Origin of the sequence: Pseudomonas sp. SCB32 (genome assembly GCF_009189165.1) — a bacterium.
In the GTDB taxonomy this organism is placed as follows: Bacteria; Pseudomonadota; Gammaproteobacteria; order Pseudomonadales; family Pseudomonadaceae; genus Pseudomonas.
In genome coordinates, this window is sequence record NZ_CP045118.1 from 2,810,962 (window position 1) to 2,868,632 (window position 57,671).

Consider the following 57,671-nt stretch of genomic DNA (forward strand, 5'->3'; position numbering starts at 1 on the left):
CAGAGGACAGAAGACCATGAAGCACCGAATTCTTGGCGCGCTGCCGCTGGCGGCGGCGCTGCTGCTCAGCAGCGAGATCGCCTTCGCCGCGGCCACTCCCGCCGAGGTGGAGAAGCTCGGCCGTGAACTCACCTGCCTGGGCGCGGAAAAGGCCGGCAACGCCGACGGCAGCATCCCGGCGTACAGCGGCAAGTGGCTGGGCACGCCGCCCGGTGTGCATTTCGCCGGGGTGGGCACACGCCACCCGGACCCCTACGCCGGGGAAAAGCCGCTGGTCACCATTACCGCGCAGAACATGGCGCAGTACGAGGCACGCCTCTCCGACGGGCAGAAAGCCCTGCTGCGCAAGTACCCGTCGAGCTTCGCGATTCCGGTCTACCCCAGCCACCGCGACTTCCGCTACGACGACTATCGCTGCGAAATCGCCCGCAAGAACGCCGCCAGCGCCGAGCTTGAGGACGGCAACATGGGCGAGCGCGCGCTGCGTGGCGGCACGCCTTTCCCGATCCCCAAGAGCGGCGATGAAGTACTGCGCAACATCCTCCTGCCGGCCTATGCCGCCGAGGAGGATGGGGTATACGACCAGGCCGTGGTCTACCAGGACGGCAAGATCGCCTGGGGGCAGATGCGCTTCGAGATCCTCGACCTGACCGGCGACCACTACGCCGGCCAACCCACCGACGGGGTCTTCGCCCTGTCACGGGTCACCACCCTCAAGCCGGACCGGGACAAGGGCCAGGTGTCGCTGACCTACACCTACTTCAACGAGGCGAAGAACCCGCAGACCAGCTGGCAATACAACCCCGGCACCCGCCGCGTGCGCCAGTCGCCGGGCTACGGCTTCGACATTCCGCTGGGGGTCGGCGGATTCCGCACCATCGACGACGACCGCCTCTTCAACGGCTCGCCGGAACGCTACAACTGGAAGCTGCTCGGCAAGCGCGAGATGTACATCCCCTACAACGGTTATCGACTCGAAGCCGAGGGGGTCAAGTACAAGGACCTGCTCAAGCCCGGCAGTGTCGATCCCAGCGTGATGCGCTACGAGCTGCACCGGGTCTGGGTGCTGGAAGCCACCCTCAAGGAAGGCTATCGCCACCAGTACGCCAAGCGTGTCCTGTACATCGACGAGGACACCTGGAACGCCATCATGGCGGACAACTACGACGCCCATGGCGAGCTATGGCGCACCAACTTCCTCAACGCCTACTACGCCTACGGCGCCAAGGTCTTCCAGGCCGGCGTCACGGTCTACCACGACCTGATCGCCGGCTCCTACCTGGCCGACCGGCTGACCAACGAGGGCGCCCCGCCCAGGGTCAACGGTGACCGCCTCAAGCCGTTCATGTTCACCACCGACATGCTTCGCCAGGCCGGCAAGTGAGCGCGCCGGGCCCGGCGCCCGGCACGGCTTTCTTCACAAAAGACAAATCCCAATGACCACACCCCGGCGACGGCCTGTCCCTCGCCAGGGGTGATGCTGCGCGGTCGTCGGACACCGGAGGACGGTGCCATGGCTGCGCGTGCGAACAGGAGGTTGTAGATGAAGCGTTTTGCAAGCGAGGTGGCCGCGGGGGCGGCTGGGCTGCGTGGCGGCCGCAAGTTGCACTGGCTGCTCGGGCTGTCGGCGATTCCCTTCGCCGTTCCGGCGCATGCCGGGAGCTTCGCCATCGGCGAGGAGGTGAATGTCGACTACATCATCAACGTCAGTTATGCCGCGGCCTATCGCTTGCGCGATGCGTCGGCGGCGTTGGTCGACGGGCCCACCGATCCGGCCTCCGGCCTGCCGACCACGGTGAACTCGGACGACGGCGACCGCAACTTCAAGCGCGGCGCGCTGATCAACAATCGCCTATCGGTGCTCGGCGACTTCGACATCAAGTACCGCAACTACGGCGCCTTCCTGCGCGCCAGCAGCTTCTACGACGACGTCTACCGGCACGAAAACGACAACGACTCGCCCGACACGGTGAACAAGGACGGCGACCACGACCAGTTCACGTCGCGGGCGCGCCGGCTCGAGGAAAACCGCACGCGCCTGCTCGATGCCTACCTCTACACCAGCCAGCAGACCGGCGAGGAGTCGATGCTCAACCTGCGTCTGGGCCAGCAGGTGGTGCAATGGGGCGAAAGCCTGTTCTTCCCGAACATCGCAGGCGCCCAGTCGCCCGCCGATGCGACCAAGGCCAACGTGCCCGGCACCGAGGTCAAGGACATCCTGCTGCCGGTCGGCCAGCTCTCGGCGCAGTGGCAGTTGACCCCGCAGTTTGGCGTCGCGGCCTACTACCAGTACCAGTACAAGCCCACCGAGCTGGACCCGGTCGGTACCTACTTCTCCTATACCGACGTGGTCGGGCCGGGCGCCGAGTTCATTCGCGCGGCACCGGGCTTCAACATCCCGCGCGGCCCCGACCATCATCCGCGCGACAGCGGCCAGTGGGGCCTGAGCACGCACTTCGCGGTGACCAGCGAAACCGACGTGAACCTCTATTACCTGCGCTACCACGACAAGAACCCCAACGTGGAAGTGCACTACCAGGACTTTGTCCCGGTGGATTACAGCGTGGTGTACTTCGACGACATCTCGCTCTACGGCGCCAGCTTCTCGACCCGCCTGGGCGACCTCAACGTGGCGGGGGAGGTCAGCTACAAAGAGGGCGTGCCGGTACTGGTCGACTCGCCGCTGGGCTCCGTGGCGACCCGCGCCGATGCCACCCAGTCGAACCTGTCGGCCATCTACCTGCTGGGCCCGCGCTGGTTCTCCGAGCAGACGACCTTCCTCGCCGAGGTCAGCTCCCTGCACGTCAACTCGGTGGACGCATACGGCTTCTCCGGCGAGCGCTACGACGAGCTCACCAATGACCGCAACTCCTGGGCCTACCAGCTGATGGTGATCCCGTCCTGGAACAACGTCATCGAGAACTGGGACATGACCCTGCCGGTTTCCTTCGCTCAGCAGGTCAAGGGCGCCGCCGCCGTGGCGGGGGCCTTCGGTGGCCTGGTCGGCCAGGGCGACAAGCGCATGAGCGTCGGTGTCACCGGCAAGTACCTGAACAACCTGGAACTGGACCTCACCTACAACGGCTTCCTCGGCTCGGCCGATCTGGAGAAGCGCCCGCTGGCCGACCGCGACTACCTGGCGTTCAGCGCCAAGTACAGCTTCTGAGGGGGTTAGGGCTGTCATGAGGATGTTTCTCGGACTGAGCGCATGCCTGCTGGTGGCGCTGGCCGGTGCGCTGGCGTTCTCGCCGCGCAGCGCGCCCTCCCTGCGGCCCACGGATGTACCCGTGGAGCGCATGCGGATCGATGGCATCAAGGCCTCCGCCGCCGGGCTGGTACTGGCCGGCGAACTGGGCCAGATCCGTTTCTCCATCGACCAGGGAGTCAGCTGGCACCCCGCCAGCGTGTCGCCGCAACGGCAGGCGCTGATCACGCGCCTGGTGTTCGCCGATGCCCATCAGGGCCTGGCCCTCGGGCATGAGGGCTGGATCCTGCGTAGCACGGACGGCGGGCGCAGCTGGCATGAGGCGGCGTTCACCGACAGCGACGGCCAGCCGCTGATGGATGCCGCGCGGCTGCCCTCGGGCGACTGGCTGGCGGTCGGCGCCTTCGGCCGGGTGCTGCGCTCCACCGACGCAGGACAGCATTGGGCCGAACAGTCCATCGGCGCGCCGGGCGACTGGCACCTCAACGCCATCGCCGCATCGCCCGACCGTCACCAGTGGCTGATCGTCGGTGAGGCCGGCAGCCTGCTGCGCTCCACCGACGGCGGCGTGCACTGGCAGGTCATCGAGCCATTCTACAACGGCTCGCTGTACGGCGCGGTCGGCCTGGGCGGCGATGTCTGGGTGGCCTACGGCATGCGGGGCAAGGTGTTCCGCAGCAGCGACGCTGGCCTGCACTGGAGCCCGGTACGGCTGTCGCGGTCCGAGTCGCTGTATGCCGGCACGCTCGGCCCGGATGGCACGCTGCTGCTCGCGGGGCAGGGCGGCCTGGTGCTGAGCAGCCGCGACGCGGGCCAATCGTTCCAGGTGCTGCGCGACGGCGGCCAGGAAAACCTCACCGACCTGCAGGTGGACTCCTCCGGCGCGCTGCTGCTGGCCAGCGACGCCGGCCTGCGCCGCCTGCCATTGCCGCCGCGCCCGCAAGCCGCCAGCGGCGCGCCCACGTCGTCACAGGAGATTCGCTGATGTCCGCTGTTCCCACCCGTACCGAGCGCCTGGTGGCCGCACTGGCCCGTGGCCTGATCGCCCGGCGCAAGGTCCTGGGCCTGCTGTTCGTACTGATCACCCTGGGCCTGGGCGCCTCGGCGCTGCATACCCGCCTGGACCCCGGCTTCAACAAGCTGATCCCGCTCAGCCATCCGTTCATGGCCGCCTTCCGCGAGCACGGCAGCAGCTTCTCCGGCGCCAACCGGATTCTCGTCGATGTGCACTGGAAGGGGCCGGGCGATATCTACAACCGGGAGTTCCTCGAGGTGTTGCGCAAGGTCACCGACGAGGTGTTCTTCACGCCAGGAGTGAACCGCAGCCGCGTGCGTTCGCTATTCACTCCCAGCGTGCGCTACATCGAGGTCACCGAGGCCGGCTTCACCGGCGACGTGGTCGTACCCTCGCACTTCGTCGCCGACGCCACCGGGCTTGCGCAGATCCGCACCAACGTCGCCAAGTCCGGGGAGATCGGCCAACTGGTGGCCAACGACCTGCGTTCGGCGATGATCCAGGCGGACCTTTTGGAGGTCGACCCGCAGACCGGGCAGAAGCTCGACTACGCGGCGGTCGCCAAGCGCCTGGAAAGCATCCGCGCGCGCTACGGCAACGAGCAGATCGATATCCGCATCGTCGGCTTCGCCAAGATCATGGGCGAGGTGATGGCCGGCCTCAACGGCGTGCTGGCGTTCTTCGCCATCGCCTTCGTGATCACCACGCTGCTGCTGTGGGTCTACTGCCGTTCGCTGAAGCTGACCCTGCTGGCCATCTGCGTGGCGCTGCTGCCGGTGATCTGGCTGCTCGGCCTGCTGCCGCTGCTGGGCTACGGCATCGACCCGATGTCGGTGCTGGTGCCGTTCCTGATCTTCTCCATCGGCGTATCCCATGCCGTGCAGATGACCAATGCCTGGAAGCAGGACGTGCTGGCCGGCGCCACCCCGCGCGAGGCCGCCGAGGCGGCGTTCCGCAAACTGGCGATTCCGGGGACGGTGGCGCTGCTGGCCAACGCCCTGGGCTTCATGGTGATCATGCTCATCGACATTCCCATCGTCCGCGAGCTGGGCCTCACCGCCTGCCTGGGCGTGGGCCTGATGGTGGTGACCAACAAGATGTTCCTGCCGATCATCCTCTCCCACCTGCAACTGGAACGCGCCGCGCGCCAGCGGACGCCGGCCGGACAGCGGCAGCGGGTCTGGTGGGCGTTGTCGGCCCTGGCCGAACCGGGCCCGGCGCTGCTGTGCCTGGCCGGGATGCTGGTGCTGCTCGCTGTCGGTACCTACGAGTCACGTTTCCTGCGCATCGGCGACATCGGCGCCGGCGCTCCGGAGCTGCGCGCCGAGTCGCGCTACAACCGCGACAACGCGGCCATCGTCGGCAGTTACTCGATCAGCATGGATGTGCTCTCGGTCTATGCCGAGACCACGGGCCTTGAGGAAGCCTGCCTGAACTGGGAGGTGATGAACGCGGTCGAGCGCCTGGACCTGTTCCTGCGCGGTGTCGCCGGCGTGCAGTCGGTGCGCAGCGTGGCCGGTGGGGTGAAGCTCTACGTCGCCGGCAACAACGAGGCCAATCCGCGCTGGGCGGCGCTGCAGCGTTCGGAAGCGGCCCTGCGTATCGGCGGTGGCGCGGCCAACCCGGAGCTGGGGCTGAACAACGAGGGTTGCCACACCATCAACGTGCAGGTCTACCTCGACGACCACCAGGGTTCGACCCTGAAGCACGTCACCGAGGAGGTGCAGCGCTTCATCGCCGCCGAACACAGCCCGCGGATCCGCTTCCGCCTGGCCGGCGGCAACGCCGGGGTGGCCGCCGCCACCAACGAGGCGGTGGAGCAGGCCGAGGTACAGATGCTGGCGTCGATCTTCGTCGCCATCACGCTGCTCTGCTGGGTCACCTTCCGTTCCTGGCGCGGTGTGCTCTGCGTGATCGTGCCGCTGATGCTGGTGACCATCCTCTGCAACGCGCTGATGGCCTTGCTCGGCATCGGCCTGAAGGTCGCCACGCTGCCGGTGATCGCCCTGGGCGTCGGGGTTGGGGTGGACTACGGCGTGTATCTGTTCGAGCGGGTGCAGCATGAGCTGGGGGACGGCAGGAGCCTGCGCGAAGCCTTCTACGAGGCCTTGCGTCAGCGTGGCACCGCCGCCGCGTTCACCGCCGTGACCATGTCCATCGGCGTCGGCACCTGGGCTTTCTCCGCGCTCAAGTTCCAGGCCGACATGGGCGTGCTGTTGGCCTTCATGTTCCTGGTCAACGTATTGGGGGCGATCTTCCTCCTGCCGGCGCTGGCGGTCTGGCTCGGCGTCGGCCAGCGCGAGGCGCCGGCGATGCCGGTCGGCGGCGGAGTGCTCGACGGCTGACGGTTTTCCCGGGGCGCGCGCAATGAGGGCACGCAGGATGTCGGGCTTGGGAGTGTGGCAGCCGACAGCACGCATCCTGCGGGTGGGCGCGTCCCGGGGTTTTATTCAGGATCGGCTGGTGTGTGCCGGCCCTCTGTTCATTCAGGCAATACACCCGGGCCCGGCATCGTTCGCCGGGCCCAGCTCGTTCTGATTCACAGAAAGTGATGTGGCTTCGTTACGAGATTCCGCGACGGGTGTCAGTTGGCCGGCTGGTTGCCGCAGAGGAAAGCGACGCTGGCGTGCAGCGTGCAGGCCAGTTCGCTCTGCCGGTTGACCCCTGCCTTGGCGAAGATCGCCCGCAGGTGTGACTTGGCCGTGTTGCGGCTGATGCTCATGCGTACGCAGGCATCCTCCAGCGACAGCCCGTTGGCCAGCTGCGCGGCCAGCTCTGCCTCGGTCGGAGTGAAACCGAACAGCTGGCGCAGCGGTTGCTGCGGCACGCTGGCGGTCTGCTCGGGATCACGCAGGAACACCGCCACCCGTGCTTCGCCGCCCTCCGTCTGTTCCCGGTTTGGCCGCAGGCTCTGTACGACCACGCCCAGCGCCGGACGGCCGGACGGGCGCGTCAGCATGATCGCTTCGGCCACCTGGGGACCGTTGGGCTGGCGCTGCTGCCGGGCCTCGCTGATCAGCCGCTGGAGGGCCTGGTTGTCCCTGACGACGCTGGCCTGAAGACAGCCGTCGAGCAACTGCAGGCCATCGCCGGCCGCGAGCAGTTCCTGGGCGGCCTGGTTGCTTTCCAGCACCTGCTGGCGGCTGTCGAGGATCAGGGTGCCGATGCGCATCCGCTCCACGGCCGTGGCATACAGGCGCCGCTCCACCTCGCTGCGCTCCAGCTGTCCATAGAGACTCAGGGCGCGTTGCAGGTGGGAGAGCAGGCGAGCACAGAAGGCTTTGTCGGCCGCGTCGAAGGCCGGGGCCCCGTGGGAGCGGCTGATGCGCAGGCGGCATTGGCCGCCGTCGGGGCCGGGGATGTCCGCGCCGAGGATGTGAAAGATGTCCAGCGGCGCGTTGAACTGCTGGTAGAAGGCCGATGCGCGCCACCCATCCTCACCGAGAATCTCGGTCACCGTATGGAGCTCGCCCTGGGGCAGGTCGATGAGCGGGTCCAAGGCGTAGAAGGTGCCTTCGTAGGCGTCCACGGCCCAGGTCGAGACGGCGCCGGCGTTCACCATGAAGCCCGGCGCGTCGGGTCTGGTCGGGCGCAGGATCAGGGTCGCGTAGCTGGCGCCAAGCGCCTCGCGCAGGCGCTCCAGGCTCTGTTGCCAGGGCAGGGGCTCGGTGGCGCCTTCGTAGATCAGGTCGATCAAGTCGCTCAGGTCGTCCAGCGAGATCGCGGTGCCGTGCATGTTCTTCCCTCCAGCGGGCGAGCCTTCTCGTGGGCTATTTAGGGGTACAAGGCTGGTATGCGTGGCAGACAGGGGCATCGTCCGTATGGGGGATGTGCGGGGTCGCTCGGGAACGCTGCCATCTCACCCGTGTGGGCTAGTCCCCGGCGGGGATGTTGATGGGCGGGGGCTGTTCGATAGTGCGCCTCGACATCCATCACCCTGGAGAACAGCATGCAATCGCCGACCAACGCGCCTGCCATCTACCCGCAACGCTTCGCCCGTGGCTGGCACTGCCTGGGCCTGGCCGCCGACTATGCCGACGGCAAACCGCACCGTCTGGATATCTTCGGCACCCGCCTGGTCGCCTACCGCGGTGAGGACGGTGCCCTCCGCATCCTCGACGGCTACTGCCCGCACATGGGCGCCGATCTCAGCGGTGGCGAGGTGCGCGGCAACGACGTGGTGTGCCCGTTCCACCACTGGCAATGGGGCGCCGACGGCAAGTGCACCTCCATCCCGTACTGCCAGCGCATTCCGCCGCGCGCACGGATCAAAGCCTGGCCGACCCTGGAGGAAAACCGCCTGCTGTTCGTCTGGCACGACGCCGAGGGTGGCGCGCCCGATCCTGCGGTGCGCATTCCGCGTATCGAAGCCTGCCATTCGCCGGAGTGGACCGAGTGGCGCATGCGCAAGATGGTGATCCAGACCAACTGCCGCGAACTGGTGGACAACCTGGCCGACTTCGCCCACTTCGGCCCGGTGCACGGCTCGCCGGCCAGCTACTTCTGCAACACCTTCGACGGCCACATCGGCTACCAGATGTTCCAGGGCGAGGAGAGCGAGTTGCTGGGCAACGGCCTGCGCGCCGACAGCGCCTACTTCGGCCCGGCCTACCATGTCACCCGAATGAGCGCGCAAACCGGGGGGCAGACCATCGATACGCTGCTGCTCAACTGCCACGTGCCCATCGACCAGAACAGCTTCGAGCTGCGCTATGCGGTCAAGGTGCGCAAGCAGCCGGATCTCTCCGAAGAGCAGAACCTGGCCATTGCCGAGGCTTATGCCGAGCAGGCGCACAAGTCGTTCTTCCAGGACGTGGAGATCTGGCACGGCAAGCGCCGCATCGACAAGCCGCTGCTGTGCGATGGCGACGGCCCGGTGTACCAGCTGCGCGAGTGGTACGAGCAGTTCTACACCGACGTCGGCGCACTGCCGGCGCCGACCCTCAAGGTCTTCGAGCGGCACGCCACTGGCTGGCGCCAGCTCGATGAAGTGCCCGAACAGGCGCGCAGCCAGCTGCACCTGATCTGAGCGGAGAAACCCGGATGAAACTCAAGGACAAGGTCGCGCTGGTTACCGGCGCGGGTTCGGGCATGGGGCGCGCCACCGCCGCCCTGTTCGCCGAGCAGGGCGCCAGCGTGGTGCTGGCGGATATCGACGGCACGGCGGCGGAAAGCGCACGCCAGGCGCTGACCGGCAGCGAGCGCTGCATGGCGGCGGCTTGCGACATCGCCGACGCGGCGGCCGTGGAACAGCTCTTCGCCGCCGTGCGCGAGCGCTACGGCCGGCTCGACGTGCTGGTCAACAACGCCGGTCTCGGCCAGGTGCCGGGAGATGGCTTCGAGCACTACCAGCGGCGCCTGGGCGAACGCAATGCGCAGCTCGCCGCAGGTGTGCAGCCGGATGTGTTCACCGACATGATCGTCGACCTCACCGACGAGGGCTGGCAGCGCATCCAGAAGATCAACCTCGACGGCGCCTTCTACTGCAGCCGCGCGGCGGTGCGCCTGATGATCGCCTGCGGCAGCCGTGGCTCGATCGTCAATATCGCCAGCCTGTCGGCGCTGACCGGCGAGGGGCCGCTGGCCTACTGCGCGTCGAAGGCCGCGCTGCTCGGGCTCTCCAAGTGTCTGGCGCGGGACCTGGGGCCGCGTGGCATCCGCGTCAACAGCGTGTGCCCGGGCCCGACTCGCACACCGTTGATGCAATCGATTTCCCGCGAATGGGCCCAGGCCCTGGAGCGCGCGATACCGCTGGGACGGATGCTGGAACCGGAGGAGATTGCGCAGACCTGCCTGTTCCTCGCCAGCGACGATTCCAGCGCTTTCACCGGACAAACCCTCGCCGCCAGTGGCGGCATGTTGATGCATTGACGAGGCACAGGCAGATGACTGGACGACTGCAAGACAAGGTGGCGCTGATCAGTGGCGCCGGTACCGGCATTGGCGCGGCGGCGGCGCAGCTGTTCGCCGCCCAGGGCGCGCGGGTGATGGTTTGCGGCCGCCGCCGCGAGCCACTGGAAGCGGTGGTGGCGCAGATCCGCGCCCAGGGCGGCGAGGCCGACTGGGTGCAGGCCGACGTCACCGACGAGGCCTCGGTGGACAACGCCGTGGCGGCGACCGTGGCGCGCTTCGGCCAGCTCGACGTGATGATCAACAACGCCGTGAACTACACCTGGGGCATGCTTTCCGGGCTGGAAACCTCGGAGTGGCACAAGTGCCTGCGCGGCAGCCTCGACGTGGCCTTCTTCGGCACCCGCGCGGCATTCCGCGCCATGCAGGGGCGCGGCGGCTCCATCGTCAACCTCGGCTCCGTGGCCGGCTTGCTCGGCAGCCCGGGCCTGAGCGCCTACGGCGCGGCCAAGGCCGGGGTGCTCAACTTCAGCCGCGCGGTGGCCCTGGAAGGCGCCGCGCAGAAGATCCGCGTCAACGTGGTGATCCCCGGCATCGTCTGGAGCGAGGGCACCCGCGAGGCCATGCGCAGCCCGCAGATCGCCGAAGGCACCGCACGCTCCGTGCCGCTGGGGCGCATCGGCGAACCGGAGGAAGTGGCCAACGCCATCCTCTTCCTGGCGTCCGACGAGGCCTCCTACATCACCGGCCAGAGCCTGGTGGTGGACGGCGGCAAGACCTGTGAACTGAACGTGGGCGCCACCGACTACACCTCGGCGACCTCGACCGAAATCCGCGCAGCCGCCCAGGAGGCATGATCCGATGAACATTCAGCTGAATGCTCCCGCAAGCCCGGTCGTGGTCACCGGCGGCGCCTCCGGCATCGGCCTGGCCTGCGCCGAGGCGCTCGCCGCCGTCGGCCGCCCGGTGGCCATCTGGGACCTGCAGGCCGGCAAGGCCGAGGAAGTCGCCGTGCGCCTGGGCGAGACCTTTGGCGTGGCCTGCGTCGGTGTTGGCATCGACCTGTGCGACGCCTCGGCCATCGCGCCCGCCGTTGTAGCCACCCGCGAGGCGCTGGGTGCGCCGGGCGGCCTGGTGCACGCGGCCGGCATGGTCGACCAGAGCGGCATCGAGCAGCTCACCCTGGAACGCTGGAACCGCGTGCTCGACGTGAACCTGCGCGCCATGGCCTTCCTGGTGCAGGAAATGCTGCCCGACCTGCGCGCCAATCCCGGTTCGTCGGTGGTCGGCATCGCCTCGATCAACGCCACCCTGGGCAACGGCCTGATCCCGTCCTACAGCGCTTCCAAGGGCGGCCTGCTGTCGCTGGTGCGCTCGCTGGCCGATGCGCTGGGCGCCGACGGCATCCGCGTCAACTCGGTGTCGCCGGGGCAGATCCTCACGCCGATGGTGGAGCCGATCGCCAAGGCCAATCCCGGCGCCTTCGAACGCCGCATCCTGCTCGGCCGCCTCGGCCGTCCGGATGAGGTGGCCCGCGTGGTGCGCTTCCTGCTGTCCGACGAGGCCAGCTACATCAATGCCGCGGAGATCCTCGTTGACGGCGGCAACGTGTCCTCGCAGCGCTGAGCCCTGTCCATGGAAAAACCAATGAAAGAATTGAGCCTGGAACAGCGGCTGGATCGCCTGGAGTCGCTGGCGGAAATCCGCATGCTGCCGGCCAAGTACGCCCTGGCCCTGGACATGCGCGATCTCGATGCCTGGGTCGGGCTGTTCCCCGAAGACGTCAAGGTGGGCAAGGACAAGTCCGGCCGCGCCCACCTCAAGACCTGGATGGACGACACCCTGCGCCTGCAGTTCAGCACCACCTCGCACCATATCGGCGGGCACATCATCGAATTCCGCGATGCCGACAACGCCAGCGGCGTGGTCTATTCGAAGAACGAGCATGAGGCCGGCCCCGAGTGGGTGATCATGCAGATGCTCTACTGGGACGACTACCAGCGCATCGATGGGCGCTGGTACTTCCGCCGCCGCCTGCCGTGCTACCTCTATGCCACCGACCTGAACCGCCCGCCGATCGGCGAGAAGAAAATGCGCTGGCCGGGCCGCGAACCCTATGACGGCTCCTGGCACGACCTCTGGCCGACCTGGAAGGCATTCTGGAACGACAAGCCCGATGACGCCCTGCCGCAGGTGGCCGAGCCGGCGCCGCTGGAGCAGTTCCTCGACACCATGCGCCGGGGTTCCAGCGCGCCGCGAATCAAGGTGCGCTGATGGCCGATTCTTCCTCCCGCGCCCTGGAGGCGCTCTTCGAACCGCTGCGGATGGGCGAGCTGCGCCTGGCCAATCGCATCGCCATGGCGCCGATGACCCGCAGCCGCGCCGATGCCGACGACGCTCCCGATGCGTTGCATGTGCGCTACTACAGCCAGCGCGCCGACGCCGGCCTGATCATTGCCGAAGGGACCTACCCGAGCGTGCACGGCAAGGGTTACTGCCGCACGCCGGGGATCGCCACACCCGTGCAGATTGCGGCCTGGGACCGTGTCAACGCCTCCATCGCCGGACAGGGCGGTGCCAGCCGGGTACTGCAGCTGATGCACGTCGGTCGTGCGGCCAGCCGCTACAACAAGCCCGAAGGTGCCGAAACGCTGGCGCCCTCGGCCATCGCCGCCCACGGCAGCCTGTACAGCGACAGCCAGGGCATGGTGCCGATGGAAGTGCCGCGCGCGCTGGAGACGAGTGAAGTCGCCGGGGTGATCGACGAGTACCGGCAAGCGGCACTGAATGCCCGCGCGGCTGGCTTCGACGGGGTGGAGCTGCATTGCAGCAGCGGCTACCTGCCGATGCAGTTCCTCCTGGCCTGCAGTAACCAGCGCGGCGATGCCTACGGCGGCTCGCTTACGCGGCGCATCCGCTTCGTCGTGGAAACCCTCGAAGCCATGGCCGGGGCCATAGGGGCAGGGCGCGTCGGCCTGCGCATCTGTCCGGGCAATCCGTACAACGACATGCAGGATGACGATCCGCTGGCCACCTATGGGGCGCTGCTCGATGCCGTCGATCCGCTGGGCCTGGCCTACCTGCAGGTCAGCCGCTCGCCGCAGCCGGGACTGGATGCCTTTGCCCTGGCGCGGCGGCACTTCCGTGGCGCGCTGATCCTCAATGACGGTTTCGACGGCGCCAGCGCGGCACAGGCCATCGCCGCAGGGCAGGGGGATGCGGTGTCGTTTGCCCGGCATTTCATCGGCAATCCCGATCTGGTCTCCCGCTTGCGCGCCGGCCAGCCCCTCGCCGGGTTCGACCGTGCCACCCTGTACACGCCGGGTGCGCGTGGGTTCACCGATTACCCTGTGTACGCCGCAGCGGTGGAGGTGCAGTCATGACGCCGACAGCCGAGCGGGTGCGCAGCATCCCTGCGGTGCTGGCACGCAGCGCGCGTCGCCATCCCGAGCACATTGCCGTCGACGAGGGCGAGCTGCGCCTGACCTACGCCGAGCTGGAAAGCCGCTCGCGGCAGCTCGGCAAGGCCTTGCTCGCGCTGGGGCTTGCGCCTGGGGAGCGAATCGCCGTCTGGGCGCCGAACGGCCACCGCTGGCTGCTGGCGGCTCTGGGCGCTCTGATGGCGGGCGCGGTACTGGTGCCGCTGAGCACACGGCTGAAGGCCGCCGAGGCGGCGGATATCCTGCGCCGCAGTGGGGCGCGGGTGCTGTTCAGCGTCGGTGAGTTCCTCGGCAGCTACTACCCGGAGCTGCTGGCCGGCCAGGTGCTGGTCGATCTGGAGCGTACCGTGGTCATCGAGCAGGCGCGCGACGGGGACAGCAGCTGGGAAGACTTCCTTGCCAGCGCCGAAGCGATCCCCGATGCCGTGCTCGATGCGCGCATCGAGACGCTGGACGAGAACAGCCTCAGCGACCTGATGTTCACCTCCGGCACCACCGGCTATCCCAAGGGCGTGCTCTGTGCCCACGGGCAGAACCTGCGGCTGTTCGACAACTGGGGCGAGACCGTCGGCCTGGGCGCCGATGATCGCTACTTGATCGTCAATCCGTTCTTCCATGCCTTCGGCTTCAAGGCCGGTTGGCTGGCGGCGCTGATCCGTGGCGCGACCATCCTGCCGCAGCGCACCTTCGACGCTGAGGACGTGCTGCGCCGCGTTGAACAGGACCGCGTGACCTTCCTGCCGGGGCCGCCGGCTCTGTATTCGGCCATGCTGGAACACCCCCGGCGCGGGGACTTCGACCTGACTTCGCTGCGCGTGGCGGTCACCGGCGCGGCTTCGGTGCCACCGGTGCTGGTACAGCGGATGGGCAGCGAACTGGGCTTCGACAGCGTGCTCACCGCCTACGGCCTCACCGAGAGCTGCGGGCTGGCGACCTTGTGCCGTCCGGGCGACGACGTGCAGACCGTGGCCGGTACCTGTGGACGGCCGCTGGAGGGTATCGAGATCCGCTGCGTGGACGGCGAGGGACGGGCGCTGCCCAGCGGCGAGGTGGGGGAGGTACTGATCCGCGGCTTCAACCTGATGCGCGGCTACTTCAACGATGCCCAGGCCACCGCCGAAGCCATCGATGCCGACGGCTGGCTGCGCACCGGCGACGTCGGCGTGGTCGATGAGCGGGGTTACCTGCGCATCACCGACCGGCTCAAGGACATGTTCATCGTTGGCGGATTCAACTGCTATCCGGCCGAGGTGGAGCGCCTGATGATGGAGCATGCGGCGATTGCGCAGGTGGCGGTGGTCGGGGTGCCCGACGTGCGCCAGGGGGAGGTGGGCAAGGCGTTCGTGATCCTGCGACCCGGCCACGATCTGACGGCGGATGCGCTGATCGCCTGGTGCCGGCAACACATGGCCAACTACAAGGTTCCGCGCCATGTCGAGTTCGTCCGGAGCCTGCCGCTGAACGCTTCCGGCAAACTGCTCAAGCGCGATTTGCGCAGTGCCTGACCGGGCACGGTCGAGCGCGGAAATGCGCCCTGGACCCGGACTACGGGGTGCCCAGGGCGTAGTCCGAGGGATCGAACCTGTCAGTCGTGTCCATCCGGATGTTTCGCAGGCCCGCAGTCTCCAGGTGCGAAGGGTAGAGTGGCTCGGAAAAATAGCTGATCAGCAGGGTGCGGCGGCGCGCGCCGAGCGCGTTCAGGCTGGCCGCATGCACCAGGTCGGCGTCGAACACCAGGATGTCGCCAGCGGAGCCTGAAAGCTGCACGGACCGGGACTCGTCATTGAAGTCCCATGGCGGCGCTCCCGGTTCGGCACGATGGCTGCCGGGGACGATGCGCGTCGCGCCGTTCCCAGGGCCGTAATCGTCGAAATAGGCCAGGGCGTTCACCGTGTCGCCGGGCCGCTGGGCCGACAGATCGCGATGCAGCTGCTGGTGACCACCGCCGGCGAGCGGCTCACGGCCCTCCACCTGGGAGAGAAAGAACCGCTCCCCGATCAGCTCGCCCACAACGGCCAGCACCTGCGGCAGGCGGCAGACGGCCTGCACCCTCGCGTCGACGTCCAGCAGTGAATGGCGCCAGTCCGCGCCGCGCGGTACGGGCCATTCGCCGGACGCCCTGACGCCGGCGTCGAACACGTCCCGAAGGTCGCCCAGCCACTCGGCCGGGATCGCGCCGTGCAGCAGTACATAGCCGTCTCGATGAAGTTGCTCGCGGTTGGTCATCCCTACCTCAATCCTTTGCCACCCATGCGTCTTGCAGAACAGCCCGTAGCCAGGCAGAGCATCGGGCACTTGCTGGGCAACTTTCAAGGAGCAAAGGCATCGCCCTTGCGCGCCCGGCTATGGGCGCTGCATCGGTCGAACGACTGGAGAAGCGGTGGCGATCAGCGCCCGGCCAGGCCTCGCTCTTCCCACCAGTCCCAGGCCTTGAGTGCTCGGCGGGCCGCCCAGCCACCCAGGAAGGAGAGCGTCTCGCTGGTCATCGAGATGGATTTCCGGTTCACGATCCAGAAGTCCGTCAGCTCGGTCTTCTCGCCGTTGAGCAGGTCCGCGATGGTCCGGCCGTTCAGGTGCGTCAGCGCAATGCCATGGCCGAAGCAGCCGCCCGAATAGATGATGCGTTCGTCATCGACGAAGCTGATTTCGGGAACCATGTCCACGTTCACCGAGACCGGGCCACCCCAGCGGTAATCGATGCGTACATCCTTGAGCTGCGGGTAGATCCACTTCAGATGCGCTTCGCAGTGCTGCCAGTTGGTGGGCGCGGGCACCTCGTCGGTGGCCGCCGTCCGGTACACGATGGCATCACCGCCGCCCATGACGATCCGGCCGTCCACCGTGGGGCGGTAGTAATGCAGCAGCTGCCAGTTGTCGCCGTCTGCAGCGCCAGGTGCCGGCGTTTCCCGGCCTGCTCGGCAAGTTCCTCAGTGTGCCGGGCGGGCGCGAGTACCTGGTGCAGGTACCCGGCTCGGTGCTTTCGGGGCTTTCCGACGAGGCGGTCGACTGGCATCAGATGTCAATGCCGCTGTCACCGGGTGGCAAGCGGGGCGGCGCCTTATCGAATAATTTTTGACCTGAGGTGAGTTTGAAAGACTTGGGGCTGGGGTGGACTACCAGCCCGTTTTTCACGTCCGAGCAGACCGCCAAATCCGATAACAAGACCATGATTCGGAAACCATTCGCCCAGTCGGCAAGGCGGGCCTTGGGGTGCCATCGTAATTGGCACCGTAGCCGTTCTGGTCCTTCCGCTGATGCCGGTTTATGTCGACGGCCTGGCTTCCCTGGGGGGCAATGCCAGTCAGCTTGGCATGCTGGCGTCATCAGGCGTTGCTGGCGTTTACGCTGTTTGCGAAAGCCTAATCCCGATCCATGCGCTGCAGTCTCCATACGTGCAATCGGTGGGAGAGTCCTTTGAACACACTGCCCTCGTGAGGATCGCCAAAATGCAGCAATACCGTGCTGCGCACGCTGGTGGGCAGACAGGCCTGATTGGCATGCAGCGAGCGCATACCCCAGAAGAAGTAGAGATTGCCGGGAGTCAGAGGGACGATTTGGGCCGATAGCCATTGCTGCACGCGCGGCGTACGCCACGCCCGTTTCAGCAGCTTCTCGACCAGCAGCTTTTCAAGAATATTGACGACCGCGAAGCGCCTCGCATCGCGCAAATTCGGAAACATGACCAGATGCCCCGGCGGCTCATCCGGGCGGTTGGGGATCAGAACCGGCAGCAGAATGGTGACGACGTAGGAGTCGTAGTGAAAGTTGAGCGCATGTCGCAGTCCGTGCGTGCCGGTCAGCACGCGCAGGACCGGAAAAATCCGGTCGCTGGGCGGCGCCGTGCGCATCTTCCGTTCATAAAGGCATCGAAACAGCGCGCGCAGGCCCGCGTCCTCGAAAAGCGGGCGCAGGCAGGTGTCGACGGTCCATTCCATGCCCTCAAAACTGAAATATTGGCCGTCGTGCTGCTCAATCTGATGGGCAATGAAGCTGCGCATTTGCACGAGAATCGCGTCCGGCACGATTTGGTGCAGGATACCTACCCCGGATTCGTCCATTGAGCTGGCCAGGGCTTGCGCGCTTGCCGCGCTGAGCGTTGCGAATCCATCGGGCGACGTAGAGTTGTTCAACTCGGTCATAGAAGCACCTCGGCGTGGATTCGAAATGAAATAAGAATCCAAGCTCCGCGAAAGGAGGATCGTGACGGAAACTGTGTTGTCTTCCGCACGAAATCGCCTAGATCGAGGTGTCATCGTGGACCGTGCAGCCAACGTCTTCGATCGCGCCAACCATGTGTTCGATATCGAGCACGGAGAACTTGCCAGCGCCGCCTGCCCGGCAGCCCACACTACAACGTCCTTTGAACAAATTCCGTGGAATCAGGACGAATCGCAGTACGTAGAGCAACAAGTCCGTGGTACGCGAGATAACAGACAGCACCGTCAAAGGCGACTGCCACCATGCGCGGACTACCAATAAGCACGGCACCAGGGCCGCACACTCCGAGCACGATCGGCAGCGCATCACTTGCAGCGCAGGTAACAGGCATCAACAGCAGATGGCGGCCTGTAATCGTTCGCCTGATGACGAACGTGTCCTTCGGGCCGGCCAGTTTGAAAAGACCTGTGCAGAGAAGCAAGACTTCGAAGAAGGCAGCAGAGCTGTCAAGCACTGCAGGCCGACAATCTCATTAGCTGAATCTGTGGAATTTGCAATCCTAAAAAATAGTTACCGCAATTCCAGATGTCAACATCGCTCCTGGGTAGGCGAGCCTCCTGTTTCAGAAAGCACCTGGCCAAAGATCACGCCTGCTTCCGTCAAATGGCGAGCGGCTGTTCAGGAAGACTCCAGAAAAGTCTCGGCTGATCTATTGAAACGGCGCCCCCGCTGAACCTGGGCCCTGCACATGCCCCAGATGAGTTTTTCCGGCAAACGCAAACAAACCCGGCGCGAGGGCTCCATGGCCAGGGTGAACGTGCGCCTGGCCAGCGGCAATGCCGGCGTGCAGGCGGCCACCAACGAGGTCGTGGCGTCGTCCGAGCTGCCGATGATGCTCTACGTGTACCTGACCATCGTGCGGCTGGTGTTCCTCGTCTACCGCGACTGGCGGGCGATGATCGCCTGCTGCGTGCCGCTGACGCTGGCCACCTTCCTCGGCTACTGGTTCATGAAGGCGCTGGACATCGGCCTGACCGTGGCGACCCTGCCGGTGATGGTGCTCGCCGTGGGCATTGGCGTGGATTACGCCTTCTACATCTACAACCGCCTGCAGATGCACCTGGCCCGGGGACGCGACATCGTCAGCGCCTTCCAGCAGGCGCTGCGCGAGGTCGGGGTGGCCACGGTATTCACTGCGCTGACGCTCTCCGTGGGTGTCGCCACCTGGTCCTTCTCGGCCCTGAAGTTCCAGGCCGACATGGGGTTGCTGCTCACCTTCATGTTCATGGCCAACATGATCATGGCGATCACCCTGCTGCCGGCCCTGGCGGTGGTACTGGAAACCCTGATTCCGCGACGGGGGCCGGTACGCGCGCCCCTGATCGCGCACTGAGAAAGGAGGGCATCCGATGTCCCCGATTCGATTCCTCCGTCTGCCCCTGGTCGCACTGGCGCTGGCGATGTCCTGCAACCTGTCGGCGGCCGAGGCGGAGGCTCCCGCCATTGCACTGGACGGCGCCAAGCACGCGCCCCTGGTGGCTGTCGCCCAGGCCGGCCAGCGGCTGGTGGCGGTCGGTGACCATGGTGTGATCGTGCTGTCCGACGATGGCAAGACATGGCGCCAGGCGCGCAACGTGCCGGTCGATGGCCTGCTCACCGCGTTGAGCTTCATCAGCGAGCGCGAGGGCTGGGCGGTCGGCCATGGCGGCGTGGTGTTGCACACCGAGGATGGCGGCGAAACCTGGTCCCGGCTGCCGCCGCTGGAAGACCGGCCGGTGTTGCTCTCGGTGTGGTTCGAGAACGCGCGTCACGGCATGGTCGTCGGCGCTTATGGCTACGCCGCGCAAACCCAGGATGGCGGCAAGAGCTGGCAGCGCGTTGAGGTCGGCGCGGAGGGCGATGACCACCATCTCAATCACCTCTTCGCCGGGCGCGACGGCAGCCTGTTCATTGCGGCCGAGGCCGGCAACGCGTACCGCTCGGCCGATCACGGCGTCACCTGGCAAGGCGCTCGATACCGGCGCCAGTGGCTCGCTGTGGAGCGGTGTCGGGCTGCGCGACGGGCGACTGTTGCTGGTGGGCATGAGCGGCCGGGTGCTGCTTGGCGAGCACTGGCAAGCCCTCGACAGCGGCAGCCACGAGGCGATCACTGCCGTCGCCCAACTGAGCGACGGGCGCGTTGCGCTGGTCGGCAACGGCGGCCTGGTCGCGCTTTCCGACAGCAGCCTGGAGCGCTTCACCGTCGCGCAGCGGGAAGACCGCCTGAGCCTTTCGTCCCTGGCGCCGCGCGCGTATGGACACCTGTTGCTGTTCGGCACGCAAGGCGTCATCGCTCAATGAGTCGTGGCTGCGGCGCGCGGTAAGACTCGTACGCCGCAGCCCGAGTCCCTGTTTTCAATTAACCGAAGTCTGGAACACGCAATGAACGTTTTGATTGTGCATGCCCATAACGAGCCCGGTTCCTTTACCGCCGCGATGAAGAACCTGGCGGTGGTGGTGTTGAGCGAGCAGGGGCATGAAGTGAAGGTTTCCGATCTTTATGCGCAGCGCTTCAACCCGGTCGCCAGTGCCGCGGATTTCGGCTGCCGGGCCAATGACGAGTATCTGGTGTATGCCCTGGAGCAGCGGCATAACCTGAAGAACGGCACGCTGGCCGAAGATATCCAGGCGGAGCTCGAAAAGATCCAATGGGCCGACCTGATCATCTTCAGCTTCCCCATCTACTGGTTCGGCATGCCGGCCATCCTGAAGGGCTGGATAGACCGGGTATTCGTCTCCGGGCTCTGCTATGGCGGGCGGCGCATATACGACCGGGGTGGGCTGAAGGGCAAGCAGGCGATGCTGTCCTTCACCGTCGGCGGGCAGAGCCACATGTTCGGCAAGGACGCGGTGCACGGCGAGATCAAGACGCTGCTGCGGCCCATTCACCAGGGGGTGCTGGCCTACGTCGGGCTCGAAGTGCTGCCGCCGTTCATTGCCTATCACGTCCCCTATATCAGCGAGACGGATCGCTGGACCTACCTGAACCAGTATTGCGAGCACATGGTGACCCTGGATCAGCGCGAACCTCTGGCGTTTCCTTCGCTGGATGACTTCGATGCAACCCTCCGTCCGTTGCGGCGCTGAGCGGCAATCCGCACACCGCCGTCCGTGGGCCGGGTGGCCTGCCGAATTTACCTTTTTCCGCCGCCAATGAAGCAGGAGCGTCGCATGCCGTCAAAAGCGTTCATCAAGGGGTTCCGTTCGGAACTGGCCAACCGCTCATTCGCACTGATGACCGTCAGGCGAATGACCAATCGCTTGCATGGGGATGACTGGTTCGTCTTCTGGAAGACCTATTGGGATCTGGAGGACCTCAATGCCCGGCGCTACGGCGCGGCTGCCCTGAGCTGGGGGCTGGACCCGGCGCCGGGACTCCGGACGAAACTCAAGGCCTGGCTGGTCTCGTCGGTGCCCAGGTGTCTCATGGTCGCGCTGGTGGGCTTTGTCTACAAACAGACCCTGGATTATGTCGACTGGCTGCGTGAGTTGAAGAAGTCGGGGCCGTCCGAAGCCAGGGTGTTTCTGGACTTCATGGTGGAACAGGAAGAGTTGCAGGTCGACATGATGCGCCTGGCCCTGGCCCTGGCCGGCAGGCATGGGGAGATCGCCGGGCATACGCAGGGCTTCTTCCTGAAGTACGGGCGCTCCATTCCCAAGGTTGGTTTCGGCTCCAGGCCGCTATCACCCCGCGACTGAGCCAGGGCTCGCGGTTTTCCCCCGGCATGCCGCCCTTGATGGGCGATGAAGGAGAGTGATGGCGACGCTCAACCTGGAGATGACCTTCGATTTCATCTGCCCCTCGTGCTTTATCGGCAAGCGCAACCTCGATGTCGCATTGCGCATGCTGGCGAGCCAGCGATCCGACCTGCAGGTGCGGGTGAACTGGCTCGGCCTGCAACTGCTGCCGCAGATCCCGCTGACGGGCGAGCCCTTCGCCAGCCTCGGCAGGCGTCCGGACGCAAGACGTGCACTGGATGTCCGCATGGCCGAAGTGTGCCGGGCTGCCGAGCGGGCAAGGGTGCCTCTGGACCTCGAACGCATCCGCATCATGCCCAACACCACCTACGCCCACCGGGTGTTCCAGCGTGCCGGTTATGTCGGTACCGACCATCAGGTGGAGCGCCTGCTGGAGTTGCTCTTTCGCACGCATTTCCAGCTTGGCAAAGACATCGGCCAGCGTGACACCCTGCGCCGCCTGCTGCTCGCCTGCGACTTCGGGCCCTGCGACTTCGAAGAGGCCCTTGCCGACGGCGCCCGCCAGTTCATTGGTCGCCGTGTCGGACTGGCTGATGCCAGTGTGCCGATGTTCCTGCTCGACGGGCGTTCCTTCGCTGTCGGCGAACATGGCCCGGAGCAATTGCTTGCCGCGTTGTACCGTGCGCTGGAGCTACGGATTCCGGCATGAGCCGGATGCCATCGACTCCTGTTGAGCACTTGCCGGCTCGCGCTGAAAAGTGTTCGCAATCGGCGCGGCGCGAAGCGCCCTGTTTATGGAAAAGTATTTGCGCGGCGGGGGGTACGACAGGTGGCCGCTGATCTACGATGTAGGGCGGAAGGGCTCCCGTCCTCGGTGCCTTTCGTAGGACCGTTCATTCCGCCGCTGGAGCCACTAGCCCATGTCCGACACGTCCCGCCCGGGATCTTCCGCCCAACAACAATCAGGTTTCGATTGGCAGCGCTGGCTGCCAGGTCTCGTGACCCTGTTGCACTACCAGCGGGCGTGGCTGCCCAAGGACATTGCCGCCGGGCTGGTGCTGACCACCATGCTGGTGCCGGTGGGCATCGCCTACGCCGAGGCTTCCGGCGTGCCGGGCATCTACGGCCTGTACGCGACCATTATCCCGCTGCTGGCCTATGCGCTGTTCGGCCCCAGCCGGATTCTGGTGCTCGGCCCGGATTCGGCGCTGGCTGCGCCCATTCTCGCGGTGGTGGTGCAGTACGCGGCGAGCGATCCGCAGCGGGCCATTGCCATCGCCAGCATGATGGCGCTGGTCTCCGGGGTGGTGTGCATGGTCGCCGGACTGCTGCGCCTGGGCTTCATCACCGAGCTGTTGTCCAAGCCGATCCGCTACGGCTACATGAACGGCATCGCCCTGACGGTGCTGATCAGCCAGTTGCCCAAGATGTTCGGCCTGTCCGTCGACAGCCAGGGGCCGCTGCGTGACCTCTGGCATCTGGCGCAGGCCGTGCTGGAAGGCCGCGCCAACTGGCCGAGCTTCGCCGTCGGCGCCAGCAGCCTGGTATTGATCCTGCTGCTCAAGCCCTACCAGCGCCTGCCGGGCATTCTCATCGCGGTGGTCCTGGCGACCCTCTCGGTGAGCCTGTTCGACCTCGGCAGCATGGGTGTGAAGGTGCTTGGGGAACTGCCCCAGGGGCTGCCGTCCTTCTCCTTCCCCTGGTTGACCGGCATCAACCTGACGGAAATCGTGCTCGGTGGTATCGCCGTGGCACTGGTCTCCTTCGCCGACACCAGCGTGCTGTCGCGCACTTACGCGGCGCGCATGAAGACGCCGGTGAACCCGAACCAGGAGATGTTCGGCCTGGGTGTGGCGAATCTGGCGTCCGGCTTGTTCCAGGGCATTCCGATCAGCAGCAGCTCGTCGCGCACGCCGGTGGCCGAAGCGGCGGGTTCCCGCACCCAGCTCACCGGCATCATCGGTGCGCTGGCGGTAACCCTGCTGCTGCTGGTGGCGCCCAACCTGATGCAGCACCTGCCCAACAGCGCCCTGGCCGCAGTGGTGATCGCAGCGGCACTGGGGCTGTTCGAGTTCGCCGACCTCAAGCGCATCTTCCGCATGCAGCCATGGGAGTTCTGGCTGTCCATCACCTGCTTCGTCGGCGTTGCGGTATTCGGCGCCATTCCAGGTATCTGCATCGCCGTGGCGATCTCGGTGATCGAGTTCCTCTGGGATGGCTGGCGTCCGCACTACACGGTGCTCGGTCGCGTCGATGGCATCCGTGGCTACCACGATGTGTCGCGCTATCCGCAGGCCCGGCGCATCCCGGGGCTGGTGCTGTTCCGCTGGGATGCACCGCTGTTCTTCGCCAACGCCGAGCAGTTCCAGAATCAGGTGCTGGAGGCTGTCGACCAGTCACCCACCGCAGTGCAGCGCCTGGTGATCGCGGCAGGTCCGGTGACCAGCATCGACGTCACCTCGGCCGACATGCTCGCCGAGCTGGACAAGGCACTGGAGGTGCGTGGCGTCGAGCTGCAGTTCGCGGAAATGAAGGACCCGGTGAAGGACAAGATGAAGCAGTTCGAGCTCTTCGAGGGACTGGGGGAATCCGCCTTCCATCCCACTCTCGGCGCCGCTGTCGATGCTTACCTGGCTGATTCCGGGGTCGACTGGAAACCCTGATAGCGTGCCTGCGCATCGCTGATGGCGGGTGAACAGCCGGCGAGGGCGGCCCATTGATGGTGCCGCCCTCGCCGGTTTTTTTGTGCTGCTGAAAAGCGCTCGACCAGTTGGAGTGGGGAACCTAGGCCGTATGTGCCCGTGCGCGACGACTGTCGATCCACACCAGCATGCCGCTGGCGTACAGCGACACCGCGAGGAACAGCGCCATGCGCACGGCGAAGGCGCGATAGACGTCCTGGCCGCCGGCACTGTCCTGCACCGACTGGCCCAGCAGGATCAGCATCGTCGTCAGGCAACTGACCCAATATGCCGGGCTCTTGCGGGTGGCGACCGCAGCATAGAGGCGCCGCCCTTGCCAGAGGGTGAAGAGCAGCACCCAGAGGAAGAACATCCAGAGGTGCACGAACAGGCTCAGGGCGCTCCAGACCAGGATCGCCAGCACCCCGGCCAGCAGGGTGGAGCCGATGAGTTCACGGCTGGCGTGGCGCGCGCGGGTTTCGCCGGCCTGCTGGCCGAGGCTGACCGACTTCATGATCAGCGGCATGAAGCGGTCCGGGGCGATGATCGCCAGCAGGAAGGCCGGCATCACGATCAGCACGGCGCGCAGGGCGATCCAGCCGACGTCTTCCTCGTTGAGCCGTGGCAGGGCAGGGGGCGTGGGTGCATCGGCCGGTTCCGGGAATAGCGCATGGGCCACGGCGCTGCTGAGCACGGCCAGCAACATGCCCTTGGCCAGCGCTTCCACCACCGACAGCGCCAGGGTGAAGTCACTGGTGCCGGCGGCGGCGATCATGGTCAGCCCGATCACCAGCAGGTTCGCCAGCAGGCCGTTGCCGCCGCGCAGCGCGTAGCGAAACACCAGGTATAGCCCCACGCCGACCAGCAACACGCCGCTCAGCTGCGCATGCCGCAGCAGCGGAATCAGCAGCAGACCGATACCGCAGCTGAGCAGCACCAGCACCGCCAGGGCCGGAGCCGCCTTGAGCGGCAGAGCCTGCGCGCGCATGGCCAGCAGGAGGACTGCGAGCACCGGCGCGAGAAAGGGAATCGGCAGCCCGATGCCATAACTGGCTGCCAGGCACAGCGCGACGCCCCAGGCGAGCCTCAGCGCGCGCCGGCGCCGCAGCTCAATAGGCATACGACAGCCAGCTCATCAGCCACATGAACACGCGGCCGATCAGGTTCAGCGGGTTGCCTTCCTTGGGCAGCGCCATGACTTCAGCCTGGCCGCCGACGCGCAGGCCGGCGGTGTTCAGCGGCTGGTCGCGGTCCAGTTCGACGATCACCGGGAAGCGCTGCGCGGAACGCAGCCATTCGCGGCTGTTCTGTACTGTCGGCAGCGAGCCGGGCGGGGTGCTCTGGCCGACGCTGACGCCATAGCCGATGCTGCGGATGCGCCCGCGCAGCAGCTCGCCAGGCAGCGCGTCGAGCACCACCAGCACCGGTGTGCCAGGGCTGAGGTGGCCGAGGTTGTTCTCGGTCATGTCGGCGCTGATCCACACGTCATGGATGGCGATCAGGGTCATCACCGGGCTGCCGGGGCCGACGTAGTGGCCAACGTCGGTGCGCAGGTCGGTGATCAGGCCGTTGGAGTCGGCGCGCACCACGGTGCGGGACAGGTCCAGTCGGGCCTTGGCCACATTCGCGGTGGCGCTGCGCAACTGCGCGTTGTCTTCGTCGTGGCCGCCCTGTTGCTCGCGGGCGCGTTCGACTTCGGCGCGGGCCGCGGCAACCTGGCTGGCCGTCTGCTCGCGGGTCGCCTGGGCGCTTTCCAGCCGCCGCACGGAGACGGTGCCGGGGTCTTCCTGGTATAGCCGCTGCAAGCGCTCGGAGTCCTGCCGCGCCTTGCGCTCGTTGGCCTGCGCGGCAGCCAGACCGGCCTTGGCCGAATCGATGCCGGCGGTGCTGGCGCCGATCTGCCGGCGCACCGTGTCGAGGTCGGCCTCGGCTCGCGACAGGGCGATCTTGTATTGCTCCTGATCCAGTTCGAAGAGCACGTCGCCCTTGCGCACTTCCTGGTTGTTGCCCACGGCCACGCGCTGCACCTGGCCGGCCACTTCGGCGCTCACCGGGACCACGTAGGCCTGCAGGCGCGCCTGCTGGGTGTAGGGGGTGAAGCGGTCGGCGAGCAGGTACCAGATCAGGCTGACCAGGATCAGCAGCAACACCACGCGCATCCCGCGGTCGGGGGAGGATTTGCCGGGGGCGGGTGCCGGTGCGGGCGGCGTAGTGGGGGCGTCGCTCATTTCTGCTTACCTTGTTCTGAGGTGCTGGGGTCCTGGGCTGCCGGAGCCGGCTCTTCGAGCAGGTCGCCCCAGTCGGTGCGTTGTTCCATCTGTTTGCGGGTCTCCGCATCGATGGGCGGGCGGTGGTTGTCCCAGCCGCCGCCAAGTGCCTTGTACAGCGCCACCAGGCTGCTGACCGCGTTGCCGCGGCTGACCAGGTAGCCGTCCTGCTGTTGCAGCAGCAGTTGCTGGGCATCGAGCACGCGCTGGAAGTCGGCAAAGCCTTCGCGGTATTGCGAACTGGCCAGGCTCAGCGAGCGCTGCGCGGCCTGCGAGGCCTGATCGCGGATGCCCGCGCTCTGCAGCGAGCGCACCAGGCCGCTGGCGGCGTCGTCGGCCTCGCGCGCGGCGTTGCGCACGTCCTGGTGGTAGAGCTCGATCAGTTGCTGGAGGCGCGCGTCCTGCACGCGTACGGCGTTCTCGCGCTTGCCGTAGTCGAACGGGTTCCAGATCAGGCTCGGCCCGGCGGCGAGGTTGAAGCTGTCGGGCAGGTTGCTGGCCGAGACGAAGCTCCAGCCGATGCTGCCCAGCAGGCTGATCGACGGATACAGGTCGGCCTCGGCGACCCCGACCAGCGCCGACTGCGCCGCCACTGCCTGCTCGGCGGCGCGGATGTCCGGACGGCGCTGCAGCAAGTTGGCCGGCACGTCCTGGAGGATGGCGCGGTCAGGCAGCGGCAGTTGTCCGTGGCGAGCGGCCAGCTCCGGCATCGCTCCAGGCGGACGCGCGAGCAGCGCGCAGAGGATGTTGCGCAGGGCGTTCACCTGGTTCTCGAACTCGGGGATGGTTGCCAGGGTCGCCAGGTACTGGGTGCGCGCCTGTTGCCAGTCGAGCTCGTCGTTCTCGCCGTGGCGGAACAGCCGTTCGGTGATTTCCAGGCTACGCTCCTGGCGCTTGGCGTTCTCGCGGGCGATATCCAGGCGCGCCTCGGCGGTGCGCAGGCCGAAGTAGGTGTCGGCGACCTGCGCGCGCAGCAGGACCATGGCGTCGGCGTAGTTGGCCACGGAGGCGAAGTAGGCGGCGTCGGCGGACTCGATGGCGCGGCTGAAGCGGCCCCAGAAGTCGATTTCCCAGCCGATGTCGAAGCCTGCGCTGGACTGCCAGAACGTCGAGTCGCGGGCGCTCGGCGCGCCCGATTGGTTCTGCTTGAGGTAGAGACTGTCGGCGCTGATCTGCTGCAGCTGCGGGTAGCGCCCCGTCTCGGCGATGGACAGCTGTGCACGCGCTTCGGCAATGCGCAGGCCGGCCACCCGCAGGCTGGTGTTGTGCGCGTCAGCCTCGGCGATCAGTGCGTCCAGGGTCGGGTCGGCGAACACCGTCCACCACTGACGCAGGTCCGGGGCGCTGGCGTTGCGCTCCGCCTGCTCCAGCAGCGGGGTTTTCCAGCCGGCCAGCCACGGGTCCTGCGGTGGCTGGAAGTCCGGGCCGACCTGGGTGCAGCCGGCCAGGGCAGCAGCGGCGAGGAGTGTGCAGCGTCTGACGCGCTTTGGCATGGCAATCCTTGCTTATTTAGGCGATTCGGAGGTGCTGTCCGGCCCCTGCTGATCCACCCATTGCCAGAACAGGTTATAGGCGACCGCCAGGATCACCGGGCCGATGAACAGGCCGATGATACCCTTGACCACCATGCCGCCGATGGCGCCGATCAGTACCACCGGCATCGGCACGTCGACGCCACGCCCCAGCAGCAACGGCTTGAGCACGTTGTCGGAGAGACCGGCGACGAAGGAGTAGATGGCGAACGCAATGGTCGCGGCGGTGAAGCCTTCGGTGGAGAAGACATAGGCGATCACCGGGATGGTGATCAGGGTCGCCGGTGCCTGGGCGATGCCCAGGATCAGGATGGCGACCGCCAGGATGCCCGCACCCGGCACGCCCTTGACCACGAAGCCGACGCCGATCAGCAGCATCTGGATGAAGGCAATGCCGATCACCCCCTGGGCGACGGCGCGGATGGTGGCGGTGCACAGGACTGCCATGCTCTTGCCACGATCCGCGCCGGCCACCCGGTTGGCGATGCGTTCGGCCGCGCGGGTACCGGTTTCACCGAAGGCCATGATGATGCCGGAGATGATGACCGCCGAGATGAACAGCAGGAACGCGCCGCCGGCGCTGGCCGCGGCACCGAGCAGCACGCGGCCGCTGCCCTTGAGATAAGGCAGCAGGTGCTGGGCTACATCACTCAGGCCGCCGGAGGCCTTGAGCCATACCTCGTACAGGCGTGGACCGATCAGCGGCCAGGCCGCCACCGATTCCGGCGGCGGCGGAATGCTCAGGGTGTCGCTCTTGAGCAGCGCCACCACTTTGTCGATGGAGTCGCCGGCGTTGATCGCCAGGAGATAGATCGGTGCGATCAGCACGAGCAGAACGAACAGTACGATCAGCGTCGCGACGTAGCCGTCCTTGAGGCCGGTACGCGTTTTGAGCCAGCACTGCAGCGGATAGAGGGTGACGGCGAGGATCACCGACCAGATCATCAGCTCCTTGAAGGGCTCGAAAACCTGGAAGGAAAAGATCACCAGGGCGGCGATCAGTCCGGCTTTGATGAGGACATCGAGCAAGCCCCGGGACAGGGTGCTATCGAACTTGAAACTGGGTTGCATGGTATTCCTCCAGACCGGCCTTTTCAGGTCGGACGATCATCGCGCCGCGGGGCGCTGTCAATTGGCTGTTCCTTGACTTGCGGGGTGACACCGGCGACGGAGACTTGCTTGCCTCCGTCGTCGTCCCCGCTATCGTCGCCAAAGCGGCCGTCAGGTTCGTCGTCGCGACCCTGTCGATGCAGCTCCATCAGCCACTGCGCTTCCTGCTGCTGGTAGCGGCGTACCCAGGACGCGGCCTGGTCCTCGTCCACGCCGAGTTCGATGAAGGCACGGCGTCCCATTTCCAGGCTGGAATGGAAGGTTTCCCGTACCGGGCTGACACCCCGGTCAAGCAGCTGCAGGACCTGCTGGCGGTTGGTCGCCCTGCAGATGACCCTGGTATGCGGGTAGAGGCGGGCGAGGGTGTCGACTGTATTCAGGTTGGTCTCCGGGTCGTCGGTGGCGACGATCACCAGTTCGGCCTCGCCGACCTTGGCGGCATGGAGGATTTCCGGGCGCGTCGGGTCGCCGTAGTAGACCGGCACGGTGCCTTCGCGGCCCTGGCGACGCAGTGCCTCGACCGAGGTGTCGAGGGCGACCACCGGCACGCTCTGGGCTTGCAGGAGATTGGCGACCACGCGGCCCATGCGGCCCATGCCGGCAATCACCACCCTCGGCTGGTCATCCACTTCCGGTGCGCCGTCCGGCACCTCGGCGTCCGTTGTCTCGTCACGCATCCGGCGCGCCAGCGCCATCATCACCAGCGGCACCACGGCCATCGACAGGGTGATGGCGAGCACCAGCACATCGTGTACCCGCTGTTCCAGCAGGCGTTGATCCAGGGCGAGCTTGAACACCACGAAGGCGAACTCGCCGCCGGATGCCAGCACTACGCCCAGGCAGTTCGCCCCAGCACGGTTCAGGCCGCCGAAGAAACGGCCTATGCCCACCAGCAGCGGCAGCTTGATGCCCACCAGCAGCAGGGTCAGCCCCAGTACGAGGAGCGGCGCGTCGAACAGCAGGCGCATATCTGCGGTCATGCCCACGCCGACGAAGAACAGGCCGAGCAGCAGGCCCTTGAGCGGTTCGATCTGCGATTCCAGCTCATGGCGGAAGTGCGATTCGGCCATCAGCATGCCGGCGAGGAAGGCGCCCAGCGCCATGGAGACGCCGACGTGCTCCATGATCCAGGCCGTGCCCAGCACCACCAGCAACGCGGTGGCGGTGGAGAGCTCGCGCAACCCCGAGCCGACCGCCCAGGTGAACACCGGGCGCAGCAGGTAACGGCCACCGAGGATCACCAGGCCGATGCCGACCGCTACCGCGAGCAAGGGCCGCGCGCCAGCGTCGGTTGCGCTGTCGCCGCCGCTGCCCAGCAGCGGCACGATGGCGATCAGCGGAATGGCGGCGATGTCCTGGAACAACAGGATGCCCACGGCCAGGCGGCCGTGCGGCTTGTTCAGGTCCTTGCGCTCGGCCAGTACCTGCAGGCCGAAGGCGGTGGAAGAGAGCGCCAGGCCCACGCCCAGCACCACGGCGGCGGCCGGCGACTGTCCGAACAGCAGGTACGCCAGCAGGCCGATGACGATGGCGGTCAGCCCCACTTGCAGGGAGCCGACGCCGAACAGCGAGCGGCGCATCATCCACAACCGGCGGGGCGAGAGCTCCAGACCGATGATGAAGAGCAGCATCACCACGCCCATTTCCGAAAGGCGGCCGACGTTATGTGGATTGCTGATCAGGCCGAGCAGCGAGGGCCCGATCAGGATGCCCGCCAGCAGATAGCCGGGTACCGCACCGAGTTTCAGGCGTTGCGCCAGTGGTACCAGAACCACCACTGCCAGCAGGAAAATCACCGTCGCCTGTAACAGGCTTCCGTCATGTGGCATTCATCAGCCCTCTTGTGGCTCCATCCGGGCTCGCTGCCCCGAGTAACGATCGTGTTCGCGAGCCCGGCCAGAAACTCTTCTGGCCGGGTAGTTCAGGTCACGCTTACTTCTGTGCGCGCAGTTTGGTGTAGGACAGACGCATGTCCTTGGCCCAGCCGTCCAGCACGCCTTTCACGTCATTGGCGGCCATTGCCTGCTTGTCGTTCTCCAGCGGCTGCCCGGTGCCCTTGCGCACGAGCTGGGCGACTTCCTTGCTGGTGCGGCCGTCGAGGAAGTCGGCTTCGGTGGCGATCACGGTGTCCTGGTCGCGGATACCGGTGGCGGTGCTCACTCCAGCGGCGATCAGGGCGATCGGAACCACCTCGTAGGCATGCAGGGATTGAGTATGGCTGCTCACGCCGGTGATTGCGGCGCGTACAACCAGAGAATCGCTGCTGGGTTGATTGACCACCGGCAACACCTGGCCGAACTCGCGCTTGAGCACTTGGGTGTAGTAGGTGGAAATCTGGTCAAGGGTCTGTTGCGAGACCTTGTCGGTAGGAGCCGCCTTGGGGAAGTACTGCGTCGGCTCGATGTACACGCTGGTATAGCGGCTGAGGTTCAGGCTGGGATCGACCCAGGCCATCACCTTGGCGCCGGAGGCGTTTTCCTGCTCGCTCAGGTGCGAATAGTTATTCAGGAAGCCGGAATAGTCTTCGCTCGAAACCTTGTTGCTGGAGCAGCCGAACAGCAGGGGGAGCACCAGCAGAGGAAGCAGAACAGCGTGTTTCTTCATTTTCGAGTCCTAATTTAAGAGGGGTACAGCAGCAACTGTGTTGACGGCTGGGATCAGCACACCCCTTGACCCCATGAGCAGGGCAAGAGCTTGTATCTACCGGTCTTTTCGCGCCTGGGCAGTTCCACATCCTTGTAGTTGGCAGGCTCCATGTGGGGCCTGCGGCAGGCGGCTGATAATGATGTTCAGGTGAGTACGGCGCTTCTCGTGAATGCACCGTGAATTACGGATAGATCGAGTATGGATGAGCGGTGGCAATTTTCCGGCGCAAGAGCTTAAGGGGGGATCTTCTTATCCGGCAATAGCGCAACAAAACATTCAAAATATTGTGAGTCGTGGTTGTTATTTGTGATCTAGTCGAATGTTCGAAGTTGTTCAATTCGGTGTGGCGGTGCGCTGTGTTGGTCATTCTCTGCTAACGACGCGACGCCTAGATCTTCCAGATAGGGCCATACGAACCGAAGCAGGCATTCGACAGCGCGTCAGGCCGGATGCCGTGGGTTTCAATGGCGCCCCATTCGTTGATTTCCAGGATCAATTGCGGGGTAAGTTCCTTGCCACTCTTCAGGCGAACACTGTCGAAGACCTGGATGTTCTTGCCTGTATTGACCACGCTGGTTTCCATCCAGGCGTCGGGCGTGCTCCCTTCATGCAGACGCGCAAGCAAGGCGTTGTACAGGGGGAGGTAACGGCGATCCGGCGCTTTGCAGTCGATGTTGAATTTCCTGACAATCGACTCTGCCTGGGGGGAACTGAAATAGAGTCGTTGCCCGAAGTCACGCTCGAGCCGGTCGATATAACTTGAACTTTGCCCGGGAGCTTCGGCTTTGACCGGGACTGCGGTGGCGACATTGCGGGGAATCGCCTCCGGCCGCCTTGACAGGTCTTTCTGGCAGGTCCCGCGGCTTTTATAGAAAGAATGGGAAATCAGCTCGCCGGTGGCTTTGTAGGTTGCCGAGGCAACCAGTATCGAGCCGCTGGCCATCAGTTTCTCGGTCTTCTGGGCATAGTCCGCGCCATTGCCCCAGACGCCATTCGGCAGGCCCGATACCCACTCGTAGCAGGAGGGTGGCGAAGTATCCCTGCGAAGCTCGTAAACCCGGCTTTGCAGGAAGGTCTGAGGGGTTTCGGCAAGGGCCAGGAGCGATGTTGCTGACAAACAGGCGGCGATACACAGCAGGGTCCGATTCACGCAGGTTCTCCTTGTAGGCCATCCGGCCCTTGAGCCGAAGGGCACGGCCATGATGATAGCGCGGCCAGCGGTACAAGCTGCTCGAAGTTCCGGCCGTTGCGGCGGAAGCGGTGGGGTCCGGCGGGAGGGAGTTGCGGTAGAACCGGTTGAAGCTCTTTGACGCGGGAGGCGCGGGGAGGCTGGAGCACACTGCGGTGCCCCAGCCAGGGTTTATCAGGCAGGCACGCCGACGATGACGTGGGACGCCTTGATCACCGCGGTGGCGCTTGCGCCAGGGACCAGGCCCAGCTCCTGCACGGCTTCGCGGGTGACGATGGAGTACACCTTGGTGCCACCAGCCAGCTCGATCACCACTTCGGCGTTGACGGCGCCATCGGTGACGCTCAGGACCTTGCCGTTCAGGCAGTTGCGTGCGGACAGACGAATGTCGCTGGCTTCGGTCATCAGCATCACCCAGGGGGCCTTGACCAGGGCCACGGCCTCGACCCCGGGAGCGAGATTCAGGCTGTTGACGCTCTCGACGGTGACGACGGCCACCAGGGTTTCACCGCCGGCGAGCTCGATGACTACTTCGCTGTTCACCGCGCCGGGGCGCAGCTCGCGGACCTTTCCTTTGAAGACGTTGCGGGCACTGACTTTCATGGTTTTCTCCTTGTGAACCAAAAAAACCTGACCAGAATGTCAGGAAGCGCTATGCGGTTTCAACTACAGCGAGAAAGTCAGCCCGTACATAGACCCAGGCGTGCAGGCCGGACTGCAGTTGCACGCTGACGCGAGTGTAGTCGGAGACCTCACAGGCATCCGCCTGCTTGCAAGGTGCCGTAGGAGAACAGCAATACGCTATCGCTCATCGGGGGCTCCGGATCAGGCGAGCAGGTCTTCGTAGAAAGCGCCATAGGGTTTGTGCGGATGGGCGATCTGGATCTCCAGGATCCTCAGGCCGCGCCCGGGGTGATCGGTGAAATCGCCCAGGTCGCCTGCGCGGTAGATGGCACGGGGAAAATCGCTGACGCGGTTGCCCTTGATGTCCAGGTTTAGCAGCCAGCCCATGGCGTGGGCCTGATCGCGCGCGTAGTCGTACAGTTCGACGCCGTTGCGGCGGGTCGCTCGCCAGCGTGCCTCGACGCGCTGGAACAGGGTTTTCGTCGCCGCTGCGCAGGCGGCCATTTCGGCATCGTCACCGACCACATAGTTGGCGCCGGCGTCGCCCTCATGGCCATGCCAGACCACACCCATGTCGACGAAGAAAATATCGTTCTCGGCTAGCACCGGGTCGCCGTCGGAGCGCTGCTTGAAGGTCTTCAGGGTGTTGGCCCCGAAGCGGATCAGCAGGGGATGCCAGATGCGCTCCATGCCAAGCTCGGCCAGCACCTGCTTGCCGATGGCTGTGGCCTCGGACTCGCGCATGCCCGGCTGGATCACAGCGGCGATCGCGTCCACGGCTTCCCAGGTGCGAACCTGGGCATACCTCATCGATTCCAGCGCGTAATTCGCGCCGACGGCTTCCTTGGCGTACACGGCGGTGTTCATTCGAGCCCTCCGTGCAAAGTCCTTGCGGGATGTCGACGTATAGAGGTCTACATAACGTCTTGCAAGCGCAATCTGTGGCGCTTGGTAATGTCTTCCGCCGGTGTTCGCCCGCTGGGTCAAGTCGACGGCCATCCATTGGCTGTATCGCTGCCTGGCTCCGGGAGCAGTTCTGTCTGCCTGACGAACTGGCCGAAGTGCAGCGCCAGCGTCGGCAGTACCAGCAGATTGAGCAGCGTCGAGGTGACCAGTCCACCGAGGATCACCAGCGCCATCGGGCCTTCGATCTCATTGCCGGCGGCCCCGCTGCTCAGTGCCAGGGGCAACAAGCCCAGTGCGGTGACCACTGCGGTCATGAGGATCGGCACCAGCCGCTCGGCGGCGCCTCGGCGCGCGGCGTCCGGCCCCCAGGTCATATCTTCCTCGTCGACCAGATGCTGGTAGTGCGAGACCAGCATGATGGAGTTGCGCAGGGTGATGCCGAACAGGGTGACGAAGCCGACCAGCGAGCCCAGCGAAAGATCGCCACCGCTGACCAGTACGGTGAGTACACCGCCGACCAGGGCGAAGGGCAGATTGACCAGCACCAGCAGGAGTGCCCGGCTGTTCTTCAAGGCCATGTACAGCAGGAGCACGACGCCCAGCGTGGCGAGCAGGCTGTATACCAGCAGGTCGTTCTCCGACTGGCTGCGGGCCTGGTCTTCGCCGGCGAACAGCACGTAGACCCCATCGGGCAGCCTGACCTGGCTTGCGATGCGTTGGCGCGCTTCGGCGACGAAGTCGCTGACCGCGCGTCCGCGCACGGCGGAGGACACGGTCTGCACCCGCTGGCCGTCGCTGTGCTGGATCTGGTAACGGCTGCTGCTCTGGCTGATCTGCGCCAGTTGCCCGAGCGGCACCGTGATGCCCGCCGGACTGCGCAGCGGCAGGTCGGCGATACGGGTCAGGTCCTGGCGCGCCGAGGGGGCCAGGGACACATTGACCTTGTAGGCCTGGGCGCCTTCGTAGACCTGGGCGACATCGATGCCCTCATAGGCCGCCTGGATGGCGTCCAGCACATCCAGCGGGGCGAAACCGTAGCGGGTCAATTGCTCCGGGATCAGGCGCAGGGTCAGCTGCGGAGCGTACTGCGCGGCTTCCACACGGACGCCAATGGCACCGGGGATGGAGCCGACCAGCATGGCGATTTCATTGGCCTTGTGCTCGATCAGGTCGAGATCGGGTCCGAAGACGTTGATGACCACCGGCGCGGTGACCCCGGAGATGCTCTCGTCGATGCGTTCGGCGAGAAAGGTGTTCACCGACGTGATCAGGCCGGGGAAGCCCGCCAGCGCCTGCTGGATGCCGAGGAGAGCCTGGCGCTGCTCCTCGGGGGAGGTGCGCTTGAGGTCTACCTCGAATTCACTGATGTTCACACCGGTAGGGTCGACCACCTCGGTGGCCCGGCCGGCCCGTTGCGACACCAGGCGTACCCCGGGCACCGCGGCGAGTGCCTTGCTTACCTGACCTCCCACACGCATCGATTCCTGAAGGGACGAGCCCGGCGCCAGGGCCATGTGCACCAGGTAATGGCCCTCGTTGAGCTGCGGGATGAAGTCGCCGTTCATGAACGGCAGGCAGGCGATGGCGCCGCCGCAGAGCAGGAAGACGCCGCAAAGAATTCCGCGCTGATGGGGCTCGACCTTGGCCAGCACTGTCAGGTAGCGGGTTTTCAGGCGTAGCAGCAGCGCGGGCTCGTCGCTGCGCAGCGGACGTCGGGTCAGCAACAGGAAGGCCAGTGCCGGCGTGACTGTCAGGGCCACCAGCAGGGAGGCGAGGATGGCCAGGATGTAGGCGATGCCGAGTGGCGCGAAGAGCTTGCCGGCGATGCCGCTCAGGCTCAGGACCGGAAGGAAGGCCACGGCCACGATCAGGGTGGCGTAGACCACCGCACCGCGCACTTCCAGCGAGGCGGTTAGCACAACGCTGGCCGCTGATCGCGGGAAGCCCAGGGCCTGGTTCTCGCGCAGGCGGCGGAAGATGTTCTCGACGTCCACCACGGCGTCGTCCACGACCTCGCCCAGGGCGATCGCCAGGCCGCCGAGGGTCATGGTGTTCAGGCTCACCCCGAAGTGCTGCAGGAGGAGGGTGGCGGTGAGCATCGACAGCGGAATGGCCGTGGCGGAAATGATCGCCGTGCGCGCATCGAGCAGGAACAGGAAGAGCACCGCGATTACCAGCACGCCACCCAGCAGCAGGGCGTTGCGCAGATGCCCCATGGCGCTTTCGATGAAGCTGGCCGGGCGGAACACGTCGGCGTGCAGCTCGACCTTTTCGCGCTCCAGCTGCGGTTTCAGTGCCGCCAGGGCCTGCTCGACACCCGTCGAGACGCTCTTCATGTCGATACCGTACTGGCTCTCGACCATCAGCGAGACGCCGGGCTCGCCATCCACCGCCGCGGCGCCCACCGCCGGCTCCGCACCGATCTCGACAGTGGCGACGTCGCCCAGGCGCAACGGCTGGCCGTTCTGGTAGCGCAGCACCACCTGAGCCAGTTGCTCGGGGCGCAGTGTCTGCCCTTCGGTGCTCAGCACGATCCGCTGGTTGGCGCTTTCGATGTAGCCGCCGCCGCGCACGCCGGTTGCTCGCTGGGCCGCGCCGAGCACGTCCTGCAGCGACAGGCCGTAGCGCACCAGGCGTTCGGGTTGCACGTGAATCTGCAGTTGCCGCGCATCGCCACCGAACACGATCACATCGGCCACGCCCGGCACGCGCAGCAGCTGAGGCCGTACGGTCCATTCGGCCAGCGTGTGCAGGTCCATCAGCGAGCGCTGCTTCGAGGTGAGGGCTGCAACCAGGGTGACGCTGGTGGAGGAGGTCAGCGGCAGTAGCGTCGGTGCCCTGGCTTCGCGGGGCAGGCTGCTGGTCAGTGCGGCGAGTCGCTCGGCGGTGAGTTGCCGTGCCTGGTAGATATCGGTGCCGTCCTTGAAGGTGAGGGTCACCATGGAGAGGCCCTGCAGTGACTTCGAGCGCAGGGTCGCCACGCCCAGGGTGCCGGCCATGGCATTTTCGATGGGCTGGCTGACCAGTACTTCGACCTGCTCCGAGGTCAGGCCGGGCGCTTCCGTCTGGATCACTGTCTGCGGCGGAGCGAACTCGGGGAACACGTCCTGGCGCGCCTGGGTCAGGCTGTACAGGCCATAACCCACCAGCAGGCAGGCGAGGGCGATCACCACGCCGCGCAGGTGGATGGCGAAACGGATCACGGAATTCAGCATGGTTGGGTGGCTACCGGGGTCAGTCGTCGCATTCGGGGTCTTTGCAGGCGGATGCGGCGATCTGCGGGCGCTGCTCCTCCGAGAGCAGCATCTGCGCGCCGCGCACCACGACCTGTTCGCCAGCCTTGAAGCCGCTGCCGACGAAGTAGCCGCCCGACACCGGGCGCGGGTCGCTCAGCGGCCGCCGGAGGAAATGACCAGCCTCGGTCTGCACATAGGCCCAGGGAATGGCGCCGAACCAGACCACCGCATCCTGCGGAATCAGCACGCCACTGGCCGCGCGCTGTGCCACGGGCAGATGGGCCAGCAAGCGGGAGCCGAATGGCAGGGGGGTGGTGCTGCGGTAGAGGTAGACCTGTCCGGCCAGGTTCGGGTCGCTCTGCGGGGCGGCCGAAAGGAGATCAGCCTGCACCCGTTGCCCGGAATCGTCCTCGACGCTGATGCGCCGTGGCGGCGTACCCTTGCCTTGTGCCGGAAGGGCGATACGCAGCAAGGTGTCCTGGTGGTTCAGCAAACGATTCAGTTCGGCCGAGGGCTGCATCGCGAGCAATTGCGCCACGGGTTCCCCGAACTGCTGGACGGCGTTGGCCCGTAATGCCTGCACCGTACTCCGCGCGGTTTCCAGTTTGGCCTGGTCGGCGCTGGCGGTGGCCGCAGCCGCCTGCAGGCCCTTCTCCGATACGTTCCCGGCGTCCCGCGCCAGCGCCCGGCTGCGTTTCAGTTCCTGGTTCGATGCGGTGGCGGCGGCCTGGGCCGCCCCGAAATCACCCTGGGCGGTGCGGTACCGGCTGTGCAGGTCGGTGAGCGGCTGGATGTCTGGAACGCTGCCATAGGCGAGCTGCTCGGCCTGGTGTTCGATTGAGGCGAGCATGGCGGTCTGGATACCGCTTCGGGCAAGGGTGGCCGGGTCCAGCGTGACCAGCGTGAGGCCCGCCTCGTTGGTCAGCCAGGTGGGCGCCGCCGGCAACTGAGCGGGCGGCGGCACGGGTTGCAGGTAGAGCCAGGCCGCCAGCGCGGCGGAGGTGGCAGCGGAGGCGGTAACCAGCCATGGCAGCAGGCCGGGACGTCTTTTCATGGCCGGCGATCTCCAGAATCGGTGAATGAAAGGCGGTGGCCGTCCTGCAGGGGGCGTTGCAGGGCGTTTTCAAGTTGCAGAAGGGCTTGTTGCAGTTGCACCTGGGCGTCCAGGTGCGAGAGGGTGTCAAGACTGGCGGCCAGGTCGGCCTGACGCACCGCCAGGCGGTCCGTCTCGCCGCTGGCGAACGCGCGCTGATCGGCTTCACGGGCGGCAGACTGGTTAGCCGCGAGGCGGTCGAGAAGGTTCAGTCTTTGCCGGGCGGCGTCGTAGTTGCGCAGCGCGGAGGCGGTCGCGTTGATAGCCTGCTCCTGCAGCGCTTCGACTTTGACGGCGGCCTCCTTGCGCTGCGCCTGGGCCTGGGCGATGGCGCCCTGGTTGTGGTTGAACAGAGGCAGATTGACCACGCCAGGAGTGAGGCTGTACTTGTCCTGTCCCTGGTCGAACGAATAACCCATGCCGAGCGAGAGATTCGGGTACTGCCGGGCGATCTCCAGTTGCAGGGCGGCCTGGCTTGCTTCGTAGTCGTCCAGCGCGGCGCGCAGGTCGGCGCGATTGAGAATGGCCTCGCGCCGTGCACTGCCGGCCGGGATCGCAGGAGGAGTGCGTTCGAACTGGCTCAGGTCGGGGTTGATGGCTTCGAAGGCCGCAAGCGGGATGCCGATGGCGTTGGCAACCCGGCTGCGTGCGTCGAGTCCGGACTGATGGGCTGTGGCAAGATCGCTCTCGGCGCGCATCAGCGCCATGCGCTGCTGATTCGCCTCGGCGGGCGACACTTCGCCCTGCCGGGCGCGTTGCCCGGTCATCGCTTCCAGTTCCTGCTGCAATCCCACCTGCTGTTGCAGCAGGTTTTCGCGCTGCTGGCTGGCGTACAGATCGAGCAGAGCTGCGTGCAACTGACTGCGAACCTTCCAGGCGGTCTGGCCGATTGCCCGCTGTGCGGCGTTGGAAAGCTGCTGCGCCTGGGCGATCCGGTAACCGCGCTTGCCCGCGGTTTCGATGGGGATGTCCAGGGCCAGGCCGTAGGTCCAGGGCTTGGGTGTCGCAGCGGTATACTGCGTCGGTAACGAGAGTGTCGGATTGGGCCGCTCGCCGGCGCTCTCCACCGCCGCCAGGCTGGCCGAATAGTGGGCGCGGGTCGCGTCCAGCTCGGTGCTGTAATAGAAGGCAGCGAGGGTCAGGGTGTCTGGCGTCCAACCGGGATACGAGTTGTTCGAGTGGGCGCAGATGTATTGGCGCAGGTGCGGGTCGTTCAGGTCGCGCGCCTCGAAAGCCGCGAGCATCTGTGCCGGAGCCAGGGGCTCCGGGTGGTAGGTCGTGCAACTGGCGAGCAGGGCCAGGGCTGGGAACAGGATCTTCTGCATGCGCGTGACAGGTTGAGGGGAAGCCATTCGGCGGGCAGGCAGACATTAGAAAATGCTGGCTTAAAACCATCTTAAAAATCGCCGTGCGAGCATGCAGGTATTGGATGTCGGCATACGCGCCCGCAAACTCAGCGCGGCGGGGCAGGTGCCCGTCCTGATGCGGTGAACTTCGGAGAACGCTATGCGCCTGCTACTGGCGGAAGACGACACAATGATCGGCGCGGGCCTGCAGCAGGGCCTGCGCAAGGAAGGCTACAGCGCGGATTGGGTTCAGGATGGCAAGTCGGCGCTGCTGGCCCTGGAGACTACCGACTATGCCGTGCTGCTGCTCGACCTCGGTTTGCCCCGCGAAGACGGTATGCACGTCCTGCGGCGTTTGCGTCAGCGCGGCGACGAGATCCCGGTGATCATCATCACGGCCCGCGATCAACTGGTGGACCGTGTGGCCGGACTGGATTGCGGTGCCGACGACTACCTGGTGAAACCCTTCGCCATCGAGGAGCTGCTCGCGCGCATACGGGCCATCAGCCGTCGCCAGGCGGGGCAGGTGCAAAGTGAGCTGCGCGCCGGTCCGCTGCGCCTGGACCCGGTCAGCCACCAGCTGTGGCTGCGTGACGAGCCGGTCAGTGTCTCGGCCAAGGAGTTTTCGGTGTTGCACGAACTCATGCGCGGACCGGAGCGCATCCTGTCGCGCGAGCAACTGGAGGATCGTCTCTACGGCTGGGGAGAGGAGATAGGCAGCAACGCGGTGCAGGTGCACATCTTCAACCTGCGCAAGAAGCTCGGTGCGGAGGTCATCCGCTCGGTACGTGGGGTCGGCTACCACATCGGGGAGGATCAATGAATTCCCTGCGCCGCCGGCTGCTGTTGTGGTTGTTGCCCGCCACCTTCGCGGCCGGTGCCCTGGCCAGCGTCGGCACCTACTGGGGAGCCTTGTTGGAGCTGGGCGACCTGCTCAACGACCAAATGCGCTACATCGCCCGGCATGTGAGTCTCTCCGGCGAACAGGTGTCCCTCGACAGGCACCGCCATCGTCTCAGTGATGCCGAGGAAGAGAAGCAGGACGAGGTGTTATTGCAGGTCTGGGACAGCCAGGGACAACTGCACTACAGCTCCGACCCGGCGTTGCAATTGCCGGCCGCCACGGTGGTGGGGGTCAGCGACCTGTCCTACCAGGGGCAGACCTGGCACACCATCGTCACCCAGCGAGGCGATCGCCTGATCCGCGTAGCCCAGGCCCAGGACGCACGCTGGGAGGCCCTGGCCGGTCTGGCGGTGCACCTGCTCTGGCCGGTGCTGTCGTTGCTGCCGCTACTGGCGCTGTTCCTCTGGTTTGGGATCGGCTATGGCCTCAAGCCGCTGCATCGCATCGTTGCCGAGCTGGCGCAGCGCAACGCCAATAGCATGGTGCCAATCAAGGACACTGACCTGCCCAGCGAGATCAGCCCGTTGGTGACCGAACTGAACTCCCTGCTCCAGCGGCTGGACCAGTCATTCACCCTGCAGCGGCACTTCATCGCCGACGCGGCTCATGAACTGCGTACCCCGATCATGGCGTTGAGTATCCAGGCCGATCTGGCCCAGCGGGCCGAGGATGAGGCGGAGCGGAAGGCGGCGCTGCAGCAGTTGCAGCGAGGGGTATCGCGCCTGGCCCATCTTGCGCAGCAGTTGCTGACCCTTGCGCGGCTGGAGCCGGAAGCCCAGTGTGCGCCCCTGCAGCCGGTGCCGCTGCTTCCCTTGTGCAAGCAGGTGATCAGCGATCGCATTCGCCAATCCGATCTGAGCGGCAACGATCTTGGCCTGGTGCATGCCGAGGACCTGTCGGTGCCGGGCGACGCCAACGGCCTGAGCATCCTGCTCAATAACCTGGTCGACAACGCCATACGGCATGCGCCGGGCAGCACGATCAATTTGTCCGTTGTGCGTGATGGGCAGAACGTCGTCCTAGAAGTCAGCGACGACGGCCCAGGTATCCCTGAGGGTGAGCGTGGGCGAGTACTGGAGCGCTTTTATCGAGGCCAGGGAGAGAAGCTGCCCCAAGGTAGCGGGCTTGGCCTGTCCATCGTCGCCAAGATTGCCGAACAGCATCGGGCCGAATTGACCCTGGATGCCGGTGCCGGAGGGCGGGGATTGAATGTGCGTGTACGTTTCCGTGCTTCTGGAGCTGATGGGCAAGAAAGCAGTCAGCAGGAACGGGAGCCGAGCTGATCGATATTGATGTCATACCTATATAAGAGAAGGGGGAGAGTCCCTTTGTCATCTTTCTGCAAAAAGTCGTTGACGGGCTCTTTTCAGTCCCTATAATGCGCACCACTCCCAGCGACGAAGCGCTGAAAGAACTTGAAAATCAAGTACTTACAGAGATTCGGAGTTGAGGGTGGTGATCAGGCAGGTGATTCACTTGCCGCTTTCCATTGGCTGCTCCGGCAGCGAGCTGAAAGGAAGATCGCCGAGGTGCTTGACAGTGAGCTTGATCGCTGTAGAATGCGCCTCCCGCTGATGAGAGGTTTGACTTCTCGGAAGCCCAAGCGATTGAGTAGAAAAGAAATTTTCGAAAAATAAAGCTTGACGGAAGATGAGGTTAGCGTAGAATGCGCGCCTCGGTTGAGACGAAAGCCTTGACCAACTGCTCTTTAACAAGTCGAATCAAGCAATTCGTGTGGGTGCTTGTGATGTAAGACTGATGATCGACTGATTATCAGCAACGCAAGTAACACTCGTGAATTCGAGAGTTTTAGCTCTTTAAATAGAGCATGCGATTGCTGAGCCAAGTTTAGGGTTTTCTCAAAACCCAAGCAGTATTGAACTGAAGAGTTTGATCATGGCTCAGATTGAACGCTGGCGGCAGGCCTAACACATGCAAGTCGAGCGGATGATGGGAGCTTGCTCCCGGATTCAGCGGCGGACGGGTGAGTAATGCCTAGGAATCTGCCTGGTAGTGGGGGACAACGTTTCGAAAGGAACGCTAATACCGCATACGTCCTACGGGAGAAAGCAGGGGACCTTCGGGCCTTGCGCTATCAGATGAGCCTAGGTCGGATTAGCTAGTTGGTGGGGTAAAGGCCTACCAAGGCGACGATCCGTAACTGGTCTGAGAGGATGATCAGTCACACTGGAACTGAGACACGGTCCAGACTCCTACGGGAGGCAGCAGTGGGGAATATTGGACAATGGGCGAAAGCCTGATCCAGCCATGCCGCGTGTGTGAAGAAGGTCTTCGGATTGTAAAGCACTTTAAGTTGGGAGGAAGGGCAGTAAGTTAATACCTTGCTGTTTTGACGTTACCAACAGAATAAGCACCGGCTAACTTCGTGCCAGCAGCCGCGGTAATACGAAGGGTGCAAGCGTTAATCGGAATTACTGGGCGTAAAGCGCGCGTAGGTGGTTTGGTAAGATGGATGTGAAATCCCCGGGCTCAACCTGGGAACTGCATCCATAACTGCCTGACTAGAGTACGGTAGAGGGTGGTGGAATTTCCTGTGTAGCGGTGAAATGCGTAGATATAGGAAGGAACACCAGTGGCGAAGGCGACCACCTGGACTGATACTGACACTGAGGTGCGAAAGCGTGGGGAGCAAACAGGATTAGATACCCTGGTAGTCCACGCCGTAAACGATGTCGACTAGCCGTTGGGATCCTTGAGATCTTAGTGGCGCAGCTAACGCGATAAGTCGACCGCCTGGGGAGTACGGCCGCAAGGTTAAAACTCAAATGAATTGACGGGGGCCCGCACAAGCGGTGGAGCATGTGGTTTAATTCGAAGCAACGCGAAGAACCTTACCTGGCCTTGACATGTCCGGAATCTTGCAGAGATGCGAGAGTGCCTTCGGGAATCGGAACACAGGTGCTGCATGGCTGTCGTCAGCTCGTGTCGTGAGATGTTGGGTTAAGTCCCGTAACGAGCGCAACCCTTGTCCTTAGTTACCAGCACGTCATGGTGGGCACTCTAAGGAGACTGCCGGTGACAAACCGGAGGAAGGTGGGGATGACGTCAAGTCATCATGGCCCTTACGGCCAGGGCTACACACGTGCTACAATGGTCGGTACAGAGGGTTGCCAAGCCGCGAGGTGGAGCTAATCCCATAAAACCGATCGTAGTCCGGATCGCAGTCTGCAACTCGACTGCGTGAAGTCGGAATCGCTAGTAATCGTGAATCAGAATGTCACGGTGAATACGTTCCCGGGCCTTGTACACACCGCCCGTCACACCATGGGAGTGGGTTGCTCCAGAAGTAGCTAGTCTAACCGCAAGGGGGACGGTTACCACGGAGTGATTCATGACTGGGGTGAAGTCGTAACAAGGTAGCCGTAGGGGAACCTGCGGCTGGATCACCTCCTTAATCGAAGATCGCAGCTTCTTCATAAGCTCCCACACGAATTGCTTGATTCACTGGTTAGACGATAGGTTTGCTGCTCGGTTGGTTTGAGCGCGCCCCCGGCTCTGAGGTAGAGAGCGGGTGAGGTCGACGGCCTGCTAAGCCCGAACGATTGGGTCTGTAGCTCAGTTGGTTAGAGCGCACCCCTGATAAGGGTGAGGTCGGCAGTTCGAATCTGCCCAGACCCACCAATTGTTGTGGTGTGCTGCTGATCCGATACGGGGCCATAGCTCAGCTGGGAGAGCGCCTGCTTTGCACGCAGGAGGTCAGGAGTTCGATCCTCCTTGGCTCCACCATTAAAAATCGTCGAAAGCTCAGACATGAATGTTCAGGATGAACGAACATTGATGTCTGGTCTTTGTGCCAGAACTGTTCTTTAAAAATTTGGGTATGTGATAGAAGTAGACTGAATAATCTCTTTCACTGGTGATTATTCAAGTCAAGGTAAAATTTGCGAGTTCAAGCGCGAATTTTCGGCGAATGTCGTCTTCACGTTCGAGACAATAACCAGATTGCTTGGGGTTATATGGTCAAGTGAAGAAGCGCATACGGTGGATGCCTTGGCAGTCAGAGGCGATGAAAGACGTGGTAGCCTGCGATAAGCTTCGGGGAGTCGGCAAACAGACTTTGATCCGGAGATCTCTGAATGGGGAAACCCACCCGAGATAACTCGGGTATCTTGTACTGAATACATAGGTGCAAGAGGCGAACCAGGGGAACTGAAACATCTAAGTACCCTGAGGAAAAGAAATCAACCGAGATTCCCTTAGTAGTGGCGAGCGAACGGGGACTAGCCCTTAAGCTTCTTTGAATCTAACAGAACGCTCTGGAAAGTGCGGCCATAGTGGGTGATAGCCCCGTATGTGAAAGGTTCTTTGAAGTGAAATCGAGTAGGACGGAGCACGAGAAACTTTGTCTGAATATGGGGGGACCATCCTCCAAGGCTAAATACTACTGACTGACCGATAGTGAACCAGTACCGTGAGGGAAAGGCGAAAAGAACCCCGGAGAGGGGAGTGAAATAGAACCTGAAACCGTATGCGTACAAGCAGTGGGAGCCTACTTTGTTAGGTGACTGCGTACCTTTTGTATAATGGGTCAGCGACTTATATTCAGTGGCGAGCTTAACCGTATAGGGAAGGCGTAGCGAAAGCGAGTCTTAATAGGGCGTTTTAGTCGCTGGGTATAGACCCGAAACCGGGCGATCTATCCATGAGCAGGTTGAAGGTTAGGTAACACTGACTGGAGGACCGAACCCACTCCCGTTGAAAAGGTAGGGGATGACTTGTGGATCGGAGTGAAAGGCTAATCAAGCTCGGAGATAGCTGGTTCTCCTCGAAAGCTATTTAGGTAGCGCCTCACGTATCACTCCAGGGGGTAGAGCACTGTTTCGGCTAGGGGGTCATCCCGACTTACCAAACCGATGCAAACTCCGAATACCTGGAAGTGTCAGCGTGGGAGACACACGGCGGGTGCTAACGTCCGTCGTGAAAAGGGAAACAACCCAGACCGTCAGCTAAGGTCCCAAAGTTATGGTTAAGTGGTAAACGATGTGGGAAGGCTTAGACAGCTAGGAGGTTGGCTTAGAAGCAGCCACCCTTTAAAGAAAGCGTAATAGCTCACTAGTCGAGTCGGCCTGCGCGGAAGATGTAACGGGGCTCAAACCATACACCGAAGCTACGGGTGCATCGCAAGATGCGCGGTAGAGGAGCGTTCTGTAAGCCTGTGAAGGTGAGTTGAGAAGCTTGCTGGAGGTATCAGAAGTGCGAATGCTGACATGAGTAACGACAATGGGAGTGAAAAACTCCCACGCCGAAAGACCAAGGGTTCCTGCGCAACGTTAATCGACGCAGGGTTAGTCGGTCCCTAAGGCGAGGCTGAAGAGCGTAGTCGATGGGAAACAGGTTAATATTCCTGTACTTCTAGTTACTGCGATGGAGGGACGGAGAAGGCTAGGCCAGCTTGGCGTTGGTTGTCCAAGTTTAAGGTGGTAGGCCGAACACTTAGGCAAATCCGGGTGTTCAAGGCCGAGAGCTGATGACGAGTCGTCTTTTAGACGATGAAGTGGTTGATGCCATGCTTCCAGGAAAAGCTTCTAAGCTTCAGGTAACTAGGAACCGTACCCCAAACCGACACAGGTGGTTGGGTAGAGAATACCAAGGCGCTTGAGAGAACTCGGGTGAAGGAACTAGGCAAAATGGCACCGTAACTTCGGGAGAAGGTGCGCCGATGAGGGTGAAGCATTTACTGCGTAAGCCCATGTCGGTCGAAGATACCAGGCCGCTGCGACTGTTTATTAAAAACACAGCACTCTGCAAACACGAAAGTGGACGTATAGGGTGTGACGCCTGCCCGGTGCCGGAAGGTTAATTGATGGGGTTAGCGAAAGCGAAGCTCTTGATCGAAGCCCCGGTAAACGGCGGCCGTAACTATAACGGTCCTAAGGTAGCGAAATTCCTTGTCGGGTAAGTTCCGACCTGCACGAATGGCGTAACGATGGCGGCGCTGTCTCCACCCGAGACTCAGTGAAATTGAAATCGCTGTGAAGATGCAGTGTATCCGCGGCTAGACGGAAAGACCCCGTGAACCTTTACTGTAGCTTTGCACTGGACTTTGAGCCTGCTTGTGTAGGATAGGTGGGAGGCTTTGAAGCGTGGACGCCAGTCTGCGTGGAGCCAACCTTGAAATACCACCCTGGCATGCTTGAGGTTCTAACTCTGGTCCGTTATCCGGATCGAGGACAGTGTATGGTGGGCAGTTTGACTGGGGCGGTCTCCTCCTAAAGAGTAACGGAGGAGTACGAAGGTGCGCTCAGACCGGTCGGAAATCGGTCGTAGAGTATAAAGGCAAAAGCGCGCTTGACTGCGAGACAGACACGTCGAGCAGGTACGAAAGTAGGTCTTAGTGATCCGGTGGTTCTGTATGGAAGGGCCATCGCTCAACGGATAAAAGGTACTCCGGGGATAACAGGCTGATACCGCCCAAGAGTTCATATCGACGGCGGTGTTTGGCACCTCGATGTCGGCTCATCACATCCTGGGGCTGAAGCCGGTCCCAAGGGTATGGCTGTTCGCCATTTAAAGTGGTACGCGAGCTGGGTTTAGAACGTCGTGAGACAGTTCGGTCCCTATCTGCCGTGGACGTTTGAGATTTGAGAGGGGCTGCTCCTAGTACGAGAGGACCGGAGTGGACGAACCTCTGGTGTTCCGGTTGTCACGCCAGTGGCATTGCCGGGTAGCTATGTTCGGAATAGATAACCGCTGAAAGCATCTAAGCGGGAAACTAGCCTCAAGATGAGATCTCACTGGGAACTTGATTCCCCTGAAGGGCCGTCGAAGACTACGACGTTGATAGGTCGGGTGTGTAAGCGCTGTGAGGCGTTGAGCTAACCGATACTAATTGCCCGTGAGGCTTGACCATATAACACCCAAACAATTTGCGTGTTGTACGGTGAAGACGTAACGAACCGAAAGTTCGTGTGAACCGCAAATTACCTGTCACATACCCGAATTCGGATGAGCGTGTGCGCAAGCCACGAGCGTCCTAAAGAATTGCTTGACGACCATAGAGCGTTGGAACCACCTGATCCCATCCCGAACTCAGCAGTGAAACGACGCATCGCCGATGGTAGTGTGGGGTTTCCCCATGTGAGAGTAGGTCATCGTCAAGCTCCTATCCCAAGACCCCTGGTCAGCATCGCTGGCCGGGGGTTTTGCTTTTGCGCGCGGGAAAGTTGCGCGTACTCACGGCGCTCACCGGAGTCCAATGTGCGCCATGCTACGGCAGCGATTGCGGGCATGGCCCGCTCCTACGGGGTGCAATGCCCGGGGAGCGTTTGGTTGCGTTCCTGCTGGTACAGGCGCAGGGCGAATCTTCCTGCGGGGGTGTCTCGCAGGCGTAGGACTTCGTTGCGCATCGTGGCGGGGACGTCATACAGGGCGGGGTAGGCGGCACGGTAGCCGGCAGGGAAGAGCACAGGCGCGGCGAGTGCGGCAAAGGTCAGGTCTGCTGCGGTGAAGCGATCGGCGACCAAGTACTGTCGCCCATCCTCCAGGCGATCACCCACTTCCTTGAATAGACTGCGCACCCGATCAAGGGAGCGAGCTGAGCTTTCTGGCGTGATTCTGAGCGCTTTGCGAATGACCTGTACGATCGCTGGCAGGATCAGTGGAAGCAGGGTCGCCTCCAGCGAAGGTACGCCTCGCGACATCGCTTGTCGGAGCAAAGTGCGCTCCGTCAGCAATTGCGCATAGGCCCAGCGCCGCGCGTGAATGCCAAGATCTTCGTCGAATCGGGTTTCAAGTGCTTCGACTTCCTGCCGTTGGCCGGTATCGAGCGGATACAGCAAGTCGCCACCGCAGGCACGGTCCGCATGCATCAGGATGTCGGTGGAGTCGGTGAAATACGCAGCCCCGTGAACCAGCACCGGCACACTACTGCCGCCATTGCGCTTTGTGGCCAGGCGATGCAGCAGCGGTATATGCGGTTGCTCCTGATAGGGCAGTGATAGCCTGTCGAGCGCCCAGCGCGCCTTTTCGCTGTAGTGGCTGTGCGGCATCGTGATCAGTACAGCAGGATGAACGCCATTCTTGCTCATTGGCATAACCCTCGCTTGTTGTCACGTCATACCAGGGCGCGGCTGGAGGCTGTCAGGCGACGTACGCCTTGAATTCGAGCGAGACACAGAGCCCGGTCCCGGCTTCACGATCGGTGAAGTCCAGTCGGACGGTTGCCCCGATACGGGTGGCAATTGTCTTTACGATCGACAGCCCCAGCCCTGACCCGATCTCCGGGTGACCGGGGACTCGGTAGAACGCATCGAACACGCGCTCGCGTTCGGATTCCGGAATGCCGGGGCCGGTGTCCCTGACCTGCAGTACGACCTTATCTCCCTGGTGGAGCACCAGAAGATCGACTTTCCCTCCGGCGGGCGTATATCGCACTGCGTTGTCGGCCAGGTTCTTTACCAGCGCCTGCAGGTCGAATTCGTTCGCGACGATCTGGCAATCCTCGCCGTCCACACCCAGGTCGATCTGCTTCTTGTCGGCCAGGGGCAGCAGGTCCTCCAGAACCGAACGGTAGATATCATGGATCGAGACGGGAGACGCTGCGCAAAGTGACGAGGACTGGGCACTGGCGAGCATCAACAACTGATCGATCAGGTTCCTGCCGCGATCGATTCCCTGGCGCAGTTTTGCCAGGCGTTCCCTGGCCTGCTCCGACATCTCCGTGGCCGCCAGCCGCTCCGCCTGCAGGGAGAGAGCGGTCAGCGGGGAGCGCAATTCATGGGCCGCATCGGCGACGAATCGGCGTTGCGACTCCATCGACTTCGATACCCGCCCCAGAAGTCGGTTGATCGCCAGCGCAAAGGAGCGAACTTCCGTCGGCAGATAATTCGCGTCGATAGGGGCCATGTCCTGCTCGTCCCGTCGATCGATCTGCTCCGCCAGCGTGGCGATGGGGCGGAACAGTTTGCGAATCAGGTCGGCCACCACCAGCAGCAGTACGGGTATGAGAATCACGAAGGGCAGCAGGCCGCGCCATGCGCTTTCCCGGGCATCCCGGTCGCGGCTTTCGGTCTCCTGGGTGATGGCGATGCGTTCGCCCGAGGCGGTGGTCCGGACCAGGACGCGAAACTGCTCATCGGCCACCTTCTGGGTCGAGAAGCCGTCAGGGAGAGCCGTGGGAAGTGGCAGCGGCAGGCTGTTATCGCTGGTTCTCGGGGCTTTCGCGCTATCAGCCAGGTATTGAACGACGACGCGGGTTTCTTCGTTGTCGCCAGCGATGACGGGCATATCGGTGGGATAGCTCAGGGTCATCTGCTGACGTTCGAACAGCGCCGCAACCTGCTTGAGGGTGTTGTCCTGCATCTCCAGCGCCTCGTCATAGGCGGAGACGAAGGCGAAGATACCGGCCAGCAGGGCAACGATCAGGATGGTCACTGACAGCGCGGCGGAGAGCCGGAACTGCACCGACTCGTTCAATCGCCTTTTGAGACCATCCATCCCATTCCCCTGACGTTCTTGATGACCTGGTTGCCCAGCTTTCGCCGCAAGGCATGGATCAGAAACTCGACCGCATTGCTCTCCACTTCATGCCCCCATCCGTAGATGCGGTCTTCCAGGTCGCTGCGCGACAGGATTGCACCAGGGCGTATCAGCAATGCCTGCAGCAGGCTGAACTCCCGATTGGAAAGCTGGACGTCCTGGGCCTCGGCACTGCTGGCCTGCTTCGACACCGGATCCAGCGACACCACACCGTTACTCAGCACGGGCGATCCGCTGCCCCCCTTGCGCCGCATCACCGCGCGCATGCGAGCGAGCAGTTCGGCCATTTCGAATGGTTTCAGCAGGTAGTCATCAGCCCCGCCATCCAGGCCTCTCAGGCGGTCGTCCAGGCTGTCCCGCGCGGTGATGATCAGCAGGGGCACGGGGTTGTCCTGCGCCCTGAGCGTTTCGAGGACACCAAGCCCGTCCCGTCCCGGCAACCCCAGGTCGAGCAGCACCTGGTCGTAGGCATGGGTACCGACGGCGGAAAGCGCAGTCAGCCCATCATTGACCCAATCCACGGCGTAGCCGGCGTCTTTCAAGGCGCCTTCAATGGCCTCGCCAATCATAGGGTCGTCTTCGACCAACAGAATTCGCATGTCCCTGCCTCGGAGAATCAGAACGGGCAATGCACGGCCGACCGGTCGAGTCGCCGTGCATTGCCCTAATCATCTGACGAGAGCCCCGCGTAGGGGAAGCCCTCCGAGGATTACGCCTGAGGCTTGCCCTGGAGTTGGTCGAAGGTTTTCACCAGATCATCCATCGCAGCCTTGCAGGTGGCCTGCTGCGGGCTGCTGTCGCGCAGGGCGTCGAGCGAGCGGTCGATGGCCTTGTCGAGGAGGTGCCAGTCACTGGCGGCGCGGGGCTTGATGCCGGCTTCGGCGTTGTCCCAGGCGAGCTCCAGGTCCTTGATGCGAGCCTTGGCATTCGCCAGCTCGTTCTTGTCCACCAGCGCCGATACATCGATGGCGATAGTACGGAACTCGGAAAGATCGCCAAGTTTCGTTGCGCTGTTGGCAGAAGCAGCGGCTTGTGCAGTGGCGCCAGCGGCGGGCTCGCTCTGCTTGGAGCAGCCGGCGGCGAGACCGAGGAGGGCGATGGCGCAAGCCAGCGCGATTTTACAGGTCACATTCTTGAAGTTGGGCATGATGGTTCCTTTACGAAGCATTCGATTGAGCGAGGGATTTGTTGGCGCCCAGCTGGGCAACCGTTACCAGGATGAGAATCACGCAGAGGAAGATGGCGCTGGTCCAGGTGGCGCCCATGCCCAGGCCTCCGTAGTTCTTGGCTTGGGTGAGAAGGTCACCGAGCGACGCACCGAACGGGCGGGTGAGGATGTAGGCGATCCAGAAGCCCAGCACCGGGCTGACCCCGAAGCGCCAGGCCGCGAAGGTCGCCGCGATCAGTCCGCCGAACAGGAAGGCGCCGACGGTGAAGCCCATGCTCAGCGCTTCGGTGGCAAGGTCGCCGGCGGCGGTGCCCAGGGCGAAGGTGCACAGCACAGTGGTCCAGTAGAAGAGTTCGCGGCGCGGGGTGACGATCTCGCGAATGGAAAGGTTCCGTTCGACGGCGTACCAGACGGCGAAGTTGACCGCGAGCAGGCCTGCGAACACCGCGGTACTGGTGTACAGGCTGACGTCCAGCACGTCGGTGAGGATGTCGGTCAGCTGGGTTCCGAGGATGCTCACCACGACGACCGTCAGCCAGTAGATCCAAGGGATGTAGGCGCGGCTACGCAATTGCCCGGTCAAGGCGGCGGCAAACAGGGCGGCCATGGCCACCGTGGTGATGCCAAGGCCCCAGCCCGCATCCACGGCCAGGAAGTCGGCAAAGGTCTCGCCCACGGTCGTGGACATGATCTTGATGACCCAGAAGGCGAGGGTCACCTCGGGGACTTTATTGAGCCAATTGGCTTTTGTACTGGAATTCATGTCGAGGCGTCTCTTTGGCTACGCATCAGTTGGCGTGAAAGAGAGCCTACGGGGTGAAACTTAGCTGAGACTGAGGGCTGGCCCAGCATCGCCCTTCAGAGGGGAAATAACCTCACCGCCGGCGCGGTGAGGTCATGCGCCAGGTGCTCTACCTGGCAGGGAACAGGTGGGCGCCGCCGCTGACTCCGATGTGCACGCGCATCCCGATGTCGGGGCAGTCCATCGCCGGCACCCGGACGTGAATCGACGGCGCGGCCGAGCTGTCGGGAGAGCCGGCGTGCGGCGCTTCGAGCTGAACCATGACCGAGCACTTGTCGCCGCCGAAGTCGCTGCTCAGCACGGTACCGAAGCAGCCGTCCGCAGCCTGGGTGAGCGTCTCGCCGTGCCGCAGGTGGAGCTGCTCGGGGCGCAGCAGTATCTGCGCCTGGCCGCTCGCCTTGGGGCTGTCGACCCTGACCTTTCCGAGCGGGCACTGTGCCCAGCCATTCTGGATGTCGGCGGGGAACACCAGGGCATCCCCCAGGAATGCCGCGGTCTCCTCGTCGACCGGCCGGAAGTACAGCGCCTTGGGCGCACCGGCCTGGACCAGGCGACCCTGACGAATGACCGCCAACTGATGGCCGAACGACAATGCCTCCTCCTGATCGTGGGTGACCAGGATCGCGGTGACGCCGGCATCGCCCAGCACCTGGGTGACGGCCTTGCGCATGGAGGCGCGCAGGCCGCTGTCCAGGGCCGAGAAGGGTTCGTCGAGGAGCATCAGCTTGGGGCTTTGCGCGAGTGCCCTGGCCAGCGCCACGCGCTGCTGCTGCCCGCCGGAGAGTTCATGGGGCCAGCGTTGCGCCATGTTCCGGTTCAGCGAGACCATATCCAGCAACTCATCGATCCGCTGCGCGCGGGTCTCCATGCTTTTCGGCAACCCGAAGCCGATGTTCTCGGCCACCGACAGGTGCGGGAACAGCGCGCCGTCCTGCGGCACGTAGCCAATGAGTCGGCGATGGGCCGGAATGAAGGTCGTGCTGTCCGCGAGCGTCGTGTCGCCGAGCGTGATGCTGCCCTGGTCGGGAACCTCGAAGCCCGCGATCAGACGCAGCAGGGTGGTCTTGCCCGAGCCGGAAGGGCCGACGATCGCCGCCCGACCGCCCGCCGGTACGGACAAACTAAAGTTCTCGATCGCTGCGTAAGCGCCGAAGAACCGAGAGACGGACTTTAGTTCGAGAGTGCTCATCGGCCTGCTACTCGCTTGGATTGATGGTAAAGGAGCCCCGTCAGCGGAAGGGACAGCAGGATCATCATCAGGGCGTACGGCGCCGCGGCGGCGTAGTCGATTTCGCTGGTCTTGGCCCAGAAGGCCGTGGCCAGGGTGGCGGTGCCGCTCGGCGACAGGAGCAGAGTCGCGGTGAGCTCATTGACGATCGCCAGAAACACCAGGGCGACACCTGCGGCGGCGCCGGGCGCAGCGAATCGGATGGTGACACCCCAGATGGCCTGCATCGGCGTGCGGCCGAGGCTGCGGGCGATGTTCTCCAGTTCGACGGGCGCCTGGGAGAGCCCCGCACGGAGGCTGACCAGCGCACGGGGCAGGAACATCAGCACGTAGGCCAGCAACACGGTGACGACAGTCTGATACAGCGGTTGGGCGAACTTGATCGTCAGGCTGACCAGGGCCAGTGCGACCACGATGCCCGGAAGTGCGCTGGCAACGTAGTTGCTGCCCTCCAGCATGCGCTGGAGCTTGCTCGGTGCGCGCACGGAGATCCAGGCGATCGGGACGGCGGCGATGGTGGTGAGCAGCGCGCCGGCGGCACCGAGCAGCATGGTCTGGCCCAGGCAGACAAGCAGTTCATTGGAGCGCCAGACCTCGATCCCGCCGGCTGCGAGCCATTTCCCCAGGGTGACCAGGGGAACGCCGAGCGACAGCGCGGTGAAGGCCGCGCCCAGCACCAGGGCGACGGCTGACCAGGTCTTGCTCAGGGGGTACTGACGAGGCGCTCGCGGGCTGCCGGCGCCAATGCGTGCATAACGGGCCGAGCCTCGGGTCGCAGACTCCAGGGTGAGCATCAGCAGGCAGGCCAGGGCCAGGACGCCGGCCAGCATGTTGGCGCCGGGGCCGCTGAAGGACGACTGGAACTGGTCGAAGATGGCCGTGGTGAAGGTGTCGAAGCGAATCAGTGCGAAGAGGCCGTATTCCGCCAGCAGATGCAGCCCCACCAGCAGCGAGCCACCCCAGATGGCCACCCGCAGTTGGGGCATCACCACTCGCCGGAACACCGTGAAGGGCCGTTCTCCCAGCGACTCGGCGACGTCTTCCAGGACCGGGTCCAGGCGTCTTAGTGCGGCAGCCGCCGGCAGGTAGATGAACGGGGAGTAGGCGATGATCGAGACCAGTACGGCGGGGAACAGCCCGTGCAGCGACGGCACCAGGCTGACCCACGCGTAACTGTGGACGAATGCAGGAATAGCCAGCGGCGCGACGACCAGCAATGACAGCAGCCGCCGGCCGGGAAGTCGGGTGCGCTCGGTCAGCCAGGCCATCGCCACGCCGTGGAGCACGCAAAGCGGAACGGTCAGCGCGATCAGCAGGAGCGTGTTGTATAGCAGCTCCGCAACCCGTGGCCTGAATACCAGCTTGGCGATGAGGGGAAAGCCGGCCTGAATGCCCGCGGCCGCAACGAAGGCCAGTGGCAGAATCGCAAACGCAGACACCAGAAGCGCGACGGCCAGCATCCACTGCTGGCCCGATCCATTGCGCATTAGACGCCGCGAGGGGGCTACCGGCGCGGATGCTTCCGCGCCGCCAGCGTCTCGGGCACGGGCCCGTGGCCCGAACTGTTGAGCGGTCACTTACAGCAGGCCTGCCTGGGTCATCAGCTCCACGACTTTCTGGCTGTCCAGCTTGGACACGTCGACGAGCGGGGCGTCCAGCTGATCCAGCGGGACGAGTTTCGGGTTCGACTGCACGCCTTCACCCACGGCATATTCGTACGATTTGCCGTCGCGCAGAACGGCTTGCCCCTGCTTGCTGGTGATCCATTGCAGGAAAGCCTGGGCTTCCTTGGGGTGTTTGCTGGAAGCCAGGACGCCGCCGCCGGAGAGGCTGGTAAAGGCACCCGGGTCCTTGTGCTTGAAGTAGTGGAGCGCGGCATTGTTGCTGTTCTCGCCGGTCTTGGCCTGATCGCCGACGAAGTAGTAGTGATAGATCACGCCACCGTCGATCTGGCCCGCGTTGACGGCCTTGAGCACGGCGTTGTTGCCGCGATAGACCTTGGCGCCAGCCTTCATCGCTTCGAGCCATTCGAGGGTCGCCGCCTCGCCTTTCTGTTCCAGCAGGGCGCCGACGATAGCCTGGAAGTCCGCACCGGCCGGGGACGCAGCCCAGTGGCCGATCCACTGCGGCTCGGCCAGGTCGAGGAGCGACTTGGGCAGATCGGCTTCCTTGACCATGCTCTTGTTGTAGACGAAGACGGTGGAGCGGGCGGCGATGCCTACCCAGTGGCCGTTGGCCGGTCGATACGGGGCGCCGACCTGGGACAGGGTGGTGGGGGCCACCGGGGCGAAAAGACCGGCATGATCGACGAGGACCATCGACGGGGAGTTTTCGGTCAGGAAGACGTCGGCCGGAGAGGCTTTTCCTTCCTGGACGATCTGGTTGCCCAGTTCGCTGTCGTCGCCGTTGCGCAGGGTGACCTTGATGCCGGTCTCTTTGGTGAAGCCCTCAACCCAGGCCTTGGTCAGCGATTCGTGCTGGGCGTTGTAGACAACGATGCCATCGGTGTCCGACGCGGCGAACGACGGGCCCATGCCCAGTAGTGCTGCAGCTCCAACCGCTCCCAAGATAACCCACGAGGCACCGCGTACTTTCATCAATCGCCACTCCGGAAAGGTTCTGTCAGACACGCTGCCCCGGCAAACCGAGGGGTAGCGCTGGTGAATCGCTGAGATGATCGCTCGAAAGCTGTTAAAAAATTGTCATTCTCATTTGATAGGCGAGCGTAACACTGAGCGGGGAGTGCTGGCCACCAAAGCTGGGAGCGGTGCGAGGATGGGCGGTTCGGGTGGCTGATTGCTTCGTGCTGCCGCCAGGGGGCGGTGCGCTACTTCCGGAGTACGTAAACTCGGATGCCATCCATGCCGGGCAGGAAGTTGTAGTGCTTGATCTGCGAAAAGCCGACCCGTTGGAACGCCTGTTCCAGGGCTTTCGCGCTGGTGGGGTTCGGGGTCACGGAATGGGAGGAGGGCGAAGCGCCACAGGGACAGGCCTGACCCGCTTCGTTCAGCGAGCGCTGGCGACCCACCCGGGCGAAGAGGATCACGGTGTCCCGGGTGACAGGGTGCAATTGATCCAGCAGGCGAATGGTGGCCGCATTGCAGTCTGTCGGCGGAACTTCGGAGATCAGGATGCAGTCGACCGACCCGGCACCCAGTTCGGAGTAGTCCATGGGCTCGGGCATGGTCTTGATGCGCTGCGTCATCGCGCTCGGCAGCTTCTGGTGTGCGGCGAGCAGGGAATCGGTGGCCGGGGAGGTGGCGACGATGATCCGGTTGCTGTGCTCCAGCAGCACGGGCCAGAAGGTGCCTGGCGACTGGGAGACTTCGAGCATGAGGATCGGCTCTTCCGCAACGCGCAGGGCCAGTCGAAGCAGGCGCTTCTTCCGCCATTCAGCAATACGGGTGCGCAGAAAGGCACTGAGCGTGTTGCTGGCAACGCCATCGTTCTCGCGATGTCCGGCAGAGGCAAATGGGCGTTGGGGTTCGTTCATGGACACAGGCTCGACAGTTACCGCCATTATCGAGTTGCGCGATCAAGGTCTCGTCAAGGACATGTGAAAAAGACGTGGTGGCTTTGGTCAGCCGGGTCAGGTCCATTGGCAAATGGTTCGTAAATCATTGAGAAGGCAGCGGAGATCAACAGGCTTTATTTGACGATTTCTTTTCCTTCTGTGGTGTAGAGTCGCGGCCGCCAGCCGGTTTCGGCACATTAAAGGCGCCGCAGGCCGTGAGAGGCGGCGCATGACGAAAAGGAAAGTACCCATGCAATTTTTCCGTTCAGCCCCGACGCGCTTCCTGGCGTTGGTCGCCTTGCTGTGGCTGATCGTGTTCTTCCTGACCCGAACGGTTCTTCTCGTGGGTCATTTGTCGGACCTGGGAGCGGGGCATGTAGCAGTTTTCGCCATCGGCGTCCTCTACGATCTGAGCTTCCTGATCTACGCCTTGCTGCCGCTCGGCGTCCTCCTGCTGATGACTCCTGCGCGGCTCTGGCGTGCGGCATCGTGGCGCTGGGTGCTCACCGCCGTGCTCTTTG

General features: G+C 64.2%; 46 protein-coding genes, 2 tRNA genes, 3 rRNA genes and 2 pseudogenes (1 of these 53 running past the window's edge). 27 read left to right on the forward strand and 26 right to left on the reverse strand.

The window, feature by feature from the left end:
- Positions 1-16: 16 nt before the first annotated feature.
- The 4 genes from GA645_RS13180 to GA645_RS13195 all read left to right on the forward strand — a co-directional run bounded on the left by GA645_RS13180 (position 17) and on the right by GA645_RS13195 (position 6,565).
- On the forward strand, positions 17-1,384 hold the full coding sequence (locus tag GA645_RS13180; RefSeq protein WP_152223433.1) for a DUF1329 domain-containing protein: 1,368 nt from the start codon (positions 17-19) through the stop codon (positions 1,382-1,384).
- Between the two features lie 159 nt (positions 1,385-1,543).
- Positions 1,544-3,166, forward strand: coding sequence for a DUF1302 domain-containing protein (locus GA645_RS13185; RefSeq protein ID WP_152223435.1), 1,623 nt, complete (start codon positions 1,544-1,546; stop codon positions 3,164-3,166).
- A gap of 16 nt (positions 3,167-3,182) precedes the next feature.
- Positions 3,183-4,190 (forward strand): YCF48-related protein, encoded by a 1,008-nt coding sequence (locus GA645_RS13190; protein WP_218572358.1) that lies wholly within the window; start codon positions 3,183-3,185, stop codon positions 4,188-4,190.
- A complete protein-coding gene (locus GA645_RS13195; protein WP_152223437.1) occupies positions 4,190-6,565 on the forward strand; it encodes an RND family transporter in 2,376 nt (791 codons plus the stop codon). The genes GA645_RS13190 and GA645_RS13195 overlap by 1 nt, the downstream gene beginning before the upstream one ends.
- Before the next feature lie 239 nt (positions 6,566-6,804).
- Here GA645_RS13195 and GA645_RS13200 read toward each other — a convergent pair whose 3' ends face one another.
- The gene (locus tag GA645_RS13200; protein ID WP_178119535.1) at positions 6,805-7,956 is read right to left on the reverse strand and encodes a helix-turn-helix transcriptional regulator; all 1,152 of its coding nucleotides are present in this window, start codon (positions 7,954-7,956) and stop codon (positions 6,805-6,807) included.
- A 213-nt stretch (positions 7,957-8,169) separates the two neighbouring features.
- Between GA645_RS13200 and GA645_RS13205 the strand changes: the two genes are divergently transcribed.
- From GA645_RS13205 to GA645_RS13235, 7 genes are read left to right on the forward strand one after another with little or no spacing between them, the layout of a single operon-like run.
- Positions 8,170-9,249 carry a Rieske 2Fe-2S domain-containing protein gene (locus GA645_RS13205; protein ID WP_152223441.1) on the forward strand — a complete coding sequence of 360 codons (1,080 nt, stop codon included), beginning with the start codon at positions 8,170-8,172 and terminating at the stop codon, positions 9,247-9,249.
- A 14-nt stretch (positions 9,250-9,263) separates the two neighbouring features.
- Positions 9,264-10,091, forward strand: a complete 828-nt coding sequence (locus tag GA645_RS13210) for an SDR family NAD(P)-dependent oxidoreductase (RefSeq protein ID WP_152223443.1) — start codon at positions 9,264-9,266, stop codon at positions 10,089-10,091.
- Positions 10,092-10,105: 14 nt separating this feature from the next.
- Positions 10,106-10,927, forward strand: a complete 822-nt coding sequence (locus tag GA645_RS13215) for an SDR family NAD(P)-dependent oxidoreductase (protein ID WP_152223445.1) — start codon at positions 10,106-10,108, stop codon at positions 10,925-10,927.
- A gap of 4 nt (positions 10,928-10,931) precedes the next feature.
- Positions 10,932-11,696: an SDR family NAD(P)-dependent oxidoreductase gene (locus tag GA645_RS13220; RefSeq protein ID WP_152223447.1), complete on the forward strand. Its 765-nt coding sequence runs from the start codon at positions 10,932-10,934 to the stop codon at positions 11,694-11,696.
- A 21-nt stretch (positions 11,697-11,717) separates the two neighbouring features.
- Positions 11,718-12,344 (forward strand): nuclear transport factor 2 family protein, encoded by a 627-nt coding sequence (locus tag GA645_RS13225; RefSeq protein ID WP_178119536.1) that lies wholly within the window; start codon positions 11,718-11,720, stop codon positions 12,342-12,344.
- A gap of 23 nt (positions 12,345-12,367) precedes the next feature.
- On the forward strand, positions 12,368-13,453 hold the full coding sequence (locus GA645_RS13230) for an alkene reductase (protein ID WP_152228079.1): 1,086 nt from the start codon (positions 12,368-12,370) through the stop codon (positions 13,451-13,453).
- Complete coding sequence (locus GA645_RS13235; RefSeq protein WP_152223451.1) at positions 13,450-15,015, forward strand: FadD3 family acyl-CoA ligase; 1,566 nt, start codon at positions 13,450-13,452, stop codon at positions 15,013-15,015. The genes GA645_RS13230 and GA645_RS13235 overlap by 4 nt, the downstream gene beginning before the upstream one ends.
- Before the next feature lie 40 nt (positions 15,016-15,055).
- On the opposite strand, the gene GA645_RS13240 is transcribed toward GA645_RS13235, so the two are convergent.
- On the reverse strand, positions 15,056-15,736 hold the full coding sequence (locus tag GA645_RS13240; protein ID WP_152223453.1) for a phytanoyl-CoA dioxygenase family protein: 681 nt from the start codon (positions 15,734-15,736) through the stop codon (positions 15,056-15,058).
- 161 nt (positions 15,737-15,897) lie between these two features.
- Entirely contained in the window at positions 15,898-16,332 is a 435-nt protein-coding gene (locus GA645_RS13245; protein WP_256676144.1) for a hypothetical protein, read from the reverse strand.
- A gap of 71 nt (positions 16,333-16,403) precedes the next feature.
- Between GA645_RS13245 and GA645_RS13250 the strand changes: the two genes are divergently transcribed.
- On the forward strand, positions 16,404-16,586 hold the full coding sequence (locus GA645_RS13250; protein ID WP_152223455.1) for a hypothetical protein: 183 nt from the start codon (positions 16,404-16,406) through the stop codon (positions 16,584-16,586).
- 283 nt (positions 16,587-16,869) lie between these two features.
- Here the strand turns inward: GA645_RS13250 and GA645_RS13255 are convergent, their stop codons facing one another.
- The gene (locus GA645_RS13255; protein ID WP_152223457.1) at positions 16,870-17,649 is read right to left on the reverse strand and encodes a hypothetical protein; all 780 of its coding nucleotides are present in this window, start codon (positions 17,647-17,649) and stop codon (positions 16,870-16,872) included.
- A gap of 209 nt (positions 17,650-17,858) precedes the next feature.
- Positions 17,859-18,059, reverse strand: a complete 201-nt coding sequence (locus tag GA645_RS29285; RefSeq protein WP_372239806.1) for a hypothetical protein — start codon at positions 18,057-18,059, stop codon at positions 17,859-17,861.
- 387 nt (positions 18,060-18,446) lie between these two features.
- On the opposite strand from GA645_RS29285, the pseudogene GA645_RS13265 reads away from it, so the two are divergent.
- The 7 genes and pseudogenes from GA645_RS13265 to GA645_RS13290 form a co-directional block, all read left to right on the forward strand.
- Positions 18,447-19,061: pseudogene (locus GA645_RS13265) on the forward strand (efflux RND transporter permease subunit); the annotation flags it as partial.
- A gap of 67 nt (positions 19,062-19,128) precedes the next feature.
- Positions 19,129-19,365: pseudogene (locus GA645_RS29035) on the forward strand (hypothetical protein); the annotation flags it as partial.
- Positions 19,366-19,567: 202 nt separating this feature from the next.
- Positions 19,568-20,008, forward strand: coding sequence for a hypothetical protein (locus tag GA645_RS29040; protein ID WP_256676223.1), 441 nt, complete (start codon positions 19,568-19,570; stop codon positions 20,006-20,008).
- A gap of 81 nt (positions 20,009-20,089) precedes the next feature.
- Positions 20,090-20,794: an NAD(P)H-dependent oxidoreductase gene (locus GA645_RS13275; protein ID WP_152223461.1), complete on the forward strand. Its 705-nt coding sequence runs from the start codon at positions 20,090-20,092 to the stop codon at positions 20,792-20,794.
- An 84-nt stretch (positions 20,795-20,878) separates the two neighbouring features.
- Complete coding sequence (locus GA645_RS13280) at positions 20,879-21,406, forward strand: hypothetical protein (RefSeq protein ID WP_152223463.1); 528 nt, start codon at positions 20,879-20,881, stop codon at positions 21,404-21,406.
- Positions 21,407-21,464: 58 nt separating this feature from the next.
- Positions 21,465-22,115 (forward strand): DsbA family protein, encoded by a 651-nt coding sequence (locus GA645_RS13285; RefSeq protein WP_152223465.1) that lies wholly within the window; start codon positions 21,465-21,467, stop codon positions 22,113-22,115.
- Between the two features lie 211 nt (positions 22,116-22,326).
- Positions 22,327-24,069, forward strand: coding sequence for a SulP family inorganic anion transporter (locus GA645_RS13290; RefSeq protein ID WP_152223467.1), 1,743 nt, complete (start codon positions 22,327-22,329; stop codon positions 24,067-24,069).
- Positions 24,070-24,190: 121 nt separating this feature from the next.
- Here the strand turns inward: GA645_RS13290 and GA645_RS13295 are convergent, their stop codons facing one another.
- The 12 genes from GA645_RS13295 to GA645_RS13350 all read right to left on the reverse strand — a co-directional run bounded on the left by GA645_RS13295 (position 24,191) and on the right by GA645_RS13350 (position 40,015).
- Positions 24,191-25,207 carry a DUF2955 domain-containing protein gene (locus GA645_RS13295; protein ID WP_152223469.1) on the reverse strand — a complete coding sequence of 339 codons (1,017 nt, stop codon included), beginning with the start codon at positions 25,205-25,207 and terminating at the stop codon, positions 24,191-24,193.
- Positions 25,197-26,315: an HlyD family secretion protein gene (locus GA645_RS13300; protein WP_152223474.1), complete on the reverse strand. Its 1,119-nt coding sequence runs from the start codon at positions 26,313-26,315 to the stop codon at positions 25,197-25,199. The genes GA645_RS13295 and GA645_RS13300 overlap by 11 nt, the downstream gene beginning before the upstream one ends.
- Positions 26,312-27,847, reverse strand: a complete 1,536-nt coding sequence (locus GA645_RS13305) for an efflux transporter outer membrane subunit (protein WP_152223476.1) — start codon at positions 27,845-27,847, stop codon at positions 26,312-26,314. Before GA645_RS13305 ends, GA645_RS13300 begins: the two co-directional genes overlap by 4 nt.
- Before the next feature lie 12 nt (positions 27,848-27,859).
- On the reverse strand, positions 27,860-28,957 hold the full coding sequence (locus GA645_RS13310) for an AI-2E family transporter (RefSeq protein WP_152223478.1): 1,098 nt from the start codon (positions 28,955-28,957) through the stop codon (positions 27,860-27,862).
- A gap of 23 nt (positions 28,958-28,980) precedes the next feature.
- A complete protein-coding gene (locus tag GA645_RS13315) occupies positions 28,981-30,825 on the reverse strand; it encodes a monovalent cation:proton antiporter-2 (CPA2) family protein (protein WP_152223480.1) in 1,845 nt (614 codons plus the stop codon).
- 103 nt (positions 30,826-30,928) lie between these two features.
- Positions 30,929-31,600, reverse strand: coding sequence for a DUF3313 domain-containing protein (locus GA645_RS13320; protein WP_152223482.1), 672 nt, complete (start codon positions 31,598-31,600; stop codon positions 30,929-30,931).
- 430 nt (positions 31,601-32,030) lie between these two features.
- Positions 32,031-32,792, reverse strand: a complete 762-nt coding sequence (locus GA645_RS13325) for a hypothetical protein (RefSeq protein ID WP_178119537.1) — start codon at positions 32,790-32,792, stop codon at positions 32,031-32,033.
- 213 nt (positions 32,793-33,005) lie between these two features.
- Entirely contained in the window at positions 33,006-33,434 is a 429-nt protein-coding gene (locus GA645_RS13330) for a molybdopterin-binding protein (protein WP_152223484.1), read from the reverse strand.
- A gap of 222 nt (positions 33,435-33,656) precedes the next feature.
- Entirely contained in the window at positions 33,657-34,322 is a 666-nt protein-coding gene (locus GA645_RS13335) for a M24 family metallopeptidase (RefSeq protein ID WP_152223485.1), read from the reverse strand.
- 116 nt (positions 34,323-34,438) lie between these two features.
- Entirely contained in the window at positions 34,439-37,576 is a 3,138-nt protein-coding gene (locus GA645_RS13340) for an efflux RND transporter permease subunit (RefSeq protein WP_152223487.1), read from the reverse strand.
- 19 nt (positions 37,577-37,595) lie between these two features.
- Positions 37,596-38,651, reverse strand: coding sequence for a metal transporter (locus GA645_RS13345; RefSeq protein ID WP_152223489.1), 1,056 nt, complete (start codon positions 38,649-38,651; stop codon positions 37,596-37,598).
- Positions 38,648-40,015: a TolC family protein gene (locus GA645_RS13350; protein WP_178119538.1), complete on the reverse strand. Its 1,368-nt coding sequence runs from the start codon at positions 40,013-40,015 to the stop codon at positions 38,648-38,650. The genes GA645_RS13345 and GA645_RS13350 overlap by 4 nt, the downstream gene beginning before the upstream one ends.
- Before the next feature lie 181 nt (positions 40,016-40,196).
- Between GA645_RS13350 and GA645_RS13355 the strand changes: the two genes are divergently transcribed.
- The 7 genes from GA645_RS13355 to rrf all read left to right on the forward strand — a co-directional run bounded on the left by GA645_RS13355 (position 40,197) and on the right by rrf (position 48,061).
- Positions 40,197-40,859 carry a response regulator gene (locus GA645_RS13355; RefSeq protein WP_152223493.1) on the forward strand — a complete coding sequence of 221 codons (663 nt, stop codon included), beginning with the start codon at positions 40,197-40,199 and terminating at the stop codon, positions 40,857-40,859.
- Complete coding sequence (locus GA645_RS13360; RefSeq protein ID WP_152223495.1) at positions 40,856-42,223, forward strand: ATP-binding protein; 1,368 nt, start codon at positions 40,856-40,858, stop codon at positions 42,221-42,223. The genes GA645_RS13355 and GA645_RS13360 overlap by 4 nt, the downstream gene beginning before the upstream one ends.
- A 595-nt stretch (positions 42,224-42,818) precedes the next feature.
- Positions 42,819-44,355, forward strand: a 16S ribosomal RNA gene (locus GA645_RS13365).
- A 150-nt stretch (positions 44,356-44,505) separates the two neighbouring features.
- Positions 44,506-44,582 (forward strand) — tRNA-Ile (locus GA645_RS13370).
- A gap of 29 nt (positions 44,583-44,611) precedes the next feature.
- Positions 44,612-44,687, forward strand: a tRNA-Ala gene (locus GA645_RS13375).
- Positions 44,688-44,919: 232 nt separating this feature from the next.
- A 23S ribosomal RNA gene (locus GA645_RS13380) occupies positions 44,920-47,811 on the forward strand.
- 134 nt (positions 47,812-47,945) lie between these two features.
- Positions 47,946-48,061 (forward strand): 5S ribosomal RNA (gene rrf / locus GA645_RS13385).
- The 16S, 23S and 5S rRNA genes sit together here with 2 tRNA genes alongside, the layout of an rRNA operon.
- Positions 48,062-48,199: 138 nt before the next feature.
- On the opposite strand, the gene GA645_RS13390 is transcribed toward rrf, so the two are convergent.
- The 9 genes from GA645_RS13390 to GA645_RS13430 form a co-directional block, all read right to left on the reverse strand.
- Positions 48,200-48,988 (reverse strand): glutathione S-transferase family protein, encoded by a 789-nt coding sequence (locus GA645_RS13390; protein WP_178119539.1) that lies wholly within the window; start codon positions 48,986-48,988, stop codon positions 48,200-48,202.
- A gap of 52 nt (positions 48,989-49,040) precedes the next feature.
- A complete protein-coding gene (locus tag GA645_RS13395; RefSeq protein ID WP_152223499.1) occupies positions 49,041-50,396 on the reverse strand; it encodes an ATP-binding protein in 1,356 nt (451 codons plus the stop codon).
- Entirely contained in the window at positions 50,372-51,037 is a 666-nt protein-coding gene (locus tag GA645_RS13400; protein WP_152223501.1) for a response regulator transcription factor, read from the reverse strand. Before GA645_RS13400 ends, GA645_RS13395 begins: the two co-directional genes overlap by 25 nt.
- 110 nt (positions 51,038-51,147) lie before the next feature.
- On the reverse strand, positions 51,148-51,585 hold the full coding sequence (locus GA645_RS13405; RefSeq protein ID WP_152223503.1) for a hypothetical protein: 438 nt from the start codon (positions 51,583-51,585) through the stop codon (positions 51,148-51,150).
- Positions 51,586-51,595: 10 nt separating this feature from the next.
- A complete protein-coding gene (locus GA645_RS13410) occupies positions 51,596-52,369 on the reverse strand; it encodes a hypothetical protein (protein ID WP_152223505.1) in 774 nt (257 codons plus the stop codon).
- Between the two features lie 148 nt (positions 52,370-52,517).
- Positions 52,518-53,597, reverse strand: coding sequence for an ABC transporter ATP-binding protein (locus GA645_RS13415; RefSeq protein ID WP_152223507.1), 1,080 nt, complete (start codon positions 53,595-53,597; stop codon positions 52,518-52,520).
- Complete coding sequence (locus GA645_RS13420) at positions 53,594-55,123, reverse strand: iron ABC transporter permease (protein WP_152223509.1); 1,530 nt, start codon at positions 55,121-55,123, stop codon at positions 53,594-53,596. Before GA645_RS13420 ends, GA645_RS13415 begins: the two co-directional genes overlap by 4 nt.
- A 90-nt stretch (positions 55,124-55,213) precedes the next feature.
- Positions 55,214-56,170, reverse strand: a complete 957-nt coding sequence (locus GA645_RS13425) for an iron ABC transporter substrate-binding protein (RefSeq protein ID WP_256676145.1) — start codon at positions 56,168-56,170, stop codon at positions 55,214-55,216.
- Between the two features lie 293 nt (positions 56,171-56,463).
- The gene (locus GA645_RS13430; protein ID WP_152223513.1) at positions 56,464-57,129 is read right to left on the reverse strand and encodes a hypothetical protein; all 666 of its coding nucleotides are present in this window, start codon (positions 57,127-57,129) and stop codon (positions 56,464-56,466) included.
- A 271-nt stretch (positions 57,130-57,400) separates the two neighbouring features.
- Between GA645_RS13430 and GA645_RS13435 the strand changes: the two genes are divergently transcribed.
- Positions 57,401-57,671, forward strand: the 5' end (the start) of a protein-coding gene (locus GA645_RS13435) for an LTA synthase family protein (protein ID WP_152223514.1). Its footprint extends 1,658 nt past the window's final position; only the first 271 of its 1,929 coding nucleotides appear in the window; the start codon lies at positions 57,401-57,403; its stop codon lies off the right edge, out of view.

Bases quoted from the DNA above. Each gene is read 5' to 3' on its own strand.
- GA645_RS13180 (WP_152223433.1), top strand. From the start codon at position 17: ATGAAGCACCGAATTCTTGGCGCGCTGCCGCTGGCGGCGGCGCTGCTG.
- GA645_RS13185 (WP_152223435.1), top strand. From the start codon at position 1,544: ATGAAGCGTTTTGCAAGCGAGGTGGCCGCGGGGGCGGCTGGGCTGCGT.
- GA645_RS13190 (WP_218572358.1), top strand. From the start codon at position 3,183: ATGAGGATGTTTCTCGGACTGAGCGCATGCCTGCTGGTGGCGCTGGCC.
- GA645_RS13195 (WP_152223437.1), top strand. From the start codon at position 4,190: ATGTCCGCTGTTCCCACCCGTACCGAGCGCCTGGTGGCCGCACTGGCC.
- GA645_RS13200 (WP_178119535.1), bottom strand. From the start codon at position 7,956: ATGCACGGCACCGCGATCTCGCTGGACGACCTGAGCGACTTGATCGAC.
- GA645_RS13205 (WP_152223441.1), top strand. From the start codon at position 8,170: ATGCAATCGCCGACCAACGCGCCTGCCATCTACCCGCAACGCTTCGCC.
- GA645_RS13210 (WP_152223443.1), top strand. From the start codon at position 9,264: ATGAAACTCAAGGACAAGGTCGCGCTGGTTACCGGCGCGGGTTCGGGC.
- GA645_RS13215 (WP_152223445.1), top strand. From the start codon at position 10,106: ATGACTGGACGACTGCAAGACAAGGTGGCGCTGATCAGTGGCGCCGGT.
- GA645_RS13220 (WP_152223447.1), top strand. From the start codon at position 10,932: ATGAACATTCAGCTGAATGCTCCCGCAAGCCCGGTCGTGGTCACCGGC.
- GA645_RS13225 (WP_178119536.1), top strand. From the start codon at position 11,718: ATGAAAGAATTGAGCCTGGAACAGCGGCTGGATCGCCTGGAGTCGCTG.
- GA645_RS13235 (WP_152223451.1), top strand. From the start codon at position 13,450: ATGACGCCGACAGCCGAGCGGGTGCGCAGCATCCCTGCGGTGCTGGCA.
- GA645_RS13240 (WP_152223453.1), bottom strand. From the start codon at position 15,736: ATGACCAACCGCGAGCAACTTCATCGAGACGGCTATGTACTGCTGCAC.
- GA645_RS13245 (WP_256676144.1), bottom strand. From the start codon at position 16,332: ATGGGCGGCGGTGATGCCATCGTGTACCGGACGGCGGCCACCGACGAG.
- GA645_RS13255 (WP_152223457.1), bottom strand. From the start codon at position 17,649: ATGACCGAGTTGAACAACTCTACGTCGCCCGATGGATTCGCAACGCTC.
- GA645_RS29285 (WP_372239806.1), bottom strand. From the start codon at position 18,059: ATGCCTGTTACCTGCGCTGCAAGTGATGCGCTGCCGATCGTGCTCGGA.
- GA645_RS29040 (WP_256676223.1), top strand. From the start codon at position 19,568: ATGACCACCATCTCAATCACCTCTTCGCCGGGCGCGACGGCAGCCTGT.
- GA645_RS13275 (WP_152223461.1), top strand. From the start codon at position 20,090: ATGAACGTTTTGATTGTGCATGCCCATAACGAGCCCGGTTCCTTTACC.
- GA645_RS13280 (WP_152223463.1), top strand. From the start codon at position 20,879: ATGCCGTCAAAAGCGTTCATCAAGGGGTTCCGTTCGGAACTGGCCAAC.
- GA645_RS13285 (WP_152223465.1), top strand. From the start codon at position 21,465: ATGGCGACGCTCAACCTGGAGATGACCTTCGATTTCATCTGCCCCTCG.
- GA645_RS13290 (WP_152223467.1), top strand. From the start codon at position 22,327: ATGTCCGACACGTCCCGCCCGGGATCTTCCGCCCAACAACAATCAGGT.
- GA645_RS13295 (WP_152223469.1), bottom strand. From the start codon at position 25,207: ATGCCTATTGAGCTGCGGCGCCGGCGCGCGCTGAGGCTCGCCTGGGGC.
- GA645_RS13300 (WP_152223474.1), bottom strand. From the start codon at position 26,315: ATGAGCGACGCCCCCACTACGCCGCCCGCACCGGCACCCGCCCCCGGC.
- GA645_RS13305 (WP_152223476.1), bottom strand. From the start codon at position 27,847: ATGCCAAAGCGCGTCAGACGCTGCACACTCCTCGCCGCTGCTGCCCTG.
- GA645_RS13310 (WP_152223478.1), bottom strand. From the start codon at position 28,957: ATGCAACCCAGTTTCAAGTTCGATAGCACCCTGTCCCGGGGCTTGCTC.
- GA645_RS13315 (WP_152223480.1), bottom strand. From the start codon at position 30,825: ATGCCACATGACGGAAGCCTGTTACAGGCGACGGTGATTTTCCTGCTG.
- GA645_RS13320 (WP_152223482.1), bottom strand. From the start codon at position 31,600: ATGAAGAAACACGCTGTTCTGCTTCCTCTGCTGGTGCTCCCCCTGCTG.
- GA645_RS13330 (WP_152223484.1), bottom strand. From the start codon at position 33,434: ATGAAAGTCAGTGCCCGCAACGTCTTCAAAGGAAAGGTCCGCGAGCTG.
- GA645_RS13335 (WP_152223485.1), bottom strand. From the start codon at position 34,322: ATGAACACCGCCGTGTACGCCAAGGAAGCCGTCGGCGCGAATTACGCG.
- GA645_RS13340 (WP_152223487.1), bottom strand. From the start codon at position 37,576: ATGCTGAATTCCGTGATCCGTTTCGCCATCCACCTGCGCGGCGTGGTG.
- GA645_RS13345 (WP_152223489.1), bottom strand. From the start codon at position 38,651: ATGAAAAGACGTCCCGGCCTGCTGCCATGGCTGGTTACCGCCTCCGCT.
- GA645_RS13350 (WP_178119538.1), bottom strand. From the start codon at position 40,015: ATGCAGAAGATCCTGTTCCCAGCCCTGGCCCTGCTCGCCAGTTGCACG.
- GA645_RS13355 (WP_152223493.1), top strand. From the start codon at position 40,197: ATGCGCCTGCTACTGGCGGAAGACGACACAATGATCGGCGCGGGCCTG.
- GA645_RS13360 (WP_152223495.1), top strand. From the start codon at position 40,856: ATGAATTCCCTGCGCCGCCGGCTGCTGTTGTGGTTGTTGCCCGCCACC.
- GA645_RS13390 (WP_178119539.1), bottom strand. From the start codon at position 48,988: ATGAGCAAGAATGGCGTTCATCCTGCTGTACTGATCACGATGCCGCAC.
- GA645_RS13395 (WP_152223499.1), bottom strand. From the start codon at position 50,396: ATGGATGGTCTCAAAAGGCGATTGAACGAGTCGGTGCAGTTCCGGCTC.
- GA645_RS13400 (WP_152223501.1), bottom strand. From the start codon at position 51,037: ATGCGAATTCTGTTGGTCGAAGACGACCCTATGATTGGCGAGGCCATT.
- GA645_RS13405 (WP_152223503.1), bottom strand. From the start codon at position 51,585: ATGCCCAACTTCAAGAATGTGACCTGTAAAATCGCGCTGGCTTGCGCC.
- GA645_RS13410 (WP_152223505.1), bottom strand. From the start codon at position 52,369: ATGAATTCCAGTACAAAAGCCAATTGGCTCAATAAAGTCCCCGAGGTG.
- GA645_RS13415 (WP_152223507.1), bottom strand. From the start codon at position 53,597: ATGAGCACTCTCGAACTAAAGTCCGTCTCTCGGTTCTTCGGCGCTTAC.
- GA645_RS13420 (WP_152223509.1), bottom strand. From the start codon at position 55,123: ATGCGCAATGGATCGGGCCAGCAGTGGATGCTGGCCGTCGCGCTTCTG.
- GA645_RS13425 (WP_256676145.1), bottom strand. From the start codon at position 56,170: ATGGGCCCGTCGTTCGCCGCGTCGGACACCGATGGCATCGTTGTCTAC.
- GA645_RS13430 (WP_152223513.1), bottom strand. From the start codon at position 57,129: ATGAACGAACCCCAACGCCCATTTGCCTCTGCCGGACATCGCGAGAAC.